This window comes from Streptomyces sp. NPDC051684, assembly GCF_044453445.1.
Lineage (GTDB): Bacteria > Actinomycetota > Actinomycetes > Streptomycetales > Streptomycetaceae > Streptomyces.
This window is the reverse complement of the sequence record NZ_JBITCS010000001.1, coordinates 195,934-251,052: the sequence shown is the minus strand read 5'-3', so window position 1 is coordinate 251,052 and position 55,119 is coordinate 195,934. Positions and strand designations below refer to the sequence as shown.

Genomic DNA, 55,119 nt, shown 5'->3' with positions numbered 1-55,119 from the left:
CGCGTACACGCCGATGATGGCCGTGGACGCGGCCTCCGACGTCAAGGCGTGCGTGACGCTCGCGAGCGGGCAGAAGGGCTGCACCAAGTAGCTCCGCACGGACGGGGCATGGCTGCGCCACTTCGGGGAAGGCGCAGCACTACCCCCACGGGAGCGCGCAGTAGCACCCCCACGGCGGCCGCCAGAGCCTCACTCTCCCGGGCTCGGCGGCCGTTCGCGCGTTCGGACCGTGGACACGGGTGGGAGGCCTGTGGGGCGAGCCACATGTACCTGTGGTTCCCCTTCGGGCGGGGCGCGATAGCCTGACGAACGGATCTCTTGATACCAAGAGATCGATCAAATTGACCTGCTGTCCTTACGGAGAACGCCATGACCCGCACTCCCGTGAACGTCACCGTCACCGGCGCCGCCGGCCAGATCGGCTACGCACTGCTCTTCCGCATCGCCTCCGGCCAGCTGCTCGGCGCGGACGTGCCGGTCAAACTGCGTCTCCTGGAGATCACCCCGGCGCTCAAGGCCGCCGAGGGCACCGCCATGGAGCTGGACGACTGCGCCTTCCCGCTGCTTCAGGGCATCGACATCACCGATGACCCGAACGTCGCCTTCGACGGCACCAACGTCGGCCTCCTCGTCGGCGCCCGCCCGCGCACCAAGGGCATGGAGCGCGGTGACCTCCTCGAGGCCAACGGCGGCATCTTCAAGCCGCAGGGCAAGGCCATCAACGACCACGCCGCGGACGACGTCAAGATCCTGGTCGTCGGCAACCCGGCGAACACCAATGCGCTGATCGCCCAGGCCGCCGCCCCGGACGTACCGGCCGAGCGCTTCACCGCGATGACCCGCCTCGACCACAACCGCGCGCTGACCCAGCTCGCGAAGAAGTCGGGCGCCACCGTCGCCGACATCCAGCGCCTGACGATCTGGGGCAACCACTCGGCGACCCAGTACCCGGACATCTTCCAGGCCACGGTCGCCGGCAAGCCCGCCATCGAGGCCATCGGCAACGACGAGAAGTGGCTGGCCGAGGACTTCATCCCGACCGTCGCCAAGCGCGGCGCCGCGATCATCGAGGCCCGTGGCGCGTCCTCCGCCGCGTCCGCCGCCAACGCCGCCATCGACCACGTCCACACGTGGGTCAACGGCACGGCCGACGGCGACTGGACCTCCATGGGCATCCCGTCGGACGGCTCGTACGGCGTGCCGGAGGGCATCATCTCCTCCTTCCCCGTCACCACGAAGGACGGCAAGTACGAGATCGTCCAGGGCCTGGAGATCAACGAGTTCTCGCGCACGCGCATCGACGCGTCCGTGCAGGAGCTCGTGGACGAGCGCGAGGCCGTGCGCGGCCTGGGCCTCATCTGATCCCTGCGGTCTCGGCGGCTGCCCCTCGGACACCCGGTGTCCGAGGGGCAGCCGCTTTTCCATGACCCTTTCCATGACCTTTTCCGTGGTCCCACCACACGTCATGCGGAGTACTCAGTTCTGGATGTCGGCGTGACGTCCTATGCTTCTCCTTCATCAACTGCCGCACCAGCACGGGCAGTTCGAACAGTCATCATCGATGGCATCGGGGGAGTGGCGTGAGCACCGCCTATGTACCGCAGCAGTCGTCATCCGAGGCCGACGTCGGGGCGGTGGGACCACCTCCGTCGGCGAAACCGCCGCACGCCAGCGAGGCCACGAGGCTGCTCTGCGCCGGCGCCTACCTCGACCAGGGCTACCGGGACCGGGTCATCGAGCAGCTGCACCTGCACGAGCAGCGCATCGCGGCCCCCTCGCTCGGCTTCGACGCGGCCCGCGTCCTCGCCCACGCGTTGCGCGCCCGGCGCATCGAAGTGGCCTGGTCCTGGGCCGTGCTCGGCCTGTGGGCGGTGGGGCTGCCGCTGACCGACTACTGGATTCTCGCGTTCCTGCTGCCGTCCGCGCTGCTCGCGCTCGGCGTCTGGATCCGCGGTCCGGGTGAGCGGCCGCCGGTCTACCGCCGGGTGATCGCCTGGTACGTGCGCTGGTGGGGGCGGCTCCTGCTGGTGATGCTGCTGATCTCCACCGTGGCCATGGTCACCGGCGGAGAGGACGACTACGGCAGCGCCTCCTACGAGATCCGCTCGGCCCTGCGCGACGTCCTGCCCGGCCCGCTGACCTGGATGATCCCCGAGGGCACCGGCTCCGACGGCGCTCTGCACGGCTGGCTCACGCTGGTCCTGCTCGCCCTGATCGCCGCGTGCGTGGGCGCCCAGCGCAGCCAGTTCGCCCGCGCGCTCGGCGCCGAGCTGTCCGAGGCGCGGTTCGGGGACGCGACCGCCGACCCCGCGGAGAACGCCGAGGGGGCCCGCTTCCAGCGCGTGAAGCGGCGGATCAGGGTCGAGCAGCACGCGCCGCTGATCATGTACCACGCGATCCGCCCGTTCTGCGGGGCCGGCGAACCGGTCGACACCTGGACCCTCGCCGTCGAGCTGCGGCCCGACGGGATGAAGAAGCAGCAGCCGCTCAACAACCGGAAGATCCTGGAGCAGATCAGGCCGCTGCTCGAACAGCTGCGGCTGCCCGCCGAGTTCGCGGGCACTGCCGTGCGCGACCGGCTGCGCCGCCTGGAGATCGACGAGTGCGTCTTCCTGCCCGCCGAGGGCCTCAGGCACCGGGAGGACGCCCCCTACCAGCCGGAGGCCTTCGAGGAGCACCGGACGCGGTCCGTCGAGGAGGGCGCGGAGAAGCGCCGGCACTTCCTGCGGATCCGGGTCGGCGGCTGGGAGGAGGAGCTGGTCGTCACCGTCTTCGTCCGCGTCCACACCCAGGGCCGGATGCTGATGCTGGAGATCGCGCCGCACGTCCTCGCCCCGGTGCGCGAGCCGTTCCAGAACGCGGACCGCACCGCCCACCAGTTCCGCCACAACAACCCGCTCGGCAAGGCCGCCTGGGCCTTCGGCCGGGTGGCCGGTTCCCCCGTGCGCTCCCTCGTCACCGTCGGCCGCTGGGTGGGCTACGGCTGGCAGGTCCTCACCGGCGGGCACGGCGGCGCGCTGCCGGACGGCCCCGCGGTGTCGGTGCGTGAGCTCGGTTCGCAGGGCCCCGGCTCGCTGTTCCAGCAGATGGACGTCGAGCGCTACCTCAAGTCGATCCAGGACCGCGTCGCCAACGGAGTGCTCCACGCGCTCGCCGAATCCGGCTACCAGACGGGCGAGTTCGTCCAGAAGATCGTGAACATCAGCAGTGGCGGCGTGAACATCGACCGGGTCGAGGACTCCACCTTCGCCGTCGGTTCGCACGCCCGCGCGACGTCGGGAGCGGCCGACACCGCCACCGCGAACAAGAAGGGAACCGACGACCATGGCAGCGAATGACGAGCCCTCGGTCACCATCGGTGACGTCCACGGCAGCACCTTCGCCATCGGCAGCCACGCCCATGCCGAGAGCCACACGAACAGCGCGCCGCAGCAGGACGAGGCGATGCGGGAGCTGCTCGAGGCGGTGCGTGCGCTCCGCGCCGACCTGCCCCGGCTCCGCGACGACGACGGACGGTTGGGCACCCTCGACGCCGAGCTCGCCGAGACGGAGGGCGAGATCACCCGCACCGGCCGCGCCCCGGCGACCCGCATCGAGCGGCTGCGGGCCCTGCTCGGTGACTCGCAGGCGGTCGTCTCGCTGCTCGCCTCGGCCGGCACGGTGGCCGCGATGCTGGGGAACCTGAGATGAGCGGACGCCACTGGAACGAGGAGACCCAGCGCTGGGAGGAGGCCGGTACGGGGCGCGGGGCCGTGTCGTCGCCGCCCCCGCCGCGGCCGGAGTTCGCCCCGCCGGTGCCCGGGCCGGGCCCTGAGCAGCAGCAAGAACCGCCCCCGCCTCCGCCCGGCCGGGCCCGGCGCTTCGCCCTCGTGGTGGTGGGCGCGGCCGTGCTCGGCGCGGCCGTCGCGACGACGCTGGTGCTGCTCGGCCGCGGGGACGACCCGCGGCCGGACCCGAAGCCGACCCGGACGAGCGCGGCGCCCACCAGCTCCGCTCCGGAGCCCACGCCCACGCCCACGCCCACTCCCTCACCGACCGGCGAGCTCCCCGACGGCTACCGGCAAGTGACGGACGAGGCGGGCTTCGTGCTCGCGGTCCCCGACGGCTGGGACCGCAGCGAGAGCGAGCAGGGGGTGTTCTACACGTCTCCCGACGAGTCGTCCCTCATCCAGGTCTTCACCATCACGGAGCCGGACACCACACCGCTCGCATCGCTGCGGGTCGCGTCCGGGAGCCTTTCGAAGAGCCTGGCGAAGGACGGGTACGAGGAGTCCTCACTGGAGGAGGCCTCGGCACCCGAGGGGGCCTCGGAAGAGGTCACCGACGACGCGGCCGAGCTCGTCTACGCGTACGACAGCGAGAAGCTGGGCGCGCGCAGAAAGGTGGTCGACTTCGCGTTCACCGCGCGGGACGGCACCCAGTACGCGGTGCTGGTCGCGGGCCCGGAGTCCGAGTGGCCGGCGCAGCGGGGACGGCTCGCCACCGCACTGTCGCGGTTCGCGCAGGAGTGAGTGGGACGGGCGACCTGCCTGCTCTCACGCAGTGTCGCCGACCGCACTCGTACTGTGTCGTGACACAGCACACTTTCGTCGCCGTATGGGCATGCTTCCCATACGGCGGGGCAGGGGCCTGCGACGTCACCGTAGAGATGCCAAGAGGGCGTTTGCGGTGGTCGGGGGACATTCCCGGAACGGAAGGCGAAGCAGGTCGTGTCAGTACAGAACACCATTCATGTCGACGGAGAGTGGCGCGGGGCCGCAGCAGGGGCCACGCGCGAGATCCTCGACCCTGCGGATGCCAAGCCGTTCGCCGTGATCGCCGAGGGCGGCGCCGAGGACGCGGACGCCGCGATCGCCGCCGCCCGCAAGGCCTTCGACGAGGGCCCCTGGCCGACGACGCCGGTCGCCGAGCGCGCCGCGCTGCTGCGCCGCGTCGCCGACCTCCTCGTCCGGGACCGCGAGAAGATCGGCCTCCTGGAGAGCCGGGACGCGGGCAAGACCGTCGAGGAGGGTCGCGTCGACGTCGACTGCGTCGCCGACGCCTTCCGCTACTTCGCGGATCTCGTCATCGGCGAGGGCGCGGGCCGCGTCGTGGACGCCGGTTCCGACGACATCCACAGCGTCGTCGTGCACGAGCCCATCGGCGTCTGCTCCATGATCACGCCGTGGAACTACCCGCTCCTCCAGGCGAGTTGGAAGATCGCCCCGGCGCTCGCCGCGGGCAACACCTTCGTCATCAAGCCGAGCGAGATCACGCCGCTGACCACGGTCGTCCTGGTCGAGCTGCTGGTCGAGGCCGGGCTCCCGCAGGGCGTCGCCAACATCGTGACAGGACCCGGCGCCACCGTCGGCGCCCGCTTCGCCGACCACCCCGACGTCGACCTCGTCTCCTTCACCGGTGGCCTGGTCAGCGGCACCAAGGTCGCGCAGGCCGCCGCCGCCGACGTCAAGAAGGTCGCCCTCGAACTCGGCGGCAAGAACCCGAACGTCGTCTTCGCCGACGCCTGCGAGAGCGACGAGGACTTCGACACCGCCGTGGACCAGGCGCTCAACGCCGCCTTCATCCACAGCGGCCAGGTCTGCTCCGCCGGCTCCCGCCTCATCATCGAGGAGTCCGTGCGCGAGCGCTTCGTCGCCGAACTCACCCGCCGCGCCGAGAAGATCCGTCTCGGCCGCGGCACCGAGGAAGGCGTCGAGTGCGGCCCGCTGGTCAGCGAGCCGCAGCGCGACAAGACCGAGGGCTACGTCGCCTCCGCGCTCGCCGAGGGCGCCGTGCTGCGCTGCGGCGGCAAGCGCCCCGAGCCGTCCCAGGTCCGCCCCGCCGAGGGCTACTTCTACGAGCCGACCGTCCTCGACCAGTGCCACCGCGAGATGCGCGTCGTCCGCGAGGAGACCTTCGGTCCGATCCTCACCGTCGAGACGTTCCGCACCGAGGACGAGGCCGTCGAGCTCGCCAACGACACCGAGTACGGCCTCGCCGGCGGCGTGTGGACCACCGACGCGGGCCGCGCCCGCCGCATGGCCCGCCGCCTGCGCCACGGCACCGTCTGGATCAACGACTTCCACCCCTACCTCCCGCAGGCCGAGTGGGGCGGCTTCGGGAAGAGCGGCGTCGGCCGCGAGCTGGGCCCCGCCGGGCTCGCCGAGTACCGCGAGAGCAAGCACGTGTACCAGAACCTGGCGCCCAAGCCGGTCCGCTGGTTCGCCGGCTGACACACCGCTTCCCCGAGTGGCAGCCCCGTCCCCACACACATCTCATTACGCGAAGCACCTTGCTACGCCCAGGAGTTGAACCATGTCCGAGAACACCTACGACTACGTCATCGTCGGTGGCGGCACCGCGGGATCGGTGATCGCTTCCCGGCTCACCGAGAACCCGGACGTCACCGTCGCCGTCATCGAGGGCGGTCCCAGTGACATCGACCGCGACGACGTGCTGACACTGCGCCGCTGGCTCGGCCTGCTCGGCGGCGACCTCGACTACGGCTACACCACCACGGAGCAGCCGCGCGGCAACTCGCACATCCTGCACAGCCGCGCCAAGGTGCTGGGCGGCTGCTCGTCGCACAACACGCTCATCTCGTTCAAGCCGCTGCCCGGCGACTGGGACGAGTGGGCGGCCGCGGGCGCCGAGGGCTGGGACCACAAGGCGATGGACCCGTACTTCGGCAAGCTGCGCAACAACATCGTGCCGGTCGACGCCAAGGACCGGAACGCGATCGCGAGCGACTTCGTCGAGGCCGCGCGGGCCGCGACCGGCGTGCCGCGCGTCGAGGGCTTCAACAAGGGCCCGTTCAAGGACGGCGTCGGCTTCTTCGACCTGGCGTACCACCCCGAGAACAACAAGCGCTCCAGCGCGTCGGTGGCGTACCTGCACCCGCACATGGAGGCGGGCGACCGCCCCAACCTGACGCTGATGCTGGAGACCTGGGCGTACAAGCTGGAGTTCGACGCCACGGATGCGGGCCTGACCGCGCGCGGCGTGCACGTGCGCGGCAAGGACGGCGTCGAGAAGCTCATATCCGCGCGCACCGAGGTCCTCGTGTGCGCCGGCGCCGTCGACACCCCGCGCCTGCTGATGCACTCCGGCATCGGCCCGAAGGCCGACCTGGAAGCCCTTGGCATCCCGGTCCTGCACGACCTGCCGGGCGTCGGCGAGAACCTGCTCGACCACCCGGAGTCGGTCATCGTCTGGGAGACGAACGGGCCGATCCCCGAGAACAGCGCGATGGACTCCGACGCGGGCCTGTTCATCCAGCGGGACCCCGAGGCCGCCGGTCCGGACCTGATGTTCCACTTCTACCAAATCCCGTTCACGGACAACCCGGAGCGCCTCGGCTACGAGCAGCCGGAGCACGGGGTGTCCATGACGCCGAACATCCCCAAGCCGAAGAGCCGCGGCCGCGTCTACCTGACCAGCGCGGACCCCGAGGTCAAGCCCGCCCTCGACTTCCGTTACTTCACGGACGAGGACGACTACGACGGCAAGACCCTCGTCGACGGCATCAAGATCGCCCGCGAGATCGCCAAGACCGAGCCGCTGGCCGGCTGGCTCAAGCGCGAGGTGTGCCCCGGCCCCGACGTCACGGACGACGAGGCGCTCAGCGAGTACGCGCGCAAGGTCGCGCACACCGTCTACCACCCCGCGGGAACTTGCCGCATCGGTGCTGCGGACGACGAACTCGCCGTGGTAGACCCCCAGTTGAAGGTCCGCGGGCTGAATTCCATCCGTATCGCCGACGCATCCGTCTTCCCGACGATGCCCGCGGTGAACCCGATGATCGGGGTGCTCATGGTCGGGGAGAAGTGCGCCGAGTTGCTGGGTGGTGATGCGTGATGAGCGCGACCGTATCCTCTTCGTCCTCCGCGTCCTCCGCGTCCTCCGCGGGCGCCGGTGAGCGGACCGCCTCCGGGTCCGAGTCCGTGTTCGCCGTACGCAATCTGTGGAAGGTCTTCGGTCCGAAGGCCGACCGTGTGCCGGACCAGGCCGAACTGGCCGACCTGAGCGCCGCCGAACTGCGGGCGAAGACCGGCTGCACGGCCGCCGTGCGCGACGTCTCGTTCGACGTGAAGCGGGGCGAGGTCTTCGTTGTCATGGGCCTGTCGGGCTCCGGCAAGTCGACCCTCGTACGCTGCCTGACCAGGCTCATCGAGCCGACGTCCGGCACGCTGGAGATCGACGGCGAGGACGTCCTGGGCATGGACAAGTCCCGCCTGCGCGAACTGCGCCGCCACCGCGCGGCCATGGTCTTCCAGCACTTCGGGCTCCTCCCGCACCGCACGGTCCTCGACAACGTCGCGTACGGCCTGGAGATCCAGGGCGTGGGCCGCGCCGAGCGCCGCGCGAAGGCGATGGAGGTCGTCGCGAAGGTCGGCCTCGACGGCCTTGAACAGCGCCGTCCCGGGCAGCTCTCCGGTGGCCAGCAGCAGCGCGTCGGCCTCGCCCGCGCGCTCGCCGTCGACCCCGAAGTCCTCCTGTTCGACGAGCCGTTCAGCGCGCTCGACCCGCTGATCCGGCGGGACATGCAGGAGGAGGTCGTGCGCCTGCACCGCGAGGAGGGCCGCACGATGGTCTTCATCACCCACGACCTCCAGGAGGCACTGCGCCTCGGCGACCGCATCGCGCTCATGCGCGACGGCAAGGTCGTCCAGCTCGGCACGCCCGAGGAGATCGTGGGTGCGCCCGCCGACGACTACGTCCGCGAGTTCGTCCGGGACGTGCCGCGCGAGCAGGTCATGACCGTACGCAGGGCCATGCGGCCCGCCGATGCGGACGAGGCGGACCGGGGGCCGTCGATCGAGGCGGACGCGACGGTGTCCGAGGCGATCGAGGCGGTTGCCTCCAGCGGGTTCGCGGTGCGGGTGGTGGACCGGGGTGAGTGTGTCGGCGTGGTCGACCACGAGCTTCTGCTGGGTGTGGTTGCCGGTGTCTCCTCCGACACGGGAGCCGTCCCTACGCCGCGGGGCTCTGCCCCGGACCCCGCGCCTCAATCGCCGGCGGGGCTTGAAAAGCCTGCGGGGCTTGAAAAGCCCGAGCCGTCCGCCGGGCCGGAGAAGGCGGAGCCGCCGGCGGATGAGGGCGACGAGGGGACCGTGTGATGGCTGCTGCCGTAACGGCCGCTCCGGCCACAAGCACCAGTGACCGCCCCCGTCCCCTGTGGCGCAACCGCGCCCTCGGCAAGATCGTGCTGCTCGCCGTCGCCGCGGCGATCCTCGTCCCCCTGGCCATCGCCAAGTGGCACAACGGCACCTGGCCGGGCGCCCTCACCGTCAATCTCACCGAGCCCCTCGGCAACGCCACGGACTGGGTGATCGACAACCGGGACAGCCACCCGCTGTTCCTGTACTTCTTCGGCTACATCAGCAACGCGGTCGTCCTCTCCGTGCGCGCCGTCTACTTGGTCCTGCTCGCCGCGGGCTGGGCGGGCGTCACGGCGCCGGCCGGCCTGATCGCCTGGCGCGTCGCCGGCTGGCGCCTCGCCGCGTCCACAGCCGTCGCGTTCCTCGCCTGCGGCATCCTCGGCATGTGGGTGCCCACCATGCAGACGCTCGCGCTGATGGTGATCGCCGTGCTCGTCTCCGTGCTCCTCGGCGCCGTCCTCGGCCTCGCCGCGGGCCTGAGCGACACGATGTACCGGGCGCTGCGCCCGGTCCTCGACACCATGCAGGTGCTCCCGGCGTACGCGTACCTCCTGCCGGTCGTCCTCGTCTTCGGCATGGGCGTCCCGGCGGCGGTGCTCGCCACGGTCGTCTACGCCGCCCCGCCGATGGCCCGCCTCACCGCGCTCGGTCTGCGCTCCGCGGACGCCGGTGTGATGGAGGCCGTCACCTCGCTGGGCGCCACGGCCCGCCAGCGTCTGCTGAGCGCCCGCCTCCCGCTGGCCCGCAAGGAACTCCTCCTCGGCCTCAACCAGACGATCATGATGGCGCTCTCCATGGCCGTCATCGCCTCCGTGATCGGTGCGGGCGGCCTCGGTGACCGCGTCTACCAGGCGCTCGCCTCCGTCGACGTCGGCGCCGCGCTCGCGGCCGGCATCCCGATCGTGCTGCTCGCCGTCGTCCTCGACCGGGTCACGGCGGCGGCCGGCGAGCGGATGGGCGCGCACGACACGGCCCCGGCGCCGTGGAAGTGGGGCGTGGTCGCGCTCGGCACCGTGGTCGTCGCCCTGGCGACCCGTTTCATGGACCGCCTCGACTGGCCCGACGCCTGGACCGTGCACATCGCCTCGCCCGTCAACGAAGCGGTCGACTGGATGACGGACCACCTGTACTCCGGCGTCCCGTACATCGGCGGCACCGCCGACTGGGCCGCGCACTTCACCACGGGCGTCCTCAACCCGGTGCGCGACGGCCTCACCTGGCTGCCCTGGTGGTCGGTGCTGCTGATCGTCGCCGCGCTGGCCTGGCTGATCGGCACCTGGCGCACCGCGCTCACCGCGGTCCTCGCCATGGCCGCGATCGGCGTCCTGGGTGTCTGGAAGCCGTCGCTCGACACGCTGTCGCAGGTCATCGCCGCGGTCCTGGTCACCCTGGTCCTCGGCATCGCGATCGGCATCGCGGCGGCCCGCAGCGAACGCCTGGAGCGACTGCTCCGCCCGGTCCTCGACGTCTTCCAGACGATGCCGCAGTTCGTGTACCTGATCCCGGTCGTCGCCCTCTTCGGCGTCGGCCGCGCCCCGGCGGTCGCCGCGGCGGTCGTCTACGCGCTCCCCGCCGTCGTACGCATCACGACGCAGGGCCTGCGGCAGGTGGACCCGGCGGCGATGGAGTCGTCCCGTTCGATGGGCGCGACCACGTGGCAGCAGCTGCGCCAGGTCCAACTCCCGCTCGCCCGCCCGGCGTTGCTCCTCGCCGTCAACCAGGGCGTCGTCCTGGTCCTCGCCGTCGTCATCATCGGCGGTCTGGTCGGCGGTGGCGCGCTCGGCTACGACGTCGTCTTCGGCCTCGCCCAGGGCGACCTGGCCACGGGCCTCGTCGCGGGCGCCGCGATCGTCTGCCTGGGCCTGATACTGGACCGGGTGACGCAGCCGACGCAACGCCGCGACCGCACTGGAAAGGGGGCGTGACATGGGTATCCGTACGCGATTCACCGCACGCCTGACGCCACTGAAGGCGGTCATCGGCACCGGGCTGCTCCTCGCGGCCACGGGCTGCGGCGCGGCCGACATGACCAAGCAGTCCTCCCCGTACGCGAACGCGCAGGGCGCCAAGACGGTGACCCTCTCGGTCCAGTCGTGGGTGGGCGCGCAGGCGAACGTGGCGGTCGCCCAGTACCTCCTGGAACACGAACTCGGCTACCGGGTGGACACGGTCCAGGTCGACGAGGTCCCCGCCTGGGATGCCCTCAGCCAGGGCCGCGTCGACGCGATCCTGGAGGACTGGGGCCACCCCGACCAGGTGCAGCGCTACGTCAAGGACAAGAAGACGATCCAGCCGGGCGGCGACCTCGGCGTCACCGGTCACATCGGCTGGTTCGTCCCGACGTATTTCGCGAAGAAGCACCCGGACGTCACCAACTGGAAGAACCTCAACAAGTACGCCGACCAGTTGAAGACGGCGGAGAGCGGCGGCAAGGGCCAACTGATCGACGGCTCCCCGTCCTACGTCACGAACGACAAGGCGCTGGTCAAGAACCTGAAGCTGAACTACCAGGTCGTCTTCGCGGGTTCGGAAGCCGCGCAGATCACGCAGATGAAGCAGTTCGCCAAGGCGAAGAAGCCGTTCCTGTCGTACTGGTACACGCCGCAGTGGCTCACGAAGCAGGTGCCGATGACGGAGGTGAAGCTGCCCAAGTACAAGGAGGGCTGCGACGCCGACCCGAAGAAGATCACCTGCGCGTACCCGACGACGCCGCTCCAGAAGTACCTGAACACGGACTTCTCCAAGAACGGCGGCGAGGCCGCGCAGCTTCTGAAGAACTTCAAGTGGACGACGGACGACCAGAACGAGGTCTCGCTCCTGATCGCCGACAAGAAGATGTCACCGGAAGCGGCCGCGAAGAAGTGGGTCGACACCCACAAGTCGACGTGGAAGCAGTGGCTCCCGAAGAAGTAGCCACGCTTGCTCGCCCGCCCCGGGGCCCCGACCGCACTCAGCGGCCGGGGCCCCGGCGTCGTTCGTGACGTGGACTGTGACGCGTAATGACGAACGGGCCGTGCTGAGCCGTCACAGTCCAGTCAGCTCACACGACACCCGCGGCACAGCCCACCCGGCAGGGCTTCCGGGCGGCCCGGGCGGCCGCAGTCGGTGCACTCCATGAGGCGTGCGCGTACGGGTCCGGGGCCGGCGGGGGAGAGGCGGATCCGGTGCGGTGGCAGCTTGTCGCGGAGGCGGCGAGCGACGAAGTCGCGGGGTGAGTGGACGATGCCGGGCAGTCCGGCGGTCATGGCCTGCGTGAAGAGCTGCGGGTCGGGTTCGCGGGCCAGCCACTCGGCGGCGGCCGCTTCCAGGGCCGCGCAGTCCGCTGCGGAGAGGGTCAACCGGGGCTCGCGGAGGCCCAATTGGGCGAGACGGTGGTAGGCGTCGGTCCGGGCGGGCCGCTCCTGCTTGCGTTCCGGCTCCGGTACGTCCCCGTCGAGGAAACGGGCCCACCACTCGTCGCTGCGCGCGGTCCGTGACCAGTACGTGTGGAACACCCAGCGGATCGTGCCGCTCGCGGTGCCGGGGTCCGACAGCCGCCGTACGCGTCGCAGATGCCCGGCGGCGGACAGCTCGTTGAGCGCGGACCGCACGGCCGCCTGCCCGTACAGGGGTTGCGCCTTGGCAAGCGTCTTCGCGTCCATCGCGGCGTGCTCGGGGAGCGCGTCGATGAAGCCGGCGAGGTAGCGGGCGCGGAGGGGGAGATGGGCGAAGGTGTCGCGCCGGAGGGGGCGTTGGTCGGGGGCGCCGCGTTTTCCGTAGCCGGGGTTGGCCATGGGGTGTGCGGCGGAAGGCAGGGCGGGGATAGGGTTTTGGGTAGCCACGAGATCGCCTCTTACGGTCTTGGTGGTCAGACCCCGGCGGGTGTTGGTAGCACCCGGCCGGGGTTGTTTGTTGCCGCGAACGCTAGAGGTTCGCAACCCTGCGTCGCAACCTGATCGCGGAAAGTCATGAATCCTGGCCAACGGGCAGGGAGGGAGGGTGGGTTGAGACCCGACCTCCCATTCCTCAAAAGCAAAGCTCGGGTCCCGGGGCTCGAAGCTCAGGCGGCACGGGCGTGCGTCAGGAAGGCGTTCCATGCGGTCGCGGTGGCGGTGAAGGCCGGGCTTTGAGGGCCGAGCTTCGAGTCGCGGACGTGGATGCGGGTGGGGGCGGAGGACCGGGCGGCTTCGAGACAGTTGCCGCCTTCGTCGTCGCTGTAGCTGGATTTGAACCACGTCAGGGTCGGGGGCACGGTGCCTCAGCCACCTCTCTGATGAACTCGGCTGATTCGACGACGCTGAGCGCGTACATGCGGGTCATTCCATGCCGTTGCGTGAGCGCGCTGACGCGGGCCGGATCCGCGTACAGCACACCGGTTTGCGGCGCTTCCACGTACGCATAGTGCTCGTGTTCCGGAGTCTCCAGCAGGACGATGGGCCCGCCGAGCACGACACCGCACTCTCTGCCGACCGGTAGCACCTGGATCGGCACGTTGCGCAACTCGCCCCACTTCAGCAGCTGTTGAAGCTGCCCGCCCATCACCTCGGGCCCGCCCAGCTGCGACCGGAGTGCCGCCTCGTACAGGACGAAATTGAACAGCACGCTCTTGCCGCTCGAGCAGCGCCTTTGCGATCTGGAGCAGCCGCACCGTGGGCTTTCGGCGGCCGTTCTCCATGGACTTCACGTACTCGCAGCCGTAACCGGCCTCCTTGGCCAGTATCTCGCGGTCGACCCCCGCTTCCGTGCGCCACATCTTGATCTGGCTGCCGCAGTACCGCCACGCGAAGGTCCCACCGGGCCGCGAGATCTGGGCGCGCGCGTTCCTGTCCGGCGAGACGGCAACCCGCCTCCGCGTAGAGGTCACGGACGCGAGCCCCACGCTCCCCGCCGTGCGCACGCCGTCGGCGGGGGAGGAGTCGGGCCGCGGCCTGACCTTGGTGGTGCTGCTCGCGGGCGCGTGGGGAACGCGGCCGCGGGAGACAGGCGTGGGCAAGACGGTGTGGTTCGAACTGGGGCTCAACTACTCGCCGGCCTAAACGGTCTGGTCGCGGACCGCCGCGACCGCCTCGTCGAAGGCGTCCTCCACGCCGACGGCGCCGCCGCTGTCGACCCAGGCCTCAAGGGCGACGTCCGAGCAGGTCACGGCGCAGGCGACCAGGGCGTGCGCGCGCAGCCGGACCCTGGGGTCGTCGGCGTCTCCGAGCCGTGCGGCGACGTCCGGTACCAGCAGTTCCGTCCATTGCTGCTGCTTCTCGCCCCGGCGTGCGCGGAGGGCGGGGGACGCGTGCAGCATGCTGGTGATCTTGAGGAAGTCCTCCGAGTCGTACGGCAGGGACCGCAGGAGGACCACCAGGGCCGCGCGGAGGGCCTGCCACGGGGGTTCGTCGGTCGGCCGCTCCTCCAGCGCGGCCCGCAGCACCTGTCCGTGCGCGGCGTGGTCGCCGAGCACGATGTCCTCCTTGGTGCCGAAGTAGCGGAACAGCGAGCGCCGCGACATGCCGACCTCGGTGGCGATCTGGTCCATGTTCGTGGCCTCGAAACCGCGTTCCAGGAACAGCCGCATCGCGGTGGCGACGATCTCGGCCTGCACCGCTCGCCGGGTGCGCTCGCGCAGCCCCGTCGGGCGCCCCTGCTGATCCGTCATGAGCGGCAGCCTACTGCGCCTTGCACTCAGTACCTACTTGGCACCCTGTGACAAGTTTGGCTTTGCGTGCCATTATGCGGGCATCCACCACCGGAGGAGCAGCCCATGAACGCCGTCGACTACCGCGGTCGGACCACTCTCATCACCGGGGCCAGCTCCGGCATCGGCGCGGAGTTCGCGCGCCGGCTTGCCGGGCGGGGTTCGGACGTCGTTCTGGTCGCGCGCCGCCGGGAACGGCTGGAGGAACTGGCCGCCGAACTCGCCGCGCAGCACGGCATCCGGGCCGAGGCGGTCCCTCTCGACCTGAGCGTGCCCGGAGCGGGACGGGCGCTCGCGGAGGAGACGGAGCGGCGCGGCCTCAAGGTCACGAGCGTCGTCAACAACGCGGGCTTCGGTACCAGCGGACCGTTCCACGAGGAGGATCCGGAGCGCCTGCGCGAGGAGATTCAGGTCGACGTCGCGAGCCTGGTCGACATCAGCCGGGCGTTCATCGGGCCACTGCGGGCGTCCGGGAACGGGGTCCTGGTCAACGTCGCGAGCATGGCCGCGTATCTGCCCGTCCCCGGCATGGCCGTCTACGCCGCCACGAAGTCGTTCGTGCTGCACTTCACCGAGGCGCTCTGGTACGAGTCCCGCGGCACCGGACTGCGCGTCCTCGCGCTCTCCCCGGGGGCGACCGAGACCGAGTTCTTCGACGCCGTCGGCACGGAGGTGGCGGGCGCCGACTCCCGCCAGACGCCCCAGGAGGTCGTGACGGAGGCCCTGCGGGCCCTGGACCGCCGCACTCCACCACCGAGCGCCGTCTCGGGCCGCCGCAACCGCGCGATGGCGGCCGCGACCCGACTCATGAGCCGCAGGCGCGGGGTCCTGACGATGGGCAGCATGACGTCCCGTACGTGACCCCACCGCACGGGCCGGACCCTACGGGGCCCTGGTGCGCGGCGCGAGCATGGCGTGCTGGGGCGTCGGCGCCCGCTTCGGCACGGTCCAGGATCTGTCGGAGAGGTCACAGGAACGGGGCCGGAAACAGACGGGCCCCGGCGCCGTCACCCGCAGCCGGGACCCCGTACCCCACGCCCCCCGACGCTCAGCGCAAGCTCTCCGCGATCTCCCGCACAGTCGCCGCGGCCCGCCGCTGCAAGCCAGGGCCGAACGTCACCCGCGTCGCGCCCAGTTCGCCCCACTCTCGCGGCGACGGGCCGCCCGGAGGGGCGCCTACGTTGATCGGGCCCTCGATGGCGGCGCGCAGGGCCGGGACCGCGTCCGCCGGCGCGCCGATCGGGTAGACGCAGTCCGCGCCCGCCGCGACGTACAGGCGGGCCCGTTCGATCGCCTCGGTGATCGGGTCCGCCGCGCCGCGGATGAACGTGTCGACCCGGGCGTTAAGGACGACGCGGTCGCCCGCCGCCGCGCGGACCTCCGCCAGCCAGTCCGCCTGCTGCTGCGCGGACTTGAGGCCACCGCTCGCGTGGTCGGAGTCCTCCAGGTTGCAGCCGACCGCCCCCGTTTCCAGGAGCCGTTCCACCAGTTCCTTCGGCGCGAGGCCGTACCCCGCCTCGATGTCCGCCGACACCGGCACCGACACCGAGCGCACGATCCGGCGGACCGCCGCGAACATCTCGTCCGCGGGCGTCGACCCGTCCTCGTAACCGAGGGACGCGGCCACCCCCGCGCTCGGCGTCGCCAGCGCCGGGAAGCCGGCCTCCTCGAAGACGCGGGCGCTCGCCGCGTCCCACGGGCCGGGCAGCACCAGTGGGTCGCCGGGGGAGCGGTCGTGGTGCAGGGCAAGCAGTGCGGCGGCAGGGTTCACCATGCGGGGCCTCCTGGTTCGATGCGGCGGCTCACCATGAGCCGGTTCCAGGTGTTGATGACGGTGATCGCCGCGATGAGGTGGGCCAGTTCGGGTTCGCTGAAGTGCTTCGCCGCTGCCTCGTACACCTCGTCGGGGACGCCGCCGTCCGTCAGGAGCGTAATCGCCTCCGTCAGGGCCAGGGCAGCCCTTTCCCGGTCGTCGAAGACGTCGCCGGCCTCGCGCCACGCGCCCAGCATCGCGATGCGTTTCGGGCTCTCGCCGAGCTTGTCGACCGCGATGTCGACGTGCATGTCCAGGCAGAACGCGCATTCGTTGAGCTGGGAGGACCGGACGGAGACCAGTTCCGCCAGCGCCGGGTCGCCGAGGCCCTTTTTCGACGCCGCGCTCAGCGACTGCACCGCCGTACGGACCCCGGCGTCCAACTCCCGAGTACGGACCGTCACTTGAAGTCGCCCGGCGTGTAGTGGCCCGGCGACTGGCGGGTCGAGACGCCGAAGCGGTTCCACGCGTTGATGACCGTGATCGCGGCGATCAGCTGGGCCAGCTCCTTCTCGTCGAAGACCTTCGCCGCCTTCTCGTAGACCTCGTCCGGCACGAAGCCGTCCGTGAGGACCGTGATCGCCTCGGTCAGTTCGAGGGCCGCGACCTCCTTCTCCGTGTAGAAGTGCTTCGACTCCTCCCACGCGCTGAGCTGGATGATCCGCTCGACGCTCTCGCCCGCCGCGAGTGCGTCCTTCGTATGCATGTCGAGGCAGAGCGCGCAGCGGTTCAGCTGCGAGGCGCGGACCTTGACCAGCTCGGCGATCTTGGGGTCCACGCCCGCGCGGGCGGCCGCGTCGAGCCGGATCATCGCCTTGAAGACCTCGGGCGCGTGCTGGTGCCAGTCGAGGCGGGGGGTGTGCTCGTGCATGTACGGGGCGTTCTCGGTGCCGTTCTCGTTGTTCGTCATACTGCGAGCCTACGAAGGGAGTAGCCCAGGAGTATGGTCCATTTACGTGGAAGAATCTTGGGCCAATTCGGCGTCCGGGCGAGCGCTCGGCATCGATCTGCACCTCGACACCGGCACCTCGGGAGGCGGCCCCTCGGGAGGCGTCCGGCGCGGGCTCACCGACGCGCTCCGGGAGGCCGTCCGCGGCCGGCGGCTCGCCCCGGGCGCGCGGCTGCCCGCCTCCCGGACCCTCGCCGCCGACCTCGGCCTCGCCCGCAACACGGTCGCCGACGCCTACGCCGACCTCGTCGCCGAGGGCTGGCTCACCGCCCGGCAGGGCTCCGGAACCCGGGTGGCCGAACGGCCGGGGCGGGCGCCGACCCCGGCCCGGCCCACGAACCGCGTGCCCTTCGGCGGATACCGCTACGACCTCCAGCCCGGCCGCCCCGACCTCGCCTCCTTCCCCCGCGCCGAATGGCTGAAGGCCGCCCGCCGCGCCCTGACCGCCGCCCCGAACGAGGCCCTCGGCTACGGCGACCCCCGCGGCCGCCCCGAACTGCGCGGCGCCCTCGCCGACTACCTCGCCCGCGCCCGCGGCGTCCAGGCCTCACCGGAGCGCATTGTTGTCTGCGCCGGGTTCGTGCAGGGCATGATCCTGCTCGGCGAGGTGCTGCACCGGCGGGGCGTGCGCGACGTCGCCGTCGAGTCGTACGGGCTCGATCTTCACTGGGACTATCTGACCCGGCCCGGGCTCCGTACCCGGCCGCTGCCCTTCGACGAACTCGGCGCCGACGTGGGGGAGTTGCGCGACGAAGGGGTCGCGCTGCTCACCCCCGCCCACCAGTTCCCCCTCGGCGTCGCCCTGCACGCCCGCCGCCGCGCCGCCGCCGTCGACTGGGCGCGCCGCACCGGCGGGCTGATCCTGGAGGACGACTACGACGGCGAGTTCCGCTACGACCGTCAGCCCGTCGGCGCTCTCCAGGGCCTCGACCCCGACCGAGTCGTCTACCTCGGCACCGCCAGCAAGTCACTCGCCCCCGGACTGCGGCTCGGTTGGATGGTGCTGCCCGCGCCGCTCGTCGACGAGGTCGTCGCCGCCAAGGGCCACACCGACTGGTCCTGCGGCGTCCTCGACCAGCTCACCCTCGCCGAGTTCCTGGAATCGGGGGCGTACGACCGTCATGTGCGCGCCGCCCGGCTGCGCTACCGGCGCCGCCGCGACCAGCTCGTCGCCGCCCTCGCCGAGCGCGCCCCGGACGTCCGCGCCAGCGGCATCGCCGCCGGCCTGCACGCCGTACTGCGACTCCCGCCCGGCACCGAACGCTCCGTGGTGCAGGCCGCCGCCTGGCAGCGCCTCGGCGTCAACGGCCTCGCCGCCTTCCGGCACCCGGACGCGACGGCCCAGGCGCCGGACGCCCTGGTCGTCGGCTACGGCACACCGCCCGACCACGCGTGGCCGGGCGCGTTGGATACGCTGTGCCGCGTCCTGCCCTAGGGCAGGCCACACGCACGTAGCAGGTACAGGTACACGTACACGCATCACAGACGTACACGCATCACAACGGGGGAGAACGTCACGATGGACAACACCACGCAACGACGCCTGCGCTCCGGCACTGTCGCGCTCGGCGGCGTCGGCCTGCTGGCCGCCGCGCTCACCGCCTGCTCGTCCGACGCGGACAAGCGCTGCATCGACCGCAACAGCTACAACGCGTCCAAGGGCTACAAGGTCGTCTCCGACAGGTACTGCAAGTCCTCGTCCAGCACGAGCGGCAAGTCCTCCGTCAACGGCAGCTGGTACTACGGCGGTTCCAAGAAGGGCACCCGCGTCGGCGGCGGCTCCTTCAGCAAGTCCTCCGGCGGCGGCGTCACCCGCGGCGGCTTCGGCAGCGGCGGCAAGGGCGGAAGCTCCGGCGGCTGAGCCGGCCGGAGACACCGATGAAGCGACACACCATCACCCCGCGCCCCGGCTGGCAGCAGACCGTCGAGGAACAGGGGCTCATCTACCCGCTCACCCGCTACCCCGACGACTCGCTGCGCCCCTACTGGGACGAGAGCGCCTACTACGAGTTCTCCCTCCCGGAGGTCGAGGCGCTCGAAGAGGTCGTCGAGGAACTGCACCGGATGTGCCTCGCCGCGGCCGAGCACATCGTCGCCCACGACCGCTTCGCCGACCTCGGGATCACCGACCCGCGCGTCGCGGCCGCGGTCGCCGAGGCATGGCAGCGACGGGCCGAACTGCCCTCCGTATACGGCCGGTTCGACCTGCGGTACGACGGCACGGGCCCGGCGAAGATGCTGGAGTACAACGCCGACACCCCGACCTCGCTCGTCGAGGCCGCGTCGCCCCAGTGGTTCTGGATGGAGGAGCGGTTCCCCGGCGCCGACCAGTGGAACTCGCTCCACGAGCGGCTCATCGACGCCTGGAAGAAGCAGGCCGCCCTGCTCCCGCCGGGAACCCCGCTCTACTTCGCGCACTCCTCGGCCGACGAACTCGGCGAGGACCTGATGACCGTCGGCTACCTGAAGGAGACCGCCGAACAGGCGGGCCTGGACACCGACTGGATCTCCATGGAGGAGATCGGCTGGGACAGCATCTCCGAACGGTTCGTCGACAACCAACTCCGCTACATCCGCAGCTGCTTCAAGCTGTACCCGTGGGAGTGGCTGACCACCGACGCGTTCGCCGAGCACGTCATCGCCGGCCTCGACAACGGCGGCGGCACGGGTACGACGATGTGGATCGAGCCCGCCTGGAAGATGCTGCTCAGCAACAAGGCGCTGCTCGCGATCCTCTGGGAGCTGTACCCGGACCACCCGAACCTGCTCCCCGCCTACCTCGACGGACCGCGCGAACTCGCGGCCGCCGACGGCCCCGGCTACGTGTCCAAGCCGCTGCTCGGCCGCGAGGGCGCGGGCGTCACGATCCACGCGCCGGGTTCCGAGCCGGGGGTCGTGCCGCAGACACCCGAAGAGCCCTGCTGCTACCAGCAGTTGAGCGAGTTGCCCGACTTCGACGGCAACCGCGTCGTCCTCGGCGCGTGGGTCGTCGAGGACGAGGCGGCCGGCCTGGGCATCCGGGAATCGGCGGGGCTGGTCACGGACGAGTACGCCCGCTTCCTGCCCCACGTCATCCTGTGAGCCGTGCGGACGGGACTTAGGCGCCGAGCACCGCGCGGAGCTGATCGAGGCCCCAGTCCAGATCGTCCTTGCTGATCACCAGCGGCGGGGCGATCCGGATGGTGGAACCGTGGGTGTCCTTCACCAGGACCCCGCGGTCCATCAGCTTCTCCGAGATCTCCCGGCCCGTCCCGAACGACGGGTCGATGTCGACGCCCGCCCACAGACCGCGCCCGCGCACCCCGGTGACCTTCCCCGTACCCGTCAACAGGCTCAGCTCGGCGTGCAGATGCTCGCCCAGCTCCGCCGCCCGCTCCTGGAACTCGCCGGTGCGCAGCATCGCGATCACCTCCAGGGCGACCGCGCACGCGAGGGGGTTCCCACCGAACGTCGAGCCGTGTTCGCCCGGCCGGAACACTCCGAGCACGTCCCTGCCCGACACCACCGCCGACACCGGCACGACCCCGCCGCCCAGCGCCTTGCCCAGGATGTACATGTCCGGCACCACGCCCTCGTGCTCGCACGCGAAGGTGCGGCCGGTGCGGCCGAGGCCCGACTGGATCTCGTCGGCGATGAAGAGGACGTTCCGCTCGCGCGTCAACTCCCGTACGCCTGCCAGATATCCGGGCGTCGGGACGAGCACGCCCGCCTCGCCCTGGATCGGCTCAAGGAGCACCGCCACCGTGTCGTCCGTGACGGCGGCCCGCAGCGCGTCCAGGTCCCCGTACGGGACGATGTCGAAGCCCGGCGTGTACGGGCCGAAGTCGGCGCGTGCCTCCTCGTCGGTGGAGAAGCTGACGATGGTCGTCGTCCGGCCGTGGAAGTTGTCGGAGGCCACCACGATCCTGGCCCGCCCGTCCGGCACGCCCTTCACCCGGTAGCCCCACTTCCGGGCGGTCTTCACGGCGGTCTCGACGGCCTCCGCGCCGGTGTTCATCGGCAGCACCATCTCCATGCCGCACAGCTCGGCGAGCTGCGTGCAGAACGCGGCGAACCGGTCGTGGTGGAACGCCCGCGAGGTCAGTGTCACCCGCTCCAGCTGGGCCTTCGCGGCGTCGATCAGGCGGCGGTTGCCGTGCCCGAAGTTCAGCGCCGAGTAGCCGGCCAGCATGTCGAGGTAGCGGCGCCCCTCGATGTCCGTGAGCCACGCGCCCTCGGCGGTGGCGACGACCACGGGCAGCGGGTGGTAGTTGTGCGCGCCGTGCTCGTCGGCGAGGGCGATTGCGGTTTCGGTGGCACTCACGGGATCTCCGTTCGTCGCGGCTCTGCGGTGAGCGGGCCGAGCGTGTTGAGCGGGCTTGTGGCCCCTTCCTATCGTCGCTCGGGATGTGGACGCGGAAACCTCGCCGTGCGCCGCGCCCGGTACTGTGAGGGGCAGGGCCGTGACTGGCGCGCTGGGATGGGATCGACCATCGGGGAGCGGCCCGAGCAGTGTGTGCCGTGCGCCTGGGCCGACCACCCGTGATCCGACCGTGTCCGGAGGCTGCCCCCATGACCGACCCCACCCCTGAATCCATCGCGTACCGCGCCGCCCTCGATGTCGTGCGCGCCGTGGAGCCGCGCGTCGCCGACGCCATCGGGCAGGAGCTCACCGACCAGCGCGAGATGCTCAAGCTGATCGCCTCGGAGAACTACGCGTCCCCGGCGACCCTGCTGACCATGGGCAACTGGTTCAGCGACAAGTACGCCGAGGGCACCGTCGGCCGCCGCTTCTACGCCGGCTGCCGCAACGTCGACACCGTCGAGTCGCTCGCCGCCGAGCACGCCCGCGAGCTGTTCGGCGCGCGGCACGCCTACGTGCAGCCGCACTCCGGCATCGACGCCAACCTGGTCGCCTTCTGGGCGGTGCTCGCCGACCGCGTCGAGGCGCCGTTCCTCGCGAAGACCGGGGTGCGGCAGATCAACGACCTGACGGAGGCGGACTGGGCGGAGCTGCGGCGCGCCTTCGGCAACCAGCGGATGCTGGGTATGTCGCTGGACGCGGGCGGCCACCTCACGCATGGCTTTAGGCCGAACATCTCCGGAAAGATGTTCGATCAGCGGTCGTACGGGACCGACCCCGCCACCGGGCTCATCGACTACGAGGCGCTGCGCGCGCAGGCCCGCGAGTTCAAGCCGATGATCATCGTCGCCGGGTACTCCGCGTACCCGCGGCTCGTGAACTTCCGGATCATGCGGGAGATCGCCGACGAGGTGGGCGCCACGCTCATGGTCGACATGGCGCACTTCGCGGGGCTCGTCGCCGGCAAGGTGCTCACCGGTGACTTCGACCCGGTGCCGCACGCGCAGATCGTCACCACGACCACGCACAAGTCGCTGCGCGGGCCGCGCGGCGGCATGGTGCTGTGCGACGACTCGCTCAAGGACCAGGTCGACCGGGGCTGCCCGATGGTGCTCGGCGGGCCGCTGCCGCACGTCATGGCCGCCAAGGCGGTCGCCCTCGCGGAGGCGCGGCAGCCGGCGTTCCAGGACTACGCGCAGCGCATCGTGGACAACGCGCGGGCGCTGGCGGAGGGGCTGATGCGGCGCGGCGCGACGCTGGTCACGGGCGGCACCGACAACCACCTCAACCTCATCGACGTGGCGTCCTCCTACGGCCTCACGGGGCGCCAGGCCGAGTCGGCGCTGCTCGACTCCGGCATCGTCACCAACCGCAACGCGATTCCGGCGGACCCGAACGGGGCCTGGTACACGTCCGGGATCCGGATCGGTACGCCGGCGTTGACCACGCGGGGGCTCGGTACCGGTGAGATGGATGAGATCGCGGGGCTGATGGATCGTGTACTGACGGCCTCCGAGCCGGGGACCACGAAGTCCGGGGCGGTGTCGAAGGCGAGTCACGTGCTGGAGCCGAAGGTCGCGGACGAGGTGGCCCACCGGGCGGCGGATCTGTTGGCCGGGTTCCCGTTGTACGGCCAGATCGACCTGGGCTGATCCCCTCCGGGGCGGGGCGGGCGTCACGGGGCTGTGCCCCGTCCGTTCGTGACGGCCCCCCGTCCTCCGGCCTCGGGGCTCCGCCCCGGGCCCCGCGCCTCAAGCGCCGGCGGGGCTGATTTCGCCGCACCGTCGTCGCGGCCTCGGGGCTCCGCGGGCTCTCGTCCGCCGACGGGGCTTGATTTACCGGCACCGGTGTTGCGGTCTCGGGGCTCTGCCCCGGGCCCCGCTGCTCAATCGCCGCAGGGGCTTGAAATACCGGCACCGGCGGCACGGGACCGTAGCGCCGGTGCAGTCGGCGAGATGCCTCGCGGCGTACCGATCGCGTGACATGGCTCCCCGTGCAGCCCGCGTCTCGCGTGACGAAGCCCGCGGCACTGCGAAACCCCCGGCACTCCCACCACCGCACACCGGAAACCGCCGCCTAAAGGTCGACCAGTTGCTGGCGCGGCCCCCGTGGGTCCCGGGGAACCCGTGGCCCCCGGGAGCGGAGCCACCACCACACCGCCGTCGCCGCGGCGAGGCCCGCGGACAGGCCCGCAAGGCCCCACCACACCGGGTTCCGGTCGGGGCGCTGACCGGAGGGATGGGGGGTCGGGAAGACGCCGGAGCGTGTCAGCTGGTCGACCAGGGGGCGGGACGCGTGGTGCCAGCGGAGGTCGTCGTCGTTCACGTCGACCATCGGATCCGTGCGGATCCACGGCGTGCCGTCCTCCGCGAGGATCAGCTGGTCCTGGCGCTCGATGGCCGTGTCGGTGCCGGGCGCGCGGTGGGTCTGGGGCCAGCCGGCGACACCGGTCAGGCCCCACACGATCGTGGCCACCACGGGTGGGAAGTGCCCCTCCTGCCAGTCGTCCGGCACCCGCTCGGTCACCGTGTCGAACCCCGTCGTCAGGCGCTCAAGACGGTCGAAGTTCCGGTCCTCGCTGTGCAGGGCCACCGAGGGCCCCGCCGGGGCACCCGGCGCGATCACCACCGCCAGATCCGGCACGTCCATTCCCGACCTCGGATCGGTCGGCCGCGCCCACGCCGCGGGCGCCGCCGCGACCATCAGCGCCACCACAACAAGCAGCCCCCGCCCCCACCGAAGTCCAGCCGCCCGCTCACCCTGCACCGCCACGAGCAGCCTCCGGACCCGCCGGGCCCCACCCCCTCGTCCCCCCTGCATCGCCACTCCCGTCGACACGCCCCCGCGTGACTCCCGCCACATCGTCAAGCTACCGGCGGGCACCGACAACGACCAGGCCGCATCCCAGGGCGCATCTCACACCGCAGCCACGCCGCGCAGGACCTTTGGCCGCTGCGGAGCTGTGTGGCGCACCTGAGACAATGAGGCACATGGCCTCTGATGTTCGCCCTCGTGTGCTCTCCGGTATCCAGCCCACCGCCGGCTCGTTCCACCTCGGCAACTACCTCGGCGCGGTCCGCCAGTGGGTGGCGCTGCAGGAGTCCCACGACGCCTTCTACATGGTCGTGGACCTGCACGCGATCACCGTGCCGCAGGACCCGAAGGAGCTGCGGGCGAACACCCGGCTCGCCGCCGCGCAGCTGCTCGCCGCGGGGCTCGACCCGGAGCGCTGCACGCTGTTCGTGCAGAGCCACGTGCCCGAGCACGCGCAGCTGGCCTGGGTCATGAACTGCCTCACCGGCTTCGGCGAGGCGAGCCGCATGACGCAGTTCAAGGACAAGTCGGCGAAGCAGGGTGCGGACCGGGCGAGCGTCGGACTGTTCACGTATCCGGTGCTCCAGGTCGCCGACATTCTGCTGTACCAGGCTGATCAGGTGCCGGTCGGTGAGGACCAGCGGCAGCACATCGAGCTGACCCGCGACCTCGCCACGCGCTTCAACGGCCGCTTCGGCGACACGTTCACGCTCCCGGCGCCGTACATCCTCAAGGAGACGGCGAAGATCTACGACCTCCAGGACCCGTCGATCAAGATGAGCAAGTCGGCGTCCACGCCGAAGGGCCTCATCAACCTGCTCGACGAGCCGAAGGCGACCGCCAAGAAGGTCAAGAGCGCCGTCACCGACACCGACACCGTGATCCGCTACGACGCGGAGAACAAGCCGGGCGTCAGCAACCTGCTCAGCATCTACTCCACCCTCACCGGTGCCGGTATCCCGGAACTGGAGGAGAAGTACGAGGGCAAGATGTACGGTGCGCTGAAGACGGACCTGGCCGAGGTCATGGTGGACTTCGTGACACCGTTCCGGACCCGTACGCAGGAATATCTGGACGACCCGGAGACGCTTGACTCGATCCTGGCCAAGGGCGCGGAGAAGGCGCGGTCCGTCGCCGCGGAGACCCTTTCCCAGGCCTACGACAAGGTCGGCTTCCTGCCCGCCAAGCACTGAGCCGAGTACCGAAGCGTTCCGTACGCAGCCGCCCGCCCGCCACAAGACGACAGGAGTATGACGTGGGGACCGTAACGATCGGTGTCTCGATCGCGGTCCCGGAGCCTCACGGCAGCCTGCTCCAGGAGCGGCGCGCGGGCTTCGGCGACGCCGCGGCGCACGGCATTCCCACGCACATCACCCTGCTCCCGCCGACCGAGGTGGACAGCGGCGACCTCACGGCGATCGAGGCGCACCTGGAGGAAGTGGCCTCCGGCGGGCGCCCGTTCGCGATGCGGCTGTCCGGCACGGGCACGTTCCGGCCGCTGTCACCCGTCGTGTTCGTGCAGGTCGTCGAGGGCGCCGAGGCCTGCACCTGGCTGCAGAAGCAGGTGCGGGACGCGTCGGGCCCGGTCTCCCGCGAGCTGCAGTTCCCGTACCACCCGCACGTGACCGTGGCGCACGGCATCGACGAGGACCTGATGGACCGCGCGTTCGCGGAGCTCGCCGAGTACGAGGCGGCCTGGGCGTGCACCGGCTTCGCGCTCTACGAGCAGGGCGCCGACGGGGTGTGGCGCAAGCTGCGGGACTTCGCCTTCGGCACGTCCGCGCTGCCCTCCCAGACCTCGGGCCGCACGACCCGCGGCCCGAAGCTGCCCGCGAGCTGACCCTCCGTACGGCTCAGACCGGCAGCCTGCGGAACACCGGCCTCGGCACATGCCGCAGCGCCGACATCACCACGCGCAGGGTCCCCGGCACCCACACCGTCTCCGACCTGCGCCGCAGCCCCGTCTCGATGGCCACCGCCACCGCCTCCGGCGTGGTGGCCAGGGGCGTCTCGGCCAGCCCGGCCGTCATCCTCGACCGTACGAAGCCGGGGCGGACGATCATCACGTGCACGCCCGTCCCGTGCAGCGCGTCCCCGAGGCCCTGCGTGAACGCGTCGAGGCCCGCCTTGCTGGAGCCGTAGATGAAGTCGGCGCGGCGGACCCGCTCGCCCGCGGCCGACGACAGGACGACGAGCGAGCCGTGGCCCTGGGACTGGAGCGCCCGCGCGCAGACGAGGCTCGCGGCGACGGCGCCCGTGTAGTTGGTCTGGGCGACGCGGACCGCCGACATCGGGTCGTCCTCGTCGCGGGCCTGGTCGCCGAGGATGCCGAACGCGAGCAGCACCATGTCGATGTCGCCCTCGGCGAAGAGCTTGCCGAGCGTCTCCTCGTGCGCGGTGGGGTCCAGCGCGTCGAAGGGGACCGTACGCGTGTCGGCGCCCATGGCGCGCAGACCGGCGGCGGCCTCGTCGAGCGCGGCGGACGGGCGGCCCGCGAGCCACACGGTGCGGGTGCGGCGGGCGACGAGGCGGCGGGCGGTCGCAAGCGCGATCTCGGAGGTGCCGCCGAGGACGAGCAGGGACTGGGGAGTGCCGAAGGCGTCTTTCAACGGGGGCTCCAGGAAGGCGGGTCGGGCGGGCGGCGGGTCACAGGTTCAGGCGCCGTGACAGGTCCGAGCGGAACACCGCCCGCGGGTCCCAGCGCGCCCGCAGCGAGCGGAAGTCGTCGAGGCGCGGATACATGGCGGCGAGCAGCTCGGGCCGCAGCCGGGAGTCCTTGCCGAGGTGGACCCGACCTCCCGCGGCGGCCACCTCCTCGTCCAATTCGTCGAGCAGAGCGCCAAGTTCGGGCAGGTTCGCCGGGATGTCGAGCGCGAGCGTCCAGCCCGGCACCGGGAACGACAGCCAGCCGGGGTCCCCTTCGCCGAAGCGCTTGAGGGTGGCGAGCAGGGACGGGCAGCGGCGCCCGGCGATCCGGCGCACGATGCGGCGCAGCGCCTCCACCTCGCCGTGCCCGACGGTGAACTGGTACTGCACGAAGCCACCGCGCCCGTAGAGGCGGTTCCAGTGCGGGACGCTGTCGAGCGGGTGGAAGTGGGTGGAGAGCTTTTGCAGTTCGCCCGTGCGGACGCGGGGCGCGCTGCGGTACCGGAGCTCGTTGAACAGGCCGACGCTCGTACTGCCGAGCAGTCCGTCGGGGAGGAAGTCCGGGGCCGCGGGCAGCCGCGCGGGGCGGAACTCCAGCGGGGTCCTGCGAGCCCGTGCGGGCAGCGCGTCGAGCGGCGCGTGCTCGGCGCGCGTGAGCACGCCGCGGCCGGTCGCGGCGCCGCGGGCGAGGAGGTCGACCCAGGCGGCGCGGTAGTGGTGGTGGGACGTGTCGGCGAGCCGGGCCAGCAAGTCGTCGAAGTCGGCGGCCCGTTCGGTGTCGACCGACATCAGCGACGTCTCCACGCGCTGGAGTTGGACGGTCGCGGTGAGGACGATCCCGGTCAGGCCCATGCCGCCGGCCGTCGCGTCGAACAGCTCGCTGCCGCGCTCCACGACGCGTACCCCGCCGTCGGCGGTGAGGAGCTCGAGCATGGGGACGTGGCGGGCGAAGGAGCCGCGGGCGGGGTGGTTCCTGCCGTGGATGTCCGCGCCGATCGCCCCGCCGACCGTGACGTAGCGGGTGGCGGGGGTGACCGGCAGGAACCAGCCGAGGGGGAGGAGCACTTCCATGAGGCGGTGCAGCGACACGCCCGCGTCGCACAGCACGGTGCCGCCCGCGGCGTCGATGGCGTGGATCCGGTCGAGCCCCGTCATGTCGAGGACGGCTCCGCCCGCGTTCTGCGCCGCGTCCCCGTAGGCCCGGCCGAGTCCCCGCGCGATGCCGCCCCGGCGCCCCGTGGCGGCGCAGTCCCGGACCGCGAGGACCGCGTCCTCGTAGGAGCGGGGGCGGATCACACGGGCCGAGGTGGGGGCGGTGCGGCCCCAGCCGCTGACCGGTACGGAGTGCGGGAGGGCGGGGAGAGTGGATACGGGGTCGGTAGCGGGGTCGGCAACCATGACCGTGACCGTATCGCCCGAAGGTGCGAAGTTTGTCGTAAACCTAGCGGCCCCTCACCGGAACGGGTGATCGAGACGGGAATGGAGGGCAGGCTGGGATCATGGATTGGCTGAAGAAACTCCCCGTCGTCGGGCCGCTGTTCGCCCGGCTGATGCGGACACACGCCTGGCACGCCTACGAACGGCTCGACGAGGTGCGCTGGTCCCAGCTCGCGGCGGCGATGACGTTCATCAGCTTCCTCGCGCTGTTCCCGCTGCTCACCGTGGGTGCGGCGGTGGCCGCCGGCACCATGGGCCCCGACCAGCAGAAGAAGCTGGAGCAGACGCTCAGCGATCAGGTCCCGGGCATCTCCAACCAGTTGGACATCGGGGCGCTGGTCGACAACGCGGGCACGATCGGGCTCATCGCGGGAGCGCTGCTGCTGTTCACGGGTGTCGGCTGGGTCGGCTCGATGCGGCAGTGCCTGCGGGACGTGTGGGAGCTGCCCGACCCCGACGAGAACGCGATCATGCGCAAGCTCAAGGACGCCGGGGTCCTCGTCGGCCTCGGCCTCGCGGGCATCGTGTCGATCGCGGCGTCCACGCTCGCGAACACGGCCGTCGACTGGACGGCCGACCAGATCGGCATCGACAAGGCGGGCTGGGGCGGCATACTGCTCCAGGCCGCCGCCTTCGGGATCGCGGTCCTCGCGGACTTCCTGATCCTGCTGTACGTCCTGGCCCTGCTGCCCGGAGTACAGCCCGGCCGCCGCGATCTGATCACCGCGGCACTGATCGGGGCGGCCGGTTTCGAGCTGCTGAAACTGGTGCTCAGCGGCTATATGAAGGACGTGGCGGCGAAGAGCATGTACGGGGCCTTCGGTACGCCGGTGGCCCTGCTCCTGTGGATCAACTTCACCGCGAAACTGCTGCTGTTCTGCGCCGCCTGGACGGCGACCGGCCGGAAGGGCCTGCGCAAGACCGAGGAGGCGGAGGCCGAAGCGGAGGCGAAGGCGGAGGAGAAGGCGGAGGAGAAGGCCGAGCAGGAAGCGGAGGACATCAGCCCTTCGTGATCCTCAGCGGCCACTTCTTGCGCACCACGAACACCGCACCCGCGAGCACCACGAGCACCCCGCCCATGATCGCGAGCGCAATCCCGACGCCGCTGGAGCCGCCCGAGGTGACGGCGGCGTGCGCGGCCGGCTTGGCGCCCGCGTCGCCGGAGCCCGGGGACGCCGAGCCCGTGGGCGTCTTGCTCCTCGGCTGGACGAGATGGCCGACGGGGGAGACCTTGCCGTCCGCCTGGAAGCCCCAGTCGAAGAGCCGCGCGGTCTCCTTGTAGACGGCCTGGCTCTCCTTGGCCTTCGGGTTCATCACGGTCACGAGCAGCACCCGGTTCCCGCGCTCGGCGACGCCCGTGAACGTGGCGCCCGCGTTGGTCGTGTTGCCGTTCTTCACGCCCGCGATGCCCTTGTACGCGGGCAGCCCGAAGGAGCCGGTCAGCAGCCGGTTGGTGTTCTGGATGCCGAAGCGCTTGGTGGTCTTGCCCTTCTTCTCCTTCAGCGGGAACTCGGCGGTGGCCGTCGCGGCGTACTCCCGGAAGTCCTTCTTGTGCAGCCCGGACCGGGCGAAGAGCGTGAGGTCGTACGCGGAGGAGTGCTGCCCCGGCATGTCGTAGCCGTCGGGGCTGACGACGTGGGTGTCGCCCGCCTGGAGCTCGTCGGCGTGCGCCTGCATGTCCTTGACGGTCTGCGCGACGCCCTGGTTCATGGCGGACAGCACGTGCACCGCGTCGTTGCCCGAGCGCAGGAAGACGCCGAGCCACAGATCGTGCACCGAGTACGTGAAGCCCTCCTTGACGCCGACGAGGCTCGATCCCGCGCCCATCCCGGCCAGGTCGGAGGGGACCACCTTGTGCGTCGTCGTCTTGGGGAACTTCGGCAGCACGGTGTCCGCGAACAGCATCTTCAGCGTGGAGGCCGGCGGCAGCTCCCAGTGCGCGTTGTGCGAGGCGAGCACCTCGCCCGACTCGGCGTCCGCGACCAGCCAGGACTTCGCCGTCAGATCCTTCGGCAGGACGGGCGCGCCGCCCTGGAGGTTGACCTGCGTGCCCGGCTTCCCCAACTGGGCCCCGCCCACCCGGGACATCGACGCGGGCGGCTTGTCGGCCTTGTCCTTGTCCTTGTCCGCGGCGGCCGCGGGCAGCGCTCCGGTGATCGTCAGGGCGGAGGCGGCGAACAGCACCGCGGCCTTCTTGAAGTGCGACGTCGGTCGCGCAGCGTGGGAGTCGGGCACGCTGGTGAAGGTACCTGTACCCGCCCTGTAAGTCTCCACCGCGGCGTCCTGTGTTCGCCCCGACCCACCCCGGCGGCGGTGTGCGAGGCCGCGCGGCGATACTGAGGGCATGAAGCTCAGCCGCCCCGTGTCCTGGTTCCTGCTCGCCTTCGGGGTGTGGAGCTGGGTCATCTGGATCACTTTCGTCAAAAACCTCGTCAAGGACGGCAGCGGCCTCGCCTTCGACGACGCCGGGGATCCGACCGCGTACTTCTGGGTGCATCTGACGCTCGCCGTCGTCTCCTTCGTATTGGGGACGGTTGTCGGGGGCATCGGGTTGCGTTCCGTGCGCGCACTGCGTCGGACCTCATAGGCGTCCGGGCAGATGGTCGTCGTCTTCGTTCTCGTCGCCGCAGCCGTCCTCGCGGCGTTCGCGGCCCTGCACTACTACGCGTGGCGCCGTCTCGTGCGCGAGACGACCGCCAAGGGCGGGTGGCCCAGACGGATCGGCACCCTCGTCTTCGTCGCCGGGCCCGTGCTGGTGTTCGCGGCCCTCGGGGCGGAGCGGGGCGGTGCGCCGTTTCTCCTGCAACAGGTGCTGGCCTGGCCCGGGTTCCTGTGGCTGGCGTTCGCGCTCTATCTGCTGCTCGCGCTGCTCGTGGGGGAGGTCGTGCGGCCGGTGCTGGCGCGGCTGATGGGCGCTCGGCCCGCACCCCGCGTGGATCCGATCCCGGTGCCGGAACTGACGGAGCTGCCGCAGCTCGACCCGGTGGTCGGCGTCCTGGACGACACGGTCGGCCGCCCGCTCGCCCCCACCCGCCGTCTCGTCCTCGCCAGGACCGTCGGGGCCGCCGCGACCCTGGCCGCCGCCGGAGTCGTGGCAGGCGGCGCGTACGGGGTGCTGCGCGGCCCGACGGTGAAGCGGGTCACCGTACCGCTGGCCAAACTGCCGCGCGCCGCCCACGGGTTCAGGATCGCTGTGGTCAGCGACGTCCACCTCGGGCCCGTCCTCGGCCGGGGCTTCGCCGAGAATGTCGTCGACACGATCAACGCCACGCAGCCCGACCTGATCGCCGTCGTGGGCGACCTCGTCGACGGGAGCGTCGAGGACCTCGCGCCCGCCGTCGCCCCGCTGGCCCGGCTCAGTGCCCGGCACGGCACGTACTTCGTCACCGGCAACCACGAGTACTTCTCGGGCGCCGACCCGTGGGTGGACCACGTGCGCGAGCTCGGCCTGCGCCCGCTGGAGAACGCGCGCGCCGACATCGGCGCCTTCGACCTCGCGGGGGTCAACGACATCGCGGGCGAGAACTACGGCGAGGGTCCCGACTACGCGAAGGCGCTCGGCGACCGCGACACCTCCCGGGCCTCCGTCCTCATGGCCCACCAGCCCGTGATGATCCATCAGGCCGTGCAGCACGGCGTCGACCTCCAGCTCTCGGGGCACACCCACGGCGGCCAGCTGTGGCCGGGCAACTTCGTCGCGGCCGCCAGCAATCCGACCCTCGCGGGCCTCGACCGGTACGGCGACACCCAGCTGTACGTCAGTCGGGGCGCGGGCGCGTGGGGGCCGCCGGTGCGGGTGGGCGCGCCGTCCGACATCACCGTGGTGCAGCTGGCTTCCAAGCAGGCCTGAGACCGGTCGGGGACGTCAGGCCTTCCTGCGTCGCCCCGTCGGCTTCGCGCGGCGGCGCAGGGCCAGCAGGCCGCCGCCCGCGAGCGCGGCGAGGGCCGCGGAGCCGCCGAGCGCCCAGTCGTCGCCGTGCGCGCCGCCGGACGGGCTCGCCGCGGCGGGCCCCGCGCCCGCCACGTGGGGCTCGCGGGTCGGCCTCGGGCGCTCGCTCAGCGGCGTGGCCAACTCGCCGACCGGACGCACCTTGTCCGCCGCCTTGAAGCCCCAGTCGAGCAGCGCGGCCGTCTCCTCGTACACCGCCTCGTAGCCGGACTCCGGGTGCATCACGGTGACCAGGAGGGTGCGGCCGCCGCGGGTCGCGGCGCCGGTGAAGGTGTTGCCCGCGTGCGAGGTGTAGCCGTTCTTGACGCCGATGAGGCCCGGGTACGGGGTGACGCCCTGCCCGGTCAGCAGGCGGTCGGTGTTCTGGATCTGGAACGTCTTGGAGCCGCCCGCCGGGAAGTCGGCGACCTTGGTGGCGCAGTAGCCGCGGAAGTCGTCGTTCTTGAGGCCCGCGCGGGCGAACAGCGTCAGGTCGTACGCGGACGACACCTGCCCCTTGTGGTCGAAGCCGTCCGGGCTGACGACGTGCGTGTCGTTCGCCCGGAGGTCCTTCGCGCGCGCCTGCATCTGCGCGACCGTCTTGTCGACGCCGCCGTTCATGTTCGCGAGCACATGCACCGCGTCGTTGCCGGAGCGAAGGAACACGCCCTGCCACAGCTGGTGCACGCTGTACGTCGTCCCGGCCTGGATGCCGACGAGGCTGGAGCCGAACGGTATGTCCGCGAGGTCCTCGGGCGTCACCTTGTGCTTCAGCGTGTGGTCGAACTTCGGCAGCACCGTGTCCGCGAACAGCATCTTCAGCGTGGAGGCCGGCGGCAGCCGCCGGTGCCCGTTGTACGAGGCGAGCACATCGCCGCTGTCGTTGTCGGCGATCAGCCACGCCTTCGCGGCGAGCCTCGGCAGCTTCGGCGCGCCCGCCCGGTACCGGACCTGGATGCTCGAGGCCGCCGAGGCGGACGGCGCGGGCAGGGCGACGGCCGCGGCCGTCGCCGCCCCGAGGCCGAGGGCGGCGCGGCGGCTGAACTGTGGGGGGAATGCTGAGGTCGTGCCGGGCATTCCGCGAAGGTACAGGCCAAAGGGCGGGTAAAGACCGGCGGGTCCCTAACGCTTGCCCAGGGTGCGCGTCATCCCCGGCAGGAAGTCGATGAACAGCTCGTGCACCTCCAGGACGAGCGGCCGCAGCACCCGGAACCGGGCGAGCGCCACGCCCCGCGTCGTGAGCCGGGCGCCCCGGTCGGCGAGCCGCCGGCTGCGTTCGCGCCCCTCGGAGCTGTCGAACACCCAGTACAGGACGAGCCCCATCTGGGACAGCCACATCAACTCCGGGAGGATCTCCGCGAGTTCCGCGGGCACCTTGGCCTTCGAGCCGGCGAGCACCTCCCGGTGGAGCTCGATCGCGATCTCCCGGGCGTGCTGCGACTCGGCGGAGAACGGGCTGAGCGGGGAGTCCGGGTCGGCCGCGTTCTTGAAGAACTGGGCCGCGAACTCGTGGTACGGCTCGGCGATCTCCAGCCAGGCCCGCAGTACGCCCGCGAGCCGTGCCTGGAGGTCGGTCTCCGTGTCGAGCACGGACCGGACCGCCGCCTGGTGTTCGGCGGTGATCCGGTCGTAGAACCCCTGGATCAGGTGTTCCTTGCCCCCGAAGTAGTAGTACGCGTTGCCGACCGAGACCCCGGCCTCCTGGGCGATGGCCCGCATGGTGGTCTTGTCGTAGCCCCGCTCCCGGAACAGCCGCATCGCGGTCTCCAGGATGAGCGCCCGCGTCTGCTCGCTCTTCGCGGGCTTCTCGGGTTTCGCCGGGGCGTCCGCGCTCTTCTTCAGGGGTTCGTCTGCTGCCACGGTCCCGAGCCTAATCGGCCGTGCGGCAGCCGCTGTCGCAGGCGGGCGGCGCGTGGAACCAGCCGCGCTGCGGGTCGTAGGTCCAGCCGTCCTGGCGCTGCTGCTGGAGTTCGCGGTACTTGGCGGCGCCCAGCACCGCGTGCTTGGCGAACCGCAGACCCATGGGCGTCGCCATCCGGTGCGAGGTGGCCCGGTACTCGCGCAGCGCCCACATGCACACGACCCAGGCGGCGGCGCCGCGGTAGATCTGGCCGCCGTCGCCGATCACGGTGATCTCGCGGAGCGTGGCCGAGTGGTCGAGGCCGGGGAAGAGCGCCCGGGCCCGTGCGTGCCCGGCGGGCACCAGGTCGAGCGGCACCAACTGGCGCTGCTTGACCAGCCAGTTGCGGACGTGGGTGCACAGCGCGCAGTCGGCGTCGTAGAGGACCGTGAGCCGGCGGACCGGGACCACCCCCGTGGCGCCCCGGTCCGCCAGGTCCGTTCCCACCGCTGTCACGCCCCGGCCACCGGGGCGGCCCAGCCCTGCGGCGGGACGGGCGGCTGCTGCTCCCGCTCCATGACGCCGCGCCGCCGGATCTTGTTGAGGACGTAGACGTTCCCCAGGTGCATCACACCGAGCACGAGCAGGACGACCCCGAGCTTGGTGGACAGCGCCTCGAACACCTCGCGGGTGCTCGCTATGTCCTCGTCGCCGCTCAGGTACAGGGCGACGAATCCGAGGTTGACCAGGTAGAAGCCCACCACCAGAAGGTGGTTGACGGCCTCGGCGAGCTTCTCGTTCCCGTGCAGCACGTCGGCCAGGAAGATCCGGCCGTTGCGGCTCAGGGTGCGGGCCACCCAGATGGTCAGACCGATGCTGACGACCAGGTAGACGACGTATGCGACGACTGTGAGGTCCATGCCCCACCCTCCTTGAACGCGTTCAAAAACGCTGACGGTCATGAATCTAGACCCGTTTTTGAACATGTTCAAGCGAGAGTTGTGGGTGGGACCGTGAACGTGACCAGGGCCTCAAACGGAGGCTTCAGTTCCGCGCCAGCTCCGGCCTCTTGAGGTAGTCCGTGAGGCCGACGACGTTGCCCCAGGGGTCGGCGAACTCCACCACGTGACCGGTGGAGGTGGAGAAGGGGGCGTCGAGCAGCTCGATGCCCCCGGCGCGCAGCCCGTCGGCCGCCGCCCGCGCGTCCGGCACCTCCAGCCACAGCCGCGTGGTGGGCCAGCCGGGCGGCCGGTGTTCGAAGCCGTCCTCGGCCCGCAGCAGCAGCCCGGGCGTCTCCTTGCCGGCCGCGAGCAGCGCGATCCCGGCCTCGTCGATACGGACCTTCACGGGGAACCCGACGCGCTCGTAGAAGGTGACGGCCTCGGCCAGGTCGCCGACGGGGAACAGGACGTTGTCGAACCCGAGGATCTCCAGGTCTGCATCATGCGACATGGCGTCAGATTAGCCATGAGACGGGCAAATCATGGCAATGCGCTTCACCGGCGTATCCGTGGCGCCCCGGTCGCGGCGGTCATCAGGCAGTACACGGACGTGGTGGCGGCGAGGAACAGCAGGTTGTTCTTGGCCCCGCCCCACACGATGTTGGCGACCGGCTCGGGCGTGAGCAGTCGTCCGAGCAGGGTGCCGTCCGGGTGGTAGCAGTGCACGCCGCCGGTCATGGCCGCGGCCCACAGGTGCCCCTGGTCGTCGAAGCGGATGTTGTCGAACCGCCCGAGCCCGTCCTTCATCTCCGCGAACACCGTGCCCTCGCCGAGGGTCCCGTCCTCGCGCACGTCGAAGCCGCGCAGGACGCCGCCGCGGGTGTCGGACACGTACAGCCGGCTCTCGTCGGGGGAGAGCACCAGCCCGTTGGGCGCCCCGAACCCGTCGGCGGCGAGCGTCACTTCACCGCTGCCGGGTTCGATCCGGTACACGTTGTTCGCGCCGATCTCCGACTCCGCGCGAAAGCCCTCGTAGTCGCTGGTGATCCCGAAGTCCGGGTCGGAGAACCAGATGGTGCCGTCCGAGCGCACCACGGCGTCGTTCGGGCTGTTGAACCGCTTGCCCCGCCAGCGGTCGGCGAGCACGGTGAGCGTCCCGTCGTGCTCGGTCCGCGTCACGCGCCGGTTGCCCTGCTCGCAGTGGATCAGGCGGCCCTCGCGGTCGGGGGCGTTGCAGTTGACGTAGCCCGCGGGCGAGCGGAAGACGCCGACGGTCCCGGTCGTCTCGTCCCAGCGCAGCAGCCGGTCGTTGGGGATGTCGCTCCAGACGAGCTGTCGCCAGGCGGGCAGGTAGACGGGCCCCTCGGTCCAGCGGCCGCTGCTGTCCAGGACCTCGAAGTAGTCGTCGCCGCTCGCGCACCGCCCGGTACGGAAACGCTCGTCGAGGATCTCGTACGAGACGGGAACGCGCTCTACGGCCACGGTCATCCTCCAGGATGCGAAACAGTATGCAGTTCGGCTGATCTCGACTATGACAGAACGAGATATGGTTCCGCCATGGAAATCGTGGACGAAGTCGACCGCAGGCTGATCGCGGCGCTCCAGCGCGACGCGACGACGGCCTACGCGGCACTCGGCAAGGAAGTGGGCCTGTCGGCGGGCGCGGCCCACGAGCGCGTCCGCAAACTGCGCGAGCGCGGCGTCATCCGCCGTACGACGGTGGACGTGGACCCGGCAGCCGTCGGCCAGGGCGTCCTCGCGTACGTGATGGTCGACTCGACGGCCTGGATGGGGGAGTCGGCGGCCGCCTTCGCGGCGATCCCGGAACTCGTGGAGGCCCATGTCATCGCGGGCAGCGCCGCGGTCCTGGTCAAGGTCCGCTCGGCGACGACGGAGCAACTCCAGGACGTGCTGCGGCGGTTGTACGCCATCGACGGGGTGAGCGGGACGCAGGCGACTGTGGTGCTCGAGACCTTCTTCGAGCGGCCGGTGGCGACGGATCCGGCGGCCCTCGGCCAGCACGCCCCCGAAAAGGGGTGTGGGCCCCGCTCCTCATGAGGAGCGGGGCCCACACCCGGGCACGACCGACAGGTCAGAAGCGGCGCGTGATCAGCGCCCGCTTCACTTCCTGGATCGCCTTGGTGACCTCGATGCCACGCGGGCAGGCGTCCGTGCAGTTGAAGGTGGTGCGGCAACGCCACACACCGTCACGGTCGTTGAGGATCTCCAGGCGCTGCTCCCCGGCCTCGTCGCGCGAGTCGAAGATGAAGCGGTGGGCGTTCACGATGGCGGCAGGACCGAAGTACTGGCCGTCGTTCCAGAACACCGGGCAGGACGACGTGCACGCGGCGCACAGGATGCACTTGGTGGTGTCGTCGAAGCGGGCCCGGTCCTCGTCGGACTGGTGGCGCTCACGCGTCGGCTCGTTGCCCGTCGTGACGAGGAACGGCATGACGTCGCGGTACGCCTGGAAGAACGGGTCCATGTCCACCACGAGGTCCTTGAGGACCGTGAGGCCCTTGATGGCCTCGACCGTGATGGGCTTCTCCGGGTTGATGTCCTTGAGAAGCGTCTTGCAGGCAAGACGGTTCTTGCCGTTGATCCGCATCGCGTCGGACCCGCAGATGCCGTGCGCGCAGGAGCGACGGAACGTCAGCGTGCCGTCCTGCTCCCACTTGATCTTGTGCAGCGCGTCGAGAACCCGCTCCTTGGGGTCCATCTCCAGCTGGAAGTCCTGCCAGGTCGACTCGTCGGAGACCTCCGAGTTGAACCGGCGCACGCGCAGCGTGATCGTGATGTTCGGGGTGTCGGCGAAGCCGGCCTCGGGCGCGCCCGCCGCTTCCGCCTTGTCCATGGTCGGGGTAGCCATCAGTACTTACGCTCCATCGGCTGGTAGCGGGTCTGGACGACCGGCTTGTAGTCGAGACGGATGGACTCGCTGCCGTCGTCGCCGACCTCGCGGTACGCCATGGTGTGGCGCATGAAGTTGACGTCGTCGCGGGTGGGGAAGTCCTCGCGGTAGTGACCACCGCGGGATTCCTTGCGCGCCAGGGCGGAGGTCGCCATGACCTCGGCCAGGTCGAGCAGGTTGCCCAGCTCGATGGCCTCCAGGAGGTCGGTGTTGAACCGCTTGCCCTTGTCCTGGACGGACACGTTCTTGTAGCGGGCGCGCAGCTCGGCGATCTTCTCGACGGCCGTCTTGATCGTCTGCTCGGTGCGGAACACCATCACGTTGGCGTCCATGCACTCCTGCAGCTCGTTGCGGATGACCGCGACGCGCTCGGTGCCCGTCGAGTCGCGCAGCTGCTCGATCAGGTTCTCGACCAGCTGCGCCGGGTTCTCCGGCAGCTCGACGAAGTCGGCCTTGTGGGAGTACTCGGCGGCCGCGATGCCCGCACGACGCCCGAAGACGTTGATGTCGAGCAGCGAGTTGGTGCCGAGACGGTTGGCGCCGTGCACCGAGACGCAGGCGACCTCACCGGCGGCGTACAGGCCCGGGACGACGGTGGTGTTGTCCGCCAGGACCTCACCCTCGACGTTCGTCGGGATGCCGCCCATGGCGTAGTGCGCGGTCGGCTGGATCGGGATCGGGTCCGTGTAGGGCTCGATGCCGAGGTACGTGCGCGCGAACTCCGTGATGTCCGGGAGCTTGGCGTCGAGCTGCTCCGGCGGGAGGTGCGTGAGGTCGAGGTAGACGTGGTCGCCCTCGGGACCGCAGCCGCGGCCCTCACGGATCTCCGTGTAGATGGAGCGGGACACGACGTCACGGGACGCGAGGTCCTTCATGACCGGCGCGTACTTCTCCATGAAGCGCTCGCCGTCCTTGTTGCGGAGGATGCCGCCCTCACCACGGGCGCCTTCCGTAAGGAGGATGCCCATGCGCCAGATGCCGGTCGGGTGGAACTGGAAGAACTCCATGTCCTCCAGCGGGATCCCGCGCCGGTAGCACGCCGCCTGGCCGTCGCCGGTCAGGGTGTGCGCGTTGGACGTCACCTTGAAGAACTTGCCGGTGCCGCCGGACGCGTAGATGACCGACTTCGCCTGGAAGATGTGGATCTCGCCGGTGGCCAGCTCGTAGGCGACCACACCGGCGGACTTCTTGACGCCGTCTTCCTCGACGATCAGCTGGTCCAGGACGTAGAACTCGTTGAAGAACTCCACGCCCTCCTTCACGCAGTTCTGGTACAGCGTCTGAAGGATCATGTGGCCCGTGCGGTCCGCGGCGTAGCAGGACCGGCGGACCGGGGCCTCACCGTGGTTGCGGGAGTGACCGCCGAAGCGGCGCTGGTCGATGGTGCCGTTCGGCGTGCGGTTGAACGGCAGGCCCATCTTCTCCAGGTCGAGGACCGAGTCGATGGCCTCCTTCGCCAGGATCTCGGCGGCGTCCTGGTCGACCAGGTAGTCGCCGCCCTTGATCGTGTCGAAGGTGTGCCACTCCCAGTTGTCCTCCTCCACGTTGGCCAGCGCGGCGGCCATGCCGCCCTGCGCGGCGCCCGTGTGGGACCTGGTGGGGTAGAGCTTGGTCAGCACGGCGGTGCGGCTGCGCTTCGTCGACTCGATGGCCGCGCGCATGCCGGCGCCGCCGGCGCCGACGATGACGGTGTCGTACTTGTGAATCTTCACTGGTTCGCTCGCCTCGGCTTTAACGGATGTTCGGGTCGAAGGTGAAGATCACCAGCGTGCCCAGCAGGACGGTGAAGACCGTCGCGGCGTACAGCAGGCCCTTCAGCCACATACGGGTCTGGGGGCGCTCGGCGTAGTCGTTGATGACGGTACGCAGGCCGTTCGCGCCGTGCAGCATCGCGAGCCACAGCATCAGCAGGTCCCAGCCCTGCCAGAACGGGGACGCCCAGCGGCCGGCCACGAAGGCGAAGCCGATCTTGGAGACGCCGCCGTCCAGCACGAGCTGGATCAGCAGGTGGCCGAGGACCAGGACGACGAGGACGACACCCGACAGGCGCATGAACAGCCATGCGGCCATCTCGAAGTTGCCGCGCGTCGAGCGCGGGGTCTTCGAGGTGCGCTTGCGCGGGGGCTCGATGTACGGGGCCGGGTTGTCGACGTCGTAGAGCGAGACGCCCTCGACGGGACCGACGCCGGACTGTGCGGGGGTGGTGTCAGCGGACATGTCTGGCCTCAGCTCCCGAAGAGTGCGCGGACGGCGTGGCCGAGGACGGGGTACAGGGCCCCGACCATGAGGACGATCCAGATGCCCATGACGGTCCAGAGCATCTGCTTCTGGTAGCGCGGGCCCTTCGACCAGAAGTCGACGGCGATCACACGCAGACCGTTGAGCGCGTGGAACAGAATCGCGGCCACGAGGCCGTATTCCAGAAGCGCGACGATCGGCGTCTTATAGGTACCAACGACATCGTCGTACGCCTCGGGGGAGACGCGGACGAGAGCGGTGTCGAGGACGTGCACGAACAGGAAGAAGAAAATGAGGACACCGGTGACTCGATGAGCCACCCACGACCACATGCCTTCCCGGCCGCGGTACAGCGTTCCAGCCGGCACGGAAGAACCCTCCGGGAGCGGGGACTAGAGCCGCGCCGGCTTCAGTGTCGGGCGGGCCCGGCCGGGTACGGTCCACCGGCCGCTCGTCATCGTATCGACGAGCTGTCGGAACACTCGCACGGGGGCCTTATGTGTGATCAAACAGGCAATCAAACAGGCACGTACGGGCTATTGATGCCGGTTTCCCGGCCGGTTTCGGCGCGCGTCAGCCGGGCGAGTCGGCCCCGGGCGAGTCGCCGCAGCTCCTCGGCGGCCAGTTCGCGCTCGTGCACCGGGTCGTGGCCGAGCCGGGTGCGCAGGGCCGCGAGCAGGTGGTCGAGGGCCTCGCTCGGCGCGATGCCGTCCAGACAGATCACGAAGGGGTGGCCGAAGCGGGTCTGGTACGCGCCGTGGGCCGCGACCAGCGCGGTGTTCGCGGCGGAGTACGCCGAGTAGCCCGAGTGCCCCGAGTACGCGGCGGGGTCGGGCGGCAGCACCAGGTCCTCGCCGGTCAGCGCCTCGGTGATGTCGGCGGGGGCCAGGTCGTAGGCCGCCTCGTCCGCCGCAGCGAGCAGCGCGTCCACGTCCGGGTAGGGGCGGTGCGCGGCGACCCGGCTCGCCCAGGCCCGGCTGCGGCAGCACGTGTGCAGGGTCTGCTCGGCGGCCTCCCGCGGCAGCGCGTTGAAGCGTGCGAGGCCTCCGGCGGTGCCGGGTGCCGTGGCCTGGGCCGGTACGACCGGTGCGGGCAGGCGGCCGGGAGTCTGGAGCGGGCTCAGCGGGGGCCTCCGGCGGCGGGGCTGGCGGGGTGGATGTGCCGCAAACGTTAGCCAGAGCTTGTCGTGAGTGTCCGGCGGATGTGTGAAATTCACTCGGACGGGCCGGTTTGCGAAGGCTGGGTGGACGGTAGCGCGGGTTGCCGTGTTTGTTCGTTTCTTCGAGCGGCTTCCGACTCGTCGTGGTTGCGTTCGCGCAGTTCCCCGCGCCCCTGGAGGGGCACCGTTACCGTCGGCAACGTACGTGTCGGTCTTACAGGGTCTAGTGAGGTGCGCGTGGTGAAGGAGCGGCAGGCTCTGGTGGCCGTTGGCGTCGGGGTCGTCCTGGTCGCGGTCGCGGGGTGCGGGGGTGGTGGCGGGTCGCCCTCCGACGGGAAGTCGGCGACGACCTCGGCGCCCTCGCCCACCCGTTCGTACCCCCTGTCCAAGCCCGCGCACACGATCCCCGAGGTGCGCGACTTCACGCCCGCGCACGGGCCCGGCTGGAAGCCGGACGGCGGCAAGGTCGTCGTGAAGGACGGCGAACTGGCCGACGAGGGGCGCCTGCTCGCCGACGAGCTGGACCTGAAGTACGCCGGGTCGGGCGAGGACGCGGGGGTCGGCGACGTCGAGCTGTCGATCGGCGGGGACGACGACAAGGGCGGCGCGAACCCGGAGTCGTACCGGATGGCCGTCGAGGGCGGCACCGTGCGGATCACCGGGCCGAGCGACACCGGCGTGTACTACGGAACGCGCACCCTCAAGCAGGAGGTGCACGACGGTGCGCGGGCACCGGAGGGCGTCACCGCCGACGAGCCCGCCAAGGCGCAGCGCGGCTTCAACCTGGACATCGCGCGCAAGCACTTCACGGCCGACTGGATCAAGGACCGGATCCGGGACATCGGCGACCTCAAGTACAACCAGCTGGGGCTGCACTTCTCCGACGACCAGTCCTTCCGGATCGCGTCCGACTCGCATCCCGAGATCGTCTCCAAGGAGCACCTGAGCAAGGCGCAGGTGAAGGACATCCTGAAGCTCGCCGCCCAGCGGCACATCACGGTCGTGCCGGAGATCGACTCGCCGGGGCACCTGGGCGCGGTCATCGCCGCGCACCCCGACCTCCAGCTGCGCGACGCGAGCGGGGTGGCGGCGCGCGGCGCCGTCGACATCTCGAAGCCGGGTGCCGCGAAGATCGTCGACGATCTCCTGAAGGAGTACGCGAAGCTGTTCAAGGGTGCGTACTGGCATCTGGGCGCCGACGAGTACCGGGCGCTGATGAGCGAGAACCCCGAGACCTCCTACCCGCAGCTCGCCGCCGCGGCGCGCGAGAAGTACGGGGCGAACGCGAAGGTCCAGGACCTCGCGCAGGGCTGGCTCAACGACCGGGCGAAGACCATGGCGCCGTTCGACCGGAACCTGAAGGCCTGGAACGACGGGTTCTACAAGGGCGGGATCGTCCAAGCCGACAAGGGCATCGAGGTCGCGTACTGGACCGGCAAGGAGATCGGGGCGCGCGAGCCGCTCGAGTATCTGGACGAGGGCCGGAAGGTGACCAACTACAACGACGAGTTCCTGTACTACGTCCTCGGCCAGCCCAACACCTTCGTCTATCCGACCGGTGAGCGGATCTACAAGAGCTGGACGCCGCGCGTGCTGCGCGGCACGAGCCCGGTGCCCGCGAAGTACGACGACCAGATCCTCGGCGGCTCCTTCGCCGTCTGGTGCGACCTCGCCGGATCGCAGACCCCGGAACAGGTCGCCAAGGGCATCCGGATGCCGCTGCGGGCGACCGTGCAGAAGCTGTGGGACCCGAAGGAGCCGGAGCTGAGCTGGCCGAAGTTCGTCGACCTGGCCGACAAGCTGGACGGCTGACGGCCGCGATCCGCCGTTCTGGTGGCGAAGTCCCTTGTGGCTGTGGTCTATTCGGCCGCAGGTACGACGTTTGTGGCGTACACCGGGACGGGGGGAACGGGCATGGGTTACTGGGGCTATTACGTGGTCGCCAGAAGCGGCCGGCCGCTGGACAAGTGCGAGGCCCTGAGCGGCGTGCGCGAGGAGCTGACGCTCCTGGAGGAGCGGGCCGGCGGCTGGCAGGTGTGGGAGTGCCCCGGCGGCGGCGAGCAGCCGCGGGACGTGGGCAGCATGAACGCGCTGGCGGCGGAGACCGGGGCGCCCGCCCTGTTCGCCTACGTCATGGACTCCGCCTGCGCGGTCGTCGAGGCGGCGGGCCCCGAGAGCGGCGCGTGGACGGCGTGCCTGGGGCGCTCCGCGATGACCGGGTACATCGGCGGGGACGAACGCGCCCTGGAGGACTACTTCCTGCCGCCGGGCGACGCCGCCGAGCGGGCCGTCGGCTGGGCCGAGGAGTGCGGCCGCGAGGTGCCGCTGGCGCCGCTCGACGAGGTGCTGCGCGCGGCCGCCGAGCCCTCCGCCGAGGAGCTGTTCTTCCGCTTCCTCGACCGGCTCGGAGTGGGCGGGCAGTGACGTTCTGTGCTGCGCGGACGCAGTTGGTTGCGTAGGTGCGAAGAGGAATTGCTGGGTCCGCGTCCGGAGGAGCGTTGCGTCGATGAGCCTGGTGGAACTGATCGCGCAGGCCGATGAGCGAGGCCTCGCCACGAGCGGGCTCGGCTGCCTCGACCGGTGTGTGCCGCTGCTCGGCGTCGGCGGGCCCGGCGATCCGGAGGAGGACGTGCTGCGCCCGCTGTGGGCGAGTCTCGCGGAGGACGGCGCGGACTGGGGAGCGCGGCTCGTGGCGGCGCGCGGCGCGCTGAAGGGCGCCGCGGGCGAGGGCGAGGCCGCCGACCTGGTGCGCCGGATGCTCGGGGCCGCGCCGGAGCGGGCGGTGCCCGAGGCGTGGCGGGAGTGGGCGGACGCCTGCTCGGTGGCCGCGCTCCAGGTGCACCGGATGCTCGATGTGGCGGAGGACCGGGCGGCCAGCGTGAGCGCGCGCCGCGAGGGCCGCACCGAGGGCATGTCGCCGTTGGTCGCGGCCGAACTGCGCCGCCAGACCCAGATCCTGGAGCTGCTCGCGGGCGGTGGCGCGGGCGGCCTTCGGCAGGCCCTGGTCGTCTCGACGGAGGGGCGCAGGGTGCTGCGGGCGGCCGTCTCGCGGCGCGCCCGGGGACGCGGCTGACGACCTCGTAGACATTGGCGCACGCGCCGGTGCGAAACGGGCGTGCGGGCGGAGGATGAGAGGCGATGCGCGCAGCGAGCCGCGCAGCCGCCGATGGAGGAGGCCGAGTCCCGTGGCCGACACCCGCCCCGCCGCCCAGAGCCAGGACCAGCCGCCGCCGGATCCGCGCCGCTGGTGGGCCCTCGTCGTCATCGCGGTCGCCCAGCTGATGGTCGTCCTCGACATGACCATCGTGAACATCGCGCTGCCCTCGGCCCAGACCGATCTGGGCATGACCGACGGCAACCGGCCGGGGGTACCCCCACGCCTTTAGGGCCTGTCGTTTGGATCAGGCCGGGCTCGCGGGGCCTGGCACGCACGCTCGCGGCGTTGTCGTCGGTCGACGACGCTCCGCGTCGCCTCCCTCCTCCGCCTTGCGATCGCACGCACCAGGCCCCGCTCCCTGATCCGGCCTGATCCAAACGACAAGCCCTAGGGCAGTGGGGGAGGGTGATCACCGCGTACACGCTCGCCTTCGGCGGGCTGCTGCTGCTCGGCGGGCGGATCACCGATCCGATCGGCCGCAAACTCGCCTTCTGCGTCGGCCTGTTGGGGTTCGCCGCCGCGTCTGCCCTCGGTGGCGCCGCGGCCGGGCCCGGGATGCTGCTCGGGGCGCGGGCGCTGCAAGGCGTGTTCGCCGCGCTGCTCGCGCCCGCCGCGCTCTCGCTGCTCGCGACGACCTTCACCGAACCCCGGGAGCGCAGCCGCGCGTTCGGCGTGTTCGGGGCGTTCGTCGCGGCCCTGGGGCGATCCGTTGGTGCTCTCCCTGCTCATCGGGGGAGTGGCCCTGCTCGTGGCCTTCGGCCTCTGGCAGCGCCGGGCGCGAGTGCCGCTGCTGCCGATCGCCGTGATCAGGGACCGGCAGCGCGTCGGGGCGTCTGCACGATCCTGTTCGTGACCATCGGGATGTTCGGCGTCTTCCTCTTCCTGACGTACTGCATGCAGCGGGCGCTCGGGTACTCGCCGGTGAAGACGGGTGTGGCCTATCTGCCCATCACGGCGGGCATGATCGTCGGCTCGACGCAGGTCGCCGCGCGGCTGCTGCACCGGGTGCCGCCGCGCGCCCTGATGGTCCCGGGGCTGGTCGTCGCGGCGGGCGGCCTCACGATCATCGCGCAGGTGGGGACCGAGCCCGCGTACGCCTCGCATCTGCTGCCGGGCATGCTGCTGCTCGGTCTCGGCATGGGCACGGCCATGATGACGTCGGTGTCGCTCGCGACCGGCAGCGTCGCCCCGCAGGACGCGGGCGCGGCCTCGGCGACCTTCAACACCGCGCAGCAGGTGGGCGGTTCGATCGGCACGGCGCTGCTCAACACGATCGCGGCGAGCGTCACCGCCCGCTACCTCACCGAGCACGCGACGCCCGGCGCCGACCGCCGCGCCCTCGCCGCGGGCGCCGGGAGCGGCGGACACGGCACCGGTGGCCGACGCCGTGACGGAGAAGGCCGTGGGGGACTGAACGGCCCCCACGGCCCTCGGTGGTGCAACGCGCGTGCTACGGAGCCAGGTTGGTGCCCAGGCGCCCGGTCGCGGGCGTGCCGAGCTTGGCCTTCGTGAGGTTGCTGGTCGAGGACAGGCCCAGACCGCCGGAGTTGCTCGGTACGTAGGTCAGCATGCCCTCGCCCGTGTTCTCGCCCGCCGAACCGAGCACCAGGTCGGTGCGCCCGTACCCGGAGAGGTCGGTCAGGGCGACCGCCGAGCCGAGGTTGTCGTTCGTCTCGGTGTCGCCGGGAACGCCGGCCGTGTCCTGCGTGACGGTGAGCGCGCCGGTGCCGGTGATCCCGGTCGACGTGCCCTTCAGCAGGATCGAGTTGCCGGCGTTGGAGCGGTTCGAGGTGCGGGTGATGTCCTCGTTCGGGGCGCCCGCGAGGACGTCCGCGTAGCCGTCGAGGTTGTAGTCGCCGACCGCGATCGAGGCGCCCATCGCGTCGCCCGCCTCGGCGACGCCGGGGACGCCCGAGGTGTCCTGGTGGACGGTCCTGGCGCCCGAGGTGGTCAGTCCGCCCGCGGTCGTGGACGTGGGCAGCGAGCCCTTGACGAAGGTGACCTGGCCGCCGGCCGCCGCGCCGGACTCGGCGGTGTACGGCTGGCCGATGGCGATGTCGTCGATGCCGTCGCCGTTGATGTCGCCCGCGCCGATGGAGCGGCCGCCCTTGACGGACAGCGTCGCGGCCTTGCGCAGGCCGCCGGAGCCGCCCTTGTACCAGACGACCTTGCCGATGCCCGCGCCGTCGCGGTAGTTGAGCGCGACGTCCGCGTAGCCGTCCCGGTTGAAGTCGCCGGAGGCCGCGTCGGCGTTGGACAGGTTGTCCTCGGTCGTGGTGATCGCGGAGTCGGTGTCCCAGCCGTCGCCGTAGCGGGCGCTCCAGGTGCCGCCGGTGCCGGTGGAGGCGGCGAACACGTCGGCGGTGCCGTCCGCGTTGAAGTCGCCGACGGCCACGGCGGAGCCGAAGCGCGCGTTGGTCAGCTCGTAGCTGCCGTCCATGTTGACGCCGGTGCCGGTGGTGAAGTCCGGTCCGTTCAGGATCGTGTACGCGCCGCGGTCGGCGTGGCCGGCCGTGTCGTCCTCGCCGGGCTGGCCGACGACGACGTCGGTGTGGCCGTCGCCGTTGATGTCGCCGGTGGCGGTGGAGGCGCCGAACTCGTCACCGCTCTCGCCCGCGCCGGGCACGCCCGCACTCGACTGCGAGATCAGCTTCTTGCCGGTGGCCGTGGGGCCGGAGACGCTGCCGGGCACGAGGGCGATCTGGCCGCCGCTCGACCCCTTCGGCAGTCCCGCCACGATGTCGTCGGTGGCGTCGCCGACGACGTTCTGGGACGCCAGGGCGTGCGAGACGCCGGGGGCGGCGGCCTGCGTCGCGACGCGGCTCAGCTTCGGGTACAGGTTCGCGCCGGGGCACGCGGTGGCGTTGGTGTCCCGGTGGCCGAAGACGCGGGGGAGCGTGATGGTGGTGTCCTTGGCGACCTTGTTGCCGTCGGTGCCGAGGTCGCCGTTGGACGTCAGCGTCACCTTGTCGGTCGCCGTGATGCCGTACTGGCCGAACTTCCAGGCGACGACGCGGGAGATGGCGTCGAGCGCGGCCTTCGTGGGCTTCGCCGACTCGAAGTTGCCGATGTACGAGATGCCGACGGTGTCCGTGTTGAAGCCGTAGTCGTGGGCCCCGTGCACCGGCAGGTCCATGCCGCCGGTGCGGCCCTCGAATATCTGGCCGCAGCGGTCGACCACGAAGTTGTAGCCGATGTCGTAGTAGCCCTTGCCGACGTGGTCCTGCTGGATCTCGCGCAGCCGCTGGGCGCTCTGCGCGCACGGCACCTGGTTGTCCGAGTCGACGCCGGTGTGGTGCACGACGGCGGCCTTGATCTCCGTGTCGTACACGGGAGTTCCGTCGTGCGGGAGGCCGGAGCCCCACACCGACTGCGGGATGATCGCCGGCTTCACGACCGTCGAGGGGCGGGCCTCGGGCGGCGTCTCGTCGGAGCTGAACGCGGCGGGCTCGGCGGCGCCCTTGCGGGTGCCGGCGCCCGGGTCGATGAGCTTGACGTCCATGCCGGACGGCAGGTCGGCGGCCTCGCCGTCGGCATCGACGACCCGCACCTCGACGCCGTTCGAGGCGGTCTGCGTCGACACGGACGCGGTGCCGCCGCGGATGTCGGCTGCCGCGCGCTCGGCGCCGTCCGCGTCGTTGGTCTCCTTCGGCAGGGTGGTCCAGGAGCCCCACGTGCCGGACGCCGCGTCCCGCGCCCGGAACTGGGCCGTGCCGTCGATGCGGTCCTTCGGGTTCTTCCACGTCACGGACACGGCGTTGAACCGCTGCGTCGACTTCCGCGGAACGACCTTGCGGTCCGCCTTCGTCTCCAGGCCCAACGTGTGCACGGCAGCGGCCCGGTACGCGGCGGCCGGGGCCGCGTCGGTGCCGGGATCGGCCATCGCGTACGTCACGACTCCGGCGCCGCCGACCACGACCGCCCCCATCGTGATCCACGCTCTCCGCTTGAGACTCAGCGGCTTGTACGCGTGCGATCTGCGCGCGTCGGCCGCTTTTTCTCGCGAATGTCGCGGGCTCAATTGCCCCACCCCTTGATGAAGTTCACATGGACCCCGCGTGAAACGCGGGTAGATGCTCTATCCAGCGAACGACTGTCGAGAAGTGTCACCGGTTGCGCTGGTGTGGCCTACGTCACCTCCTGTGATCCGGCTTCCTGTGACGTTTTCGTGGAGGGCGGCGCTGATCCGGTCAGGGGGTGACCGGTTGGGCCAGGGAGGGGAACCCCGTCGCGCGCAGGCGCACGACGGGGAGCTGGGCGCGGCCGTCGCACGGGCGCAGGAGGGCGACGAGGCCGCCTTCGCCGTCGCCTACCGGCTCGTACAGCCGGGGCTGCTCGGCTATCTGCGCGGGCTCGTGGGCGACGAGGCGGAGGACGTCGCCTCCGACGCGTGGCTGGAGATCGCCCGGGACCTCGGCAGGTTCCGGGGCGACGGGGCGGGCTTTCGCGGCTGGACCGCGACCATCGCCCGACACCGCGCGCTCGATCTGCTGCGCCGTCAGAAGGTGCGGCCGAGGCCGGCCGCCCTGGAGCAGGACGTGCTCGAACTGCCCGGCGTGCAGGACACCGCGGAGCAGGCACTGGAGGCACTCTCCACCGAGCGCGCGCTGGCGCTGCTCGACCTGCTGCCGCCCGACCAGCGCGAGGCCGTGCTGCTGCGGGTCGTCGTCGGCCTCGACGCGCCCGCCGCCGCGCGGGTCCTCGGCAAGCGGCCGGGGGCCGTGCGCACGGCCGCGTACCGGGGCCTGAAGCGGCTCGCCCGCCGGCTCGGGGGCGACGGGCCGGGCGGGCGCCCGGTGTGACGGATCGGGTGGCGCGCACGCTGGGGGAGGCGAGATGACTGCCAATTCCTCGCCGCCGGTCGAACCCGATGCCGACGGGACCGCCGTCGGCGCGCTGCTCGCCGGTGCCGTGGCCGGGACACCGGACGCGGACGGTGAGCGGAAGGCGCTCGCCGCCTACCGCGCGGCCCGCGACTCCGGCGCGCTCGCCGCGCCCCCACGCCGCCGTGACGACTGGAGGGCGGGCGATATCAGCCCCGCCGGCGATTGAGGCGCGGGGTCCGGGGCGGAGCCCCGAGACGTGTGCCTACGAAGGGGCGGGGACACGCACGCGGAACCGGGCGGCAGCCCATATGCGGGACGGCCGAGGTCGCCACCCCCCACAGGAGAGACCCCGGCCGCCGCGCGTCACGGGTCGCGAGCGGCCCGTACTTGTCTCAGCGTCGCCGGTGCGTTTTCTGTCACACCTCCCTGAGGAACCGTTGGTTGCCCGTTGTACGAACATGGACGCGAGGACGTTTCAGGCCGTAGCGTTCTGGTTCGCGCCGGGCGCGCACCCGTTTCGACGGCGCACATGGCTTCACGGCCGGAGCAGGGCAGGGGCAGGGAGTGCTGGGGGACGACGCGGAGCTGACCGCCGCGGTGCTTGCGGCGCGGGACGGGAGCGAGGCCGCTTTCCGGACCGTGTACCGCGCCGTGCACCCACGGCTGCTCGGATATGTGCGCACGCTCGTCGGCGATCCGGACGCGGAGGACGTCGCGTCGGAGGCCTGGCTGCAGATGGCCCGCGACCTCGACCGCTTCGAGGGCGACGCCGACCGGTTCCGCGGCTGGGCCGCCCGGATCGCCCGCAACCGGGCGCTCGACCACATACGCATGCGGGGACGCCGGCCCGCCGTCGGCGGTGACGAGACCGAGCTCACCGGCCGACCCGCCCTCTCCGACACCGCGGGCGAGGCCATGGAGTCCCTCGCCACCGGCGACACCATGGCCCTCATCTCCAAGCTCCCGCAGGACCAGGCCGAGGCCGTCGTGCTGCGCGTCGTCGTCGGCCTCGACGCCAAGAGCGCCGCGCAGACCCTCGGCAAACGGCCCGGCGCGGTCCGCACCGCCGCGCACCGCGGCCTGAAACGGCTGGCCGAGCTGCTCGGCGCCGCCGATTCCACGGCGGCCGAGAGCGCCGCAGGCTCCCTCGAAGCGGTACCGACTCCACGGCGTGACCGCACCCGCACGGCGACGTCCGCAGGTGTGACGCATTCGCGTTCGCGGACGCAGAAGGACATGTGATGGCCGACGAGCACGACAAGTGGCTTAACCGCGACGCGGCGGACCGCCTGCTGCGCGGAGAGGCCCCGGTCGTCTCCGGAGACGACGCGGGGCGGGCCGACCGCCTGACCGCCGCGCTGCACGCGCTGACCGCGGTGCCGGCCGGGCCCGAGGGTGAACTGCCCGGTGAGGATGCCGCGTTGAAGGCGTTCCGCGAGACCCGCGCCGTCACAGCTGTGAACGCCGCTGTGAACGAGGCCGCGAGCGGCCCCGCGCGCCCGGGCCGCGCCCGGCGTGCCGCCCGGCCCGCTCCGAAGCCGGCCGCGCGGCGTTCGCGCTGGGGCCGTCCCGCGCGTCTCGGCGCGGTCGCCGCGTTCGCCGCCTGCATGGTCGGCGGGGTCGCGGTCGCCGCGGGAACCGGGGTGCTGCCCTCGCCGTTCCGCGGCTCGGACGATCCCGCGCCGGCCGCGTCGGTGTCCGCCGCCGCGAGCCCCGACCGCCCGCTCGCCTCGGCCTCCGCCGGGGTCACGGAGGACGGCCACGCGGTGCCGGGGCCGACGGAGTCCTCCGGCGCGCCCGGCAGCGGCTCCGCCTCGGGCCCCCCGTCCCACGACAAGGGCAAGGGCGCCCCCGGCTCCGGCCGTACGGCCAAGGGGAACGGCCCCAAGCCGGCCCAGAGCGCCACCGAAGGGGCGAGGGCCCAGGCGCGCAAGCTCGTCGAGACCTGCCGCAAGTACCGGGCGAGGCAGTTCGGTGCCGCGGACGTGCAGCGCCTCCAGGCGTCCGCGAAGGCCCTCGGTCAGGACGCGCGGAGCCTCGGCCGCTTCTGCGACCGGGTCCTGGCCCGGTCCGGCCACCCCACATCGTCGGCCGACAAGACCGCCTCGAACGACTCGGGCGACAAGAGCGGTTCCGGCAGCAAGAGCGCCACGAACAACGGCAACGGCTCGGGCGGCAAGAGCGACGGCTCGGGCGACGGCGGGAACGAGGACGAGGACGGTGACCCGGGCGCCGACGCGAGCCCCGGACCCGGCGTCAGCCCGAGCGCCGAACTCGACTCGGCCGCCGCCGCCCCCAGCCCCGACGTGAGCGCGCGCCTCAGCGACAGCACGAGCGCGAGCCCGACTCCGTGACCTGCGGAAACGCAACGGGCCAAAAAGGTTGCGCGCCAGGTGTGACGTTTCTGGACGCCGCGGCGCAGTAATGAGTGAGCCGACTGGTCATCGGCCGCGCACGAGCCCGGGTTCCCCCCGTACCTGGCGCTCAGTGCCACCGGCGCGGGTGGGACACGTTCCCCCGGTCCCACCCGCGCCCTTCAACATCTCGGCGTCGCGCCCTCGCCTGCGCGCCCTCACCAGTAGACGACGACCTTGTCGCCGACCCGGACCTGCGCGAACAGCCTCGCGATCGTCCGCTCGTCCTTGACATTCACACAGCCGTGCGAGGCCCCCGCGTAGCCGCGCGCCGCGAAGTCCCCGGAGTAGTGCACCGCCTGGCCGCCGCTGAAGAACATCGCGTACGGCATGGGGGAGTCGTAGAGCGTCGAGACGTGGTGCCGGGACTTGAAATCGACGTGGAAGACGCCCTCGCGGGTCGGTGTGTACTGGGACCCGAACCGCACGTCCGTCGTCAGGACGCGCTTGCCGTCCACCATCCACGCCAGGGTGCGGCTGGTCTTGCTGACGCAGATCGCCCGTCCCGTCATGCAGCGCGGATCCGGCTTCGCCGGGGGCTGCCCGCCGAACTGGTACAGCTCCCACTTGCCCGGCTCGTGCGTCATGTTCAGCAGGCGCTGCCAGGTCACGGTGTCCGTCTCACCCGTGCGCGGAAGGCCGCGCTTGCCCTGGAACCCCTTGACCGCGTCGGCGGTCACGTCGTCGTACGTGCCCGTGGGCCCGTTGTAGAGCCAGGCCACCTGGCGCAGCCGCGCCTGCAGCTCCCGTACGTCCTTGGAGCTGTCACCGGGGGCGAGGAGGACCTTCGGGGAGGGCTTCGCGGAAGGTGTCGCGGCGGGCTTGGCGTCGTCGCGGCCGGAGGGGGTGTGCGTCGCGGTGGGCGAGTCCGGTGTCCGCCCGCCCTCCACGGCCTGGGCCGTACAGCCGCCCACCAGGACGACCGTGCCGATGACGCCGATCATCGAACGTAGGACAGCTGTCCGCATGACATCCCCCGCCTGCCGGGCCGTGCTCTCTCGTCACGCCGGATACTGCCCACGCCGAAACGTGGAGAAGCCTGTGAGCAAGGTCCCAGCGCGGGACTCTCCACTGGCCGCACGCCCGTCGCTACAGTCCGTCGCGAGGGTCGTTCACTACTGGCAAGTAAGCATCGGCAAGTCATCGCTGGAGGCACAACCATGGCGCGCGAATCCGAGTCCGGACTGCCCATCGAGCCGGTCTACGGCCCGTCGGCTCTGGAGGGCTGGGACCCGGATCAGAAGCTGGGTGAACCGGGCGCGTACCCGTACACGCGCGGTGTGTACCCGACGATGTACACGGGCCGCCCGTGGACGATGCGCCAGTACGCGGGCTTCGGCACGGCCACCGAGTCCAACGCCCGCTACAAGCAGCTCATCGAGAACGGCACGATGGGCCTGTCCGTCGCCTTCGACCTGCCGACCCAGATGGGCCACGACTCCGACGCCCCGATCGCCTCCGGCGAGGTCGGCAAGGTGGGCGTCGCCATCGACTCCATCGAGGACATGCGCGTCCTGTTCGGCGGCATCCCGCTGGACAAGGTCTCCACGTCGATGACGATCAACGCGCCGGCCGCGCTGCTGCTGCTGATGTACCAACTCGTGGGCGAGGAGCAGGGGGTGCCGGCCGACAAGCTCACCGGCACCATCCAGAACGACGTGCTCAAGGAGTACATCGCCCGCGGCACCTACATCTTCCCGCCCAAGCCCTCGCTGCGGCTGATCGCGGACATCTTCAAGTACTGCAAGGCCGAGATCCCGAAGTGGAACACCATCTCGATCTCCGGCTACCACATGGCCGAGGCGGGTGCCTCCCCCGCGCAGGAGATCGCCTTCACGCTCGCCGACGGCATCGAGTACGTCCGCACGGCCATCGCGGCCGGCATGGACGTCGACGACTTCGCGCCGCGCCTGTCGTTCTTCTTCGTCGCCCGTACGACGATCCTGGAGGAGGTCGCCAAGTTCCGTGCGGCGCGCAGGATTTGGGCGAAGGTGATGAAGGAGGAGTTCGGCGCCAAGAACCCCAAGTCGATGATGCTCCGCTTCCACACGCAGACGGCGGGCGTGCAGCTCACCGCCCAGCAGCCCGAGGTGAACCTGGTGCGCGTCGCAGTCCAGGGGCTCGGCGCGGTCCTCGGCGGTACGCAGTCGCTGCACACGAACTCCTTCGACGAGGCCATCGCGCTCCCGACCGACAAGTCCGCGCGCCTGGCGCTGCGCACGCAGCAGGTCCTCGCGTACGAGACCGATGTCACGGCCACCGTGGACCCCTTCGCGGGCTCGTACGTCGTCGAGAAGATGACGGACGACGTGGAGGCCGCGGCCGTCGAACTCATGGACAAGGTCGAGGAGTTGGGCGGCGCGGTCAACGCGATCGAGCGCGGCTTCCAGAAGAGCGAGATCGAGCGCTCCGCCTACAGCATCGCGCAGGAGACCGACTCCGGTGAGCGCGTCGTGGTCGGCGTCAACCGCTACCAGCTCGCCGGGGAGGAGCCCTACGAGCCGCACCGCGTCGACCCGGCGATCGAGGCGCAGCAGGCCGAGCGGCTCGCGAAGCTGCGGGCCGGGCGGGACCAGTCCGCGGTGGACGCGGCGCTCGCCGAGCTGAAGAAGGCGGCGGAGGGTGAGGACAACGTCCTCTACCCGATGAAGGACGCGTTGCGCGCCCGCGCGACGGTCGGCGAGGTGTGTGACGCGCTGCGAGGGGTGTGGGGGGCGTATGTCCCGTCGGAGACGTTCTGACCGTTGCGCTGCGACGGGGCTGAGCTCACGGGGCTCCGCCCCGGACCCCGCTGCTCAATCGCCGCAGGGGCTTGAGATACCAATCGCCGGCGGGGCTTGATCTATCAAGCCCCGCCGGCGATTGAGGCGCGGGGTCCGGGGCGGAGCCCCGAGGCGTGGGG

55 protein-coding genes, 2 pseudogenes and 1 riboswitch (1 of these 58 only partly in view) are annotated in these 55,119 nt (G+C 71.3%); of the genes and pseudogenes, 32 read left to right on the top strand and 25 right to left on the bottom strand.

Going from position 1 to position 55,119, the window contains the following annotated elements; genetic code table 11:
- From ACIA8D_RS01215 to ACIA8D_RS01170, 10 genes are all read left to right on the top strand, one after another.
- Positions 1 to 91, top strand: the final stretch of a protein-coding gene (locus tag ACIA8D_RS01215; RefSeq protein ID WP_399227838.1) for a DUF2690 domain-containing protein. It extends 941 nt beyond the left edge of the window; 91 of the gene's 1,032 nt are visible here — the last part of the coding sequence; the start codon falls outside the window, past its left edge; its stop codon occupies positions 89 to 91.
- 278 nt (positions 92 to 369) lie between these two features.
- Positions 370 to 1,362 (top strand): malate dehydrogenase, encoded by a 993-nt coding sequence (locus ACIA8D_RS01210; protein ID WP_399227837.1) that lies wholly within the window; start codon positions 370 to 372, stop codon positions 1,360 to 1,362.
- Positions 1,363 to 1,580: 218 nt separating this feature from the next.
- A complete protein-coding gene (locus ACIA8D_RS01205; RefSeq protein WP_399227836.1) occupies positions 1,581 to 3,338 on the top strand; it encodes a hypothetical protein in 1,758 nt (585 codons plus the stop codon).
- On the top strand, positions 3,325 to 3,690 hold the full coding sequence (locus tag ACIA8D_RS01200) for a hypothetical protein (protein ID WP_399227835.1): 366 nt from the start codon (positions 3,325 to 3,327) through the stop codon (positions 3,688 to 3,690). The genes ACIA8D_RS01205 and ACIA8D_RS01200 overlap by 14 nt, the downstream gene beginning before the upstream one ends.
- On the top strand, positions 3,687 to 4,511 hold the full coding sequence (locus ACIA8D_RS01195) for a hypothetical protein (protein ID WP_399227834.1): 825 nt from the start codon (positions 3,687 to 3,689) through the stop codon (positions 4,509 to 4,511). The genes ACIA8D_RS01200 and ACIA8D_RS01195 overlap by 4 nt, the downstream gene beginning before the upstream one ends.
- Before the next feature lie 198 nt (positions 4,512 to 4,709).
- Positions 4,710 to 6,212, top strand: a complete 1,503-nt coding sequence (locus ACIA8D_RS01190) for an aldehyde dehydrogenase family protein (protein WP_399227833.1) — start codon at positions 4,710 to 4,712, stop codon at positions 6,210 to 6,212.
- 82 nt (positions 6,213 to 6,294) lie between these two features.
- On the top strand, positions 6,295 to 7,836 hold the full coding sequence (locus ACIA8D_RS01185; protein WP_399227832.1) for a GMC family oxidoreductase: 1,542 nt from the start codon (positions 6,295 to 6,297) through the stop codon (positions 7,834 to 7,836).
- Positions 7,836 to 9,098 carry a glycine betaine/L-proline ABC transporter ATP-binding protein gene (locus ACIA8D_RS01180; protein ID WP_399227831.1) on the top strand — a complete coding sequence of 421 codons (1,263 nt, stop codon included), beginning with the start codon at positions 7,836 to 7,838 and terminating at the stop codon, positions 9,096 to 9,098. The genes ACIA8D_RS01185 and ACIA8D_RS01180 overlap by 1 nt, the downstream gene beginning before the upstream one ends.
- The gene (locus ACIA8D_RS01175) at positions 9,098 to 11,065 is read left to right on the top strand and encodes an ABC transporter permease (RefSeq protein ID WP_399227830.1); all 1,968 of its coding nucleotides are present in this window, start codon (positions 9,098 to 9,100) and stop codon (positions 11,063 to 11,065) included. Before ACIA8D_RS01180 ends, ACIA8D_RS01175 begins: the two co-directional genes overlap by 1 nt.
- Before the next feature lie 100 nt (positions 11,066 to 11,165).
- On the top strand, positions 11,166 to 12,053 hold the full coding sequence (locus tag ACIA8D_RS01170; protein WP_399228051.1) for an ABC transporter substrate-binding protein: 888 nt from the start codon (positions 11,166 to 11,168) through the stop codon (positions 12,051 to 12,053).
- Positions 12,054 to 12,175: 122 nt separating this feature from the next.
- Here ACIA8D_RS01170 and ACIA8D_RS01165 read toward each other — a convergent pair whose 3' ends face one another.
- The 3 genes from ACIA8D_RS01165 to ACIA8D_RS01155 all read right to left on the bottom strand — a co-directional run bounded on the left by ACIA8D_RS01165 (position 12,176) and on the right by ACIA8D_RS01155 (position 13,721).
- Positions 12,176 to 12,913, bottom strand: a complete 738-nt coding sequence (locus ACIA8D_RS01165; protein WP_399227829.1) for a hypothetical protein — start codon at positions 12,911 to 12,913, stop codon at positions 12,176 to 12,178.
- A gap of 266 nt (positions 12,914 to 13,179) precedes the next feature.
- Entirely contained in the window at positions 13,180 to 13,371 is a 192-nt protein-coding gene (locus ACIA8D_RS01160) for a DUF397 domain-containing protein (protein ID WP_399227828.1), read from the bottom strand.
- Positions 13,356 to 13,721, bottom strand: a complete 366-nt coding sequence (locus tag ACIA8D_RS01155; RefSeq protein WP_399227827.1) for a Scr1 family TA system antitoxin-like transcriptional regulator — start codon at positions 13,719 to 13,721, stop codon at positions 13,356 to 13,358. The genes ACIA8D_RS01160 and ACIA8D_RS01155 overlap by 16 nt, the downstream gene beginning before the upstream one ends.
- A gap of 140 nt (positions 13,722 to 13,861) precedes the next feature.
- Between ACIA8D_RS01155 and ACIA8D_RS01150 the strand changes: the two genes are divergently transcribed.
- Positions 13,862 to 14,155: an ATP-binding protein gene (locus tag ACIA8D_RS01150; protein ID WP_399227826.1), complete on the top strand. Its 294-nt coding sequence runs from the start codon at positions 13,862 to 13,864 to the stop codon at positions 14,153 to 14,155.
- Here ACIA8D_RS01150 and ACIA8D_RS01145 read toward each other — a convergent pair.
- A complete protein-coding gene (locus ACIA8D_RS01145) occupies positions 14,152 to 14,763 on the bottom strand; it encodes a TetR family transcriptional regulator (protein WP_399227825.1) in 612 nt (203 codons plus the stop codon). The two genes, ACIA8D_RS01150 and ACIA8D_RS01145, sit on opposite strands and share 4 nt — an antisense overlap.
- A 105-nt stretch (positions 14,764 to 14,868) precedes the next feature.
- Between ACIA8D_RS01145 and ACIA8D_RS01140 the strand changes: the two genes are divergently transcribed.
- On the top strand, positions 14,869 to 15,663 hold the full coding sequence (locus ACIA8D_RS01140; RefSeq protein WP_399227824.1) for an SDR family NAD(P)-dependent oxidoreductase: 795 nt from the start codon (positions 14,869 to 14,871) through the stop codon (positions 15,661 to 15,663).
- Positions 15,664 to 15,850: 187 nt separating this feature from the next.
- Here ACIA8D_RS01140 and ACIA8D_RS01135 read toward each other — a convergent pair whose 3' ends face one another.
- Genes ACIA8D_RS01135 through ACIA8D_RS01125 form a run of 3 tightly spaced genes read right to left on the bottom strand, consistent with a single transcriptional unit; the run spans position 15,851 to position 17,525 of the window.
- Positions 15,851 to 16,573, bottom strand: a complete 723-nt coding sequence (locus ACIA8D_RS01135; RefSeq protein ID WP_399228050.1) for an isocitrate lyase/phosphoenolpyruvate mutase family protein — start codon at positions 16,571 to 16,573, stop codon at positions 15,851 to 15,853.
- A complete protein-coding gene (locus tag ACIA8D_RS01130; protein WP_399227823.1) occupies positions 16,570 to 17,019 on the bottom strand; it encodes a carboxymuconolactone decarboxylase family protein in 450 nt (149 codons plus the stop codon). The genes ACIA8D_RS01135 and ACIA8D_RS01130 overlap by 4 nt, the downstream gene beginning before the upstream one ends.
- Positions 17,016 to 17,525, bottom strand: a complete 510-nt coding sequence (locus ACIA8D_RS01125) for a carboxymuconolactone decarboxylase family protein (RefSeq protein WP_399227822.1) — start codon at positions 17,523 to 17,525, stop codon at positions 17,016 to 17,018. Before ACIA8D_RS01125 ends, ACIA8D_RS01130 begins: the two co-directional genes overlap by 4 nt.
- A 46-nt stretch (positions 17,526 to 17,571) precedes the next feature.
- Here ACIA8D_RS01125 and ACIA8D_RS01120 point away from each other — a divergent pair, with 46 nt between their 5' ends.
- The 3 genes from ACIA8D_RS01120 to ACIA8D_RS01110 all read left to right on the top strand — a co-directional run bounded on the left by ACIA8D_RS01120 (position 17,572) and on the right by ACIA8D_RS01110 (position 20,645).
- Positions 17,572 to 18,999, top strand: coding sequence for a PLP-dependent aminotransferase family protein (locus tag ACIA8D_RS01120; RefSeq protein ID WP_399227821.1), 1,428 nt, complete (start codon positions 17,572 to 17,574; stop codon positions 18,997 to 18,999).
- Between the two features lie 84 nt (positions 19,000 to 19,083).
- Positions 19,084 to 19,425, top strand: coding sequence for a hypothetical protein (locus tag ACIA8D_RS01115; RefSeq protein ID WP_399227820.1), 342 nt, complete (start codon positions 19,084 to 19,086; stop codon positions 19,423 to 19,425).
- A 17-nt stretch (positions 19,426 to 19,442) separates the two neighbouring features.
- The gene (locus ACIA8D_RS01110) at positions 19,443 to 20,645 is read left to right on the top strand and encodes a glutathionylspermidine synthase family protein (protein ID WP_399227819.1); all 1,203 of its coding nucleotides are present in this window, start codon (positions 19,443 to 19,445) and stop codon (positions 20,643 to 20,645) included.
- Positions 20,646 to 20,661: 16 nt separating this feature from the next.
- Here the strand turns inward: ACIA8D_RS01110 and rocD are convergent, their stop codons facing one another.
- A complete protein-coding gene (gene rocD, locus ACIA8D_RS01105; protein WP_399227818.1) occupies positions 20,662 to 21,867 on the bottom strand; it encodes an ornithine--oxo-acid transaminase in 1,206 nt (401 codons plus the stop codon).
- 129 nt (positions 21,868 to 21,996) lie between these two features.
- Positions 21,997 to 22,083, top strand: a riboswitch (ZMP/ZTP riboswitch).
- Positions 22,084 to 22,115: 32 nt separating this feature from the next.
- On the opposite strand from rocD, the gene ACIA8D_RS01100 reads away from it, so the two are divergent.
- Positions 22,116 to 23,558, top strand: a complete 1,443-nt coding sequence (locus ACIA8D_RS01100; RefSeq protein WP_399227817.1) for a glycine hydroxymethyltransferase — start codon at positions 22,116 to 22,118, stop codon at positions 23,556 to 23,558.
- 424 nt (positions 23,559 to 23,982) lie between these two features.
- Here the strand turns inward: ACIA8D_RS01100 and ACIA8D_RS01095 are convergent, their stop codons facing one another.
- Positions 23,983 to 24,555 (bottom strand): hypothetical protein, encoded by a 573-nt coding sequence (locus ACIA8D_RS01095; RefSeq protein WP_399228049.1) that lies wholly within the window; start codon positions 24,553 to 24,555, stop codon positions 23,983 to 23,985.
- Between the two features lie 341 nt (positions 24,556 to 24,896).
- Between ACIA8D_RS01095 and trpS the strand changes: the two genes are divergently transcribed.
- Positions 24,897 to 25,913: a tryptophan--tRNA ligase gene (trpS, locus tag ACIA8D_RS01090; RefSeq protein WP_399227816.1), complete on the top strand. Its 1,017-nt coding sequence runs from the start codon at positions 24,897 to 24,899 to the stop codon at positions 25,911 to 25,913.
- A gap of 62 nt (positions 25,914 to 25,975) precedes the next feature.
- Positions 25,976 to 26,560 carry a 2'-5' RNA ligase family protein gene (locus ACIA8D_RS01085; RefSeq protein WP_399227815.1) on the top strand — a complete coding sequence of 195 codons (585 nt, stop codon included), beginning with the start codon at positions 25,976 to 25,978 and terminating at the stop codon, positions 26,558 to 26,560.
- Positions 26,561 to 26,573: 13 nt separating this feature from the next.
- On the opposite strand, the gene ACIA8D_RS01080 is transcribed toward ACIA8D_RS01085, so the two are convergent.
- Complete coding sequence (locus tag ACIA8D_RS01080; RefSeq protein ID WP_399227814.1) at positions 26,574 to 27,329, bottom strand: decaprenylphospho-beta-D-erythro-pentofuranosid-2-ulose 2-reductase; 756 nt, start codon at positions 27,327 to 27,329, stop codon at positions 26,574 to 26,576.
- A gap of 37 nt (positions 27,330 to 27,366) precedes the next feature.
- Entirely contained in the window at positions 27,367 to 28,764 is a 1,398-nt protein-coding gene (locus ACIA8D_RS01075; RefSeq protein ID WP_399227813.1) for an FAD-binding protein, read from the bottom strand.
- 101 nt (positions 28,765 to 28,865) lie between these two features.
- On the opposite strand from ACIA8D_RS01075, the gene ACIA8D_RS01070 reads away from it, so the two are divergent.
- Positions 28,866 to 29,816, top strand: a complete 951-nt coding sequence (locus ACIA8D_RS01070; RefSeq protein ID WP_399227812.1) for a YihY/virulence factor BrkB family protein — start codon at positions 28,866 to 28,868, stop codon at positions 29,814 to 29,816.
- Here the strand turns inward: ACIA8D_RS01070 and ACIA8D_RS01065 are convergent.
- Positions 29,803 to 31,038: a D-alanyl-D-alanine carboxypeptidase family protein gene (locus ACIA8D_RS01065; RefSeq protein WP_399227811.1), complete on the bottom strand. Its 1,236-nt coding sequence runs from the start codon at positions 31,036 to 31,038 to the stop codon at positions 29,803 to 29,805. The two genes, ACIA8D_RS01070 and ACIA8D_RS01065, sit on opposite strands and share 14 nt — an antisense overlap.
- Positions 31,039 to 31,147: 109 nt before the next feature.
- On the opposite strand from ACIA8D_RS01065, the gene ACIA8D_RS01060 reads away from it, so the two are divergent.
- Positions 31,148 to 31,390 (top strand): SCO4848 family membrane protein, encoded by a 243-nt coding sequence (locus ACIA8D_RS01060; RefSeq protein ID WP_399227810.1) that lies wholly within the window; start codon positions 31,148 to 31,150, stop codon positions 31,388 to 31,390.
- Positions 31,391 to 31,402: 12 nt separating this feature from the next.
- Entirely contained in the window at positions 31,403 to 32,653 is a 1,251-nt protein-coding gene (locus ACIA8D_RS01055) for a metallophosphoesterase (protein ID WP_399227809.1), read from the top strand.
- A gap of 15 nt (positions 32,654 to 32,668) precedes the next feature.
- Here the strand turns inward: ACIA8D_RS01055 and ACIA8D_RS01050 are convergent, their stop codons facing one another.
- From ACIA8D_RS01050 to ACIA8D_RS01025, 6 genes are all read right to left on the bottom strand, one after another.
- The gene (locus tag ACIA8D_RS01050) at positions 32,669 to 33,808 is read right to left on the bottom strand and encodes a D-alanyl-D-alanine carboxypeptidase family protein (RefSeq protein ID WP_399227808.1); all 1,140 of its coding nucleotides are present in this window, start codon (positions 33,806 to 33,808) and stop codon (positions 32,669 to 32,671) included.
- Between the two features lie 45 nt (positions 33,809 to 33,853).
- Positions 33,854 to 34,591: a TetR family transcriptional regulator gene (locus ACIA8D_RS01045; RefSeq protein ID WP_399227807.1), complete on the bottom strand. Its 738-nt coding sequence runs from the start codon at positions 34,589 to 34,591 to the stop codon at positions 33,854 to 33,856.
- Between the two features lie 10 nt (positions 34,592 to 34,601).
- Positions 34,602 to 35,087 (bottom strand): thiol-disulfide oxidoreductase DCC family protein, encoded by a 486-nt coding sequence (locus tag ACIA8D_RS01040; protein WP_399227806.1) that lies wholly within the window; start codon positions 35,085 to 35,087, stop codon positions 34,602 to 34,604.
- On the bottom strand, positions 35,084 to 35,491 hold the full coding sequence (locus ACIA8D_RS01035; RefSeq protein WP_399227805.1) for a hypothetical protein: 408 nt from the start codon (positions 35,489 to 35,491) through the stop codon (positions 35,084 to 35,086). Before ACIA8D_RS01035 ends, ACIA8D_RS01040 begins: the two co-directional genes overlap by 4 nt.
- Positions 35,492 to 35,615: 124 nt before the next feature.
- On the bottom strand, positions 35,616 to 36,023 hold the full coding sequence (locus ACIA8D_RS01030; RefSeq protein WP_399227804.1) for a VOC family protein: 408 nt from the start codon (positions 36,021 to 36,023) through the stop codon (positions 35,616 to 35,618).
- A 44-nt stretch (positions 36,024 to 36,067) separates the two neighbouring features.
- Positions 36,068 to 37,000: an SMP-30/gluconolactonase/LRE family protein gene (locus ACIA8D_RS01025; RefSeq protein WP_399227803.1), complete on the bottom strand. Its 933-nt coding sequence runs from the start codon at positions 36,998 to 37,000 to the stop codon at positions 36,068 to 36,070.
- Positions 37,001 to 37,078: 78 nt separating this feature from the next.
- Here ACIA8D_RS01025 and ACIA8D_RS01020 point away from each other — a divergent pair, with 78 nt between their 5' ends.
- Positions 37,079 to 37,570 carry an Lrp/AsnC family transcriptional regulator gene (locus ACIA8D_RS01020; protein ID WP_399228048.1) on the top strand — a complete coding sequence of 164 codons (492 nt, stop codon included), beginning with the start codon at positions 37,079 to 37,081 and terminating at the stop codon, positions 37,568 to 37,570.
- Positions 37,571 to 37,604: 34 nt separating this feature from the next.
- On the opposite strand, the gene ACIA8D_RS01015 is transcribed toward ACIA8D_RS01020, so the two are convergent.
- The 5 genes from ACIA8D_RS01015 to ACIA8D_RS00995 all read right to left on the bottom strand — a co-directional run bounded on the left by ACIA8D_RS01015 (position 37,605) and on the right by ACIA8D_RS00995 (position 41,877).
- On the bottom strand, positions 37,605 to 38,381 hold the full coding sequence (locus ACIA8D_RS01015; RefSeq protein WP_399227802.1) for a succinate dehydrogenase iron-sulfur subunit: 777 nt from the start codon (positions 38,379 to 38,381) through the stop codon (positions 37,605 to 37,607).
- Positions 38,381 to 40,135, bottom strand: coding sequence for a succinate dehydrogenase flavoprotein subunit (gene sdhA, locus ACIA8D_RS01010; protein WP_399227801.1), 1,755 nt, complete (start codon positions 40,133 to 40,135; stop codon positions 38,381 to 38,383). The genes ACIA8D_RS01015 and sdhA overlap by 1 nt, the downstream gene beginning before the upstream one ends.
- 19 nt (positions 40,136 to 40,154) lie before the next feature.
- On the bottom strand, positions 40,155 to 40,640 hold the full coding sequence (locus ACIA8D_RS01005) for a succinate dehydrogenase hydrophobic membrane anchor subunit (RefSeq protein ID WP_399227800.1): 486 nt from the start codon (positions 40,638 to 40,640) through the stop codon (positions 40,155 to 40,157).
- An 8-nt stretch (positions 40,641 to 40,648) separates the two neighbouring features.
- Positions 40,649 to 41,029: a succinate dehydrogenase, cytochrome b556 subunit gene (sdhC, locus tag ACIA8D_RS01000; RefSeq protein WP_266713332.1), complete on the bottom strand. Its 381-nt coding sequence runs from the start codon at positions 41,027 to 41,029 to the stop codon at positions 40,649 to 40,651.
- 149 nt (positions 41,030 to 41,178) lie between these two features.
- Entirely contained in the window at positions 41,179 to 41,877 is a 699-nt protein-coding gene (locus ACIA8D_RS00995) for a 2-oxo-4-hydroxy-4-carboxy-5-ureidoimidazoline decarboxylase (RefSeq protein ID WP_399227799.1), read from the bottom strand.
- A gap of 183 nt (positions 41,878 to 42,060) precedes the next feature.
- On the opposite strand from ACIA8D_RS00995, the gene ACIA8D_RS00990 reads away from it, so the two are divergent.
- From ACIA8D_RS00990 to ACIA8D_RS00970, 5 genes and pseudogenes are all read left to right on the top strand, one after another.
- Positions 42,061 to 43,632 (top strand): glycoside hydrolase family 20 protein, encoded by a 1,572-nt coding sequence (locus tag ACIA8D_RS00990; RefSeq protein WP_399227798.1) that lies wholly within the window; start codon positions 42,061 to 42,063, stop codon positions 43,630 to 43,632.
- Between the two features lie 102 nt (positions 43,633 to 43,734).
- Positions 43,735 to 44,244: a hypothetical protein gene (locus ACIA8D_RS00985; RefSeq protein ID WP_399227797.1), complete on the top strand. Its 510-nt coding sequence runs from the start codon at positions 43,735 to 43,737 to the stop codon at positions 44,242 to 44,244.
- Positions 44,245 to 44,326: 82 nt separating this feature from the next.
- Positions 44,327 to 44,893, top strand: a complete 567-nt coding sequence (locus ACIA8D_RS00980) for a hypothetical protein (RefSeq protein ID WP_399227796.1) — start codon at positions 44,327 to 44,329, stop codon at positions 44,891 to 44,893.
- A 55-nt stretch (positions 44,894 to 44,948) separates the two neighbouring features.
- A pseudogene (locus tag ACIA8D_RS00975) lies at positions 44,949 to 45,182 on the top strand (hypothetical protein); the annotation flags it as partial.
- A 188-nt stretch (positions 45,183 to 45,370) separates the two neighbouring features.
- Positions 45,371 to 46,489 (top strand): annotated as a pseudogene (locus ACIA8D_RS00970) (MFS transporter); the annotation flags it as partial.
- Here the strand turns inward: ACIA8D_RS00970 and ACIA8D_RS00965 are convergent.
- Positions 46,428 to 48,905 carry an N-acetylmuramoyl-L-alanine amidase gene (locus ACIA8D_RS00965; protein WP_399227795.1) on the bottom strand — a complete coding sequence of 826 codons (2,478 nt, stop codon included), beginning with the start codon at positions 48,903 to 48,905 and terminating at the stop codon, positions 46,428 to 46,430. The pseudogene ACIA8D_RS00970 and the gene ACIA8D_RS00965 overlap by 62 nt on opposite strands.
- A 277-nt stretch (positions 48,906 to 49,182) precedes the next feature.
- Here ACIA8D_RS00965 and ACIA8D_RS00960 point away from each other — a divergent pair, with 277 nt between their 5' ends.
- The 4 genes from ACIA8D_RS00960 to ACIA8D_RS00945 all read left to right on the top strand — a co-directional run bounded on the left by ACIA8D_RS00960 (position 49,183) and on the right by ACIA8D_RS00945 (position 52,157).
- The gene (locus ACIA8D_RS00960) at positions 49,183 to 49,779 is read left to right on the top strand and encodes an RNA polymerase sigma factor (RefSeq protein WP_399227794.1); all 597 of its coding nucleotides are present in this window, start codon (positions 49,183 to 49,185) and stop codon (positions 49,777 to 49,779) included.
- Positions 49,780 to 49,813: 34 nt separating this feature from the next.
- Positions 49,814 to 50,029, top strand: coding sequence for a hypothetical protein (locus tag ACIA8D_RS00955; RefSeq protein WP_399227793.1), 216 nt, complete (start codon positions 49,814 to 49,816; stop codon positions 50,027 to 50,029).
- Between the two features lie 338 nt (positions 50,030 to 50,367).
- Entirely contained in the window at positions 50,368 to 51,045 is a 678-nt protein-coding gene (locus ACIA8D_RS00950) for an RNA polymerase sigma factor (RefSeq protein ID WP_399227792.1), read from the top strand.
- Entirely contained in the window at positions 51,045 to 52,157 is a 1,113-nt protein-coding gene (locus tag ACIA8D_RS00945) for a hypothetical protein (protein ID WP_399227791.1), read from the top strand. The genes ACIA8D_RS00950 and ACIA8D_RS00945 overlap by 1 nt, the downstream gene beginning before the upstream one ends.
- Before the next feature lie 218 nt (positions 52,158 to 52,375).
- Here ACIA8D_RS00945 and ACIA8D_RS00940 read toward each other — a convergent pair whose 3' ends face one another.
- Positions 52,376 to 53,161, bottom strand: a complete 786-nt coding sequence (locus ACIA8D_RS00940) for a L,D-transpeptidase family protein (protein ID WP_399227790.1) — start codon at positions 53,159 to 53,161, stop codon at positions 52,376 to 52,378.
- A gap of 216 nt (positions 53,162 to 53,377) precedes the next feature.
- Between ACIA8D_RS00940 and ACIA8D_RS00935 the strand changes: the two genes are divergently transcribed.
- Positions 53,378 to 54,958, top strand: a complete 1,581-nt coding sequence (locus ACIA8D_RS00935; RefSeq protein WP_399227789.1) for a methylmalonyl-CoA mutase — start codon at positions 53,378 to 53,380, stop codon at positions 54,956 to 54,958.
- The last annotated feature ends 161 nt before the right edge of the window (positions 54,959 to 55,119 follow it).

Coding starts and splice junctions, on each gene's coding strand:
- ACIA8D_RS01175 (WP_399227830.1), top strand. CDS start 9,098: ATGGCTGCTGCCGTAACGGCCGCTCCGGCCACAAGCACCAGTGACCGC.
- ACIA8D_RS01195 (WP_399227834.1), top strand. CDS start 3,687: ATGAGCGGACGCCACTGGAACGAGGAGACCCAGCGCTGGGAGGAGGCC.
- ACIA8D_RS01005 (WP_399227800.1), bottom strand. CDS start 40,640: ATGTCCGCTGACACCACCCCCGCACAGTCCGGCGTCGGTCCCGTCGAG.
- ACIA8D_RS01095 (WP_399228049.1), bottom strand. CDS start 24,555: ATGGACGTGCCGGATCTGGCGGTGGTGATCGCGCCGGGTGCCCCGGCG.
- trpS (WP_399227816.1), top strand. CDS start 24,897: ATGGCCTCTGATGTTCGCCCTCGTGTGCTCTCCGGTATCCAGCCCACC.
- ACIA8D_RS01180 (WP_399227831.1), top strand. CDS start 7,836: ATGAGCGCGACCGTATCCTCTTCGTCCTCCGCGTCCTCCGCGTCCTCC.
- ACIA8D_RS01075 (WP_399227813.1), bottom strand. CDS start 28,764: ATGGTTGCCGACCCCGCTACCGACCCCGTATCCACTCTCCCCGCCCTC.
- ACIA8D_RS01015 (WP_399227802.1), bottom strand. CDS start 38,381: ATGGCTACCCCGACCATGGACAAGGCGGAAGCGGCGGGCGCGCCCGAG.
- ACIA8D_RS01165 (WP_399227829.1), bottom strand. CDS start 12,913: ATGGCCAACCCCGGCTACGGAAAACGCGGCGCCCCCGACCAACGCCCC.
- ACIA8D_RS00935 (WP_399227789.1), top strand. CDS start 53,378: ATGGCGCGCGAATCCGAGTCCGGACTGCCCATCGAGCCGGTCTACGGC.
- ACIA8D_RS01145 (WP_399227825.1), bottom strand. CDS start 14,763: ATGACGGATCAGCAGGGGCGCCCGACGGGGCTGCGCGAGCGCACCCGG.
- ACIA8D_RS01125 (WP_399227822.1), bottom strand. CDS start 17,525: ATGACGAACAACGAGAACGGCACCGAGAACGCCCCGTACATGCACGAG.
- ACIA8D_RS01070 (WP_399227812.1), top strand. CDS start 28,866: ATGGATTGGCTGAAGAAACTCCCCGTCGTCGGGCCGCTGTTCGCCCGG.
- ACIA8D_RS00940 (WP_399227790.1), bottom strand. CDS start 53,161: ATGATCGGCGTCATCGGCACGGTCGTCCTGGTGGGCGGCTGTACGGCC.
- ACIA8D_RS01115 (WP_399227820.1), top strand. CDS start 19,084: ATGGACAACACCACGCAACGACGCCTGCGCTCCGGCACTGTCGCGCTC.
- ACIA8D_RS00965 (WP_399227795.1), bottom strand. CDS start 48,905: ATGGGGGCGGTCGTGGTCGGCGGCGCCGGAGTCGTGACGTACGCGATG.
- ACIA8D_RS01035 (WP_399227805.1), bottom strand. CDS start 35,491: ATGGACCTCACAGTCGTCGCATACGTCGTCTACCTGGTCGTCAGCATC.
- ACIA8D_RS01100 (WP_399227817.1), top strand. CDS start 22,116: ATGACCGACCCCACCCCTGAATCCATCGCGTACCGCGCCGCCCTCGAT.
- ACIA8D_RS01170 (WP_399228051.1), top strand. CDS start 11,166: ATGACCAAGCAGTCCTCCCCGTACGCGAACGCGCAGGGCGCCAAGACG.
- ACIA8D_RS01140 (WP_399227824.1), top strand. CDS start 14,869: ATGAACGCCGTCGACTACCGCGGTCGGACCACTCTCATCACCGGGGCC.
- ACIA8D_RS01050 (WP_399227808.1), bottom strand. CDS start 33,808: ATGCCCGGCACGACCTCAGCATTCCCCCCACAGTTCAGCCGCCGCGCC.
- ACIA8D_RS01030 (WP_399227804.1), bottom strand. CDS start 36,023: ATGTCGCATGATGCAGACCTGGAGATCCTCGGGTTCGACAACGTCCTG.
- ACIA8D_RS01200 (WP_399227835.1), top strand. CDS start 3,325: ATGGCAGCGAATGACGAGCCCTCGGTCACCATCGGTGACGTCCACGGC.
- ACIA8D_RS01110 (WP_399227819.1), top strand. CDS start 19,443: ATGAAGCGACACACCATCACCCCGCGCCCCGGCTGGCAGCAGACCGTC.
- ACIA8D_RS01025 (WP_399227803.1), bottom strand. CDS start 37,000: ATGACCGTGGCCGTAGAGCGCGTTCCCGTCTCGTACGAGATCCTCGAC.
- ACIA8D_RS01210 (WP_399227837.1), top strand. CDS start 370: ATGACCCGCACTCCCGTGAACGTCACCGTCACCGGCGCCGCCGGCCAG.
- ACIA8D_RS01185 (WP_399227832.1), top strand. CDS start 6,295: ATGTCCGAGAACACCTACGACTACGTCATCGTCGGTGGCGGCACCGCG.
- ACIA8D_RS00985 (WP_399227797.1), top strand. CDS start 43,735: ATGGGTTACTGGGGCTATTACGTGGTCGCCAGAAGCGGCCGGCCGCTG.
- ACIA8D_RS00955 (WP_399227793.1), top strand. CDS start 49,814: ATGACTGCCAATTCCTCGCCGCCGGTCGAACCCGATGCCGACGGGACC.
- ACIA8D_RS00980 (WP_399227796.1), top strand. CDS start 44,327: ATGAGCCTGGTGGAACTGATCGCGCAGGCCGATGAGCGAGGCCTCGCC.
- ACIA8D_RS01055 (WP_399227809.1), top strand. CDS start 31,403: ATGGTCGTCGTCTTCGTTCTCGTCGCCGCAGCCGTCCTCGCGGCGTTC.
- ACIA8D_RS00945 (WP_399227791.1), top strand. CDS start 51,045: ATGGCCGACGAGCACGACAAGTGGCTTAACCGCGACGCGGCGGACCGC.
- ACIA8D_RS01060 (WP_399227810.1), top strand. CDS start 31,148: ATGAAGCTCAGCCGCCCCGTGTCCTGGTTCCTGCTCGCCTTCGGGGTG.